This window comes from Neobacillus sp. Fa239 (assembly GCF_055395235.1).
This window is the reverse complement of sequence record NZ_AP041611.1, coordinates 3,470,001-3,527,671: the sequence shown is the minus strand read 5'-3', so window position 1 is coordinate 3,527,671 and position 57,671 is coordinate 3,470,001. Positions and strand designations below refer to the sequence as shown.

The window sequence follows — 57,671 nt, the reverse complement described above, 5'->3', positions numbered from 1 at the left end:
CAAGCTTACAGCTCTTTTAAAGGAACATATTCTAATTGCCGGTAAAATTATTGATGCAGCGAAAAAAGGGGAAAATGCAAAGGTTACTCAATTCAACAAAGATTGGCACCGGAATGCAGATCAAATAGTGGACTTCTTAACAAAAAAAAGCGAACCCAAATTGGTCTAAGCAAGTCCTAACATCAATGTTCTATACTCATTTAAAATTAACGACAACTGAAGTAGAGGATCACTTAAAAGGGAACTGGGCAGATGAAATTAAGACAGTTGACATAAATCAAAATCAACTTATCCATATGGGGAACGTTCTTGCAGATGGAATCATAAAGCAATTTCCGCATAAATTTAAGTAAAAAATGGAGTGCCAGGCACAATAGTGCCTGGCACCTTATTTGGCAAAAATTGCTTCAAGGAAAATAGGGGGGTATAGCAGTGACTTCTTTAATTTTTGTGTAGAATTTTCCATAAATGTAGTATACTGAAATTCTAAATACTATAAATTTTTATGTGTAAATCAGCCGCGGAGGGTGTCATTCTTGATTGAAACCTTACTTATTAATTTCCTTTTTCTTCTTTTTCCAGTATTAATTTTTTTATTATTCTTTGAAAACAAACATCATAATTATAACAAATACATATTGATCTTTTTTGGGTCTGTTTCAATGATTCTTTGTATGGCTTTTCCAATCAAATTACATATCGGCTTTATTTATGATTTGCGCTATATACCTTTTCTAATTGTTGCTCTTTTTGGAGGCTACAAATATGCATTTCCAATGTATATTGTTTTGAATGTGTACCGGTTCATGATAGGCGGAGACGGAATTTTTCAGTCGCTCATTTTCGCTACCGTTATTTTTGCATTAGTTCCTTTATTACATAAAATAGTGACCAAGCAGAGCTCACATAAACGAGTGATCATTGCAGCCATTACAGCTTTCCTGACAAACGTACTTTACCTTATTAGTCTTACTTTCTTCTTGCCGGAGTTGAATCGGGAATTCTGGCTCCTAACCATAAATGCTTTAACCACTTATGTTGTTGGAATAAGCGCTATCATGCTATTAATTGAGAAAATTATTTCTAATATAAAAATACGTCAATCATTTTTGCATTCCGAGAGATTAAATGTCATTAGCGAGTTATCTGCTAGTGTCTCCCATGAAATAAGAAATCCGCTTACCGTGACAAGCGGTTTTCTGCAGCTGCTGAATAAATCAGAGACCATAACAAAGCAAGAAAAAGAGTATATTGAGTATTCACTTTTAGAATTAAATCGAGCAGAAAAAATTGTCAGTGATTTTCTAGCTTTTGCCAAACCGCAATGTGATAACATGATATTCTCCAATCTAAAAGATGAAACAGAGTATGTAAAAAACATCATTACTCCATATGCTAATATGTACCTCGTCGATATCCAGTTTACCTTTCATAACACGTTAAATTTTACATATGATAAAAACCAAATCCAGCAATGCTTAATTAATTTGTATAAGAATGCGATCGAGGCCATGAGAGAGAGCGGCGGTACCCTGTACATAGATGTTTCTGAACAGAAAAAAGGCATCGTTATCAATATTAGAGATACGGGAGTCGGAATGACGAAAGAAGAAATTTTACGTTTAGGAAGCCCTTATTACTCAACAAAAAAAGAAGGAACCGGCCTTGGCATGCTAATGGTATATAGCACCATTGATAAAATCAAAGGAAAAATAGAAGTAGAAAGCGAAAAAGGAAAGGGAACCAATTTTCAAATTACGATTCCAAGCAGTGGGGGCCTGTCCCCCGACGGAGTAAAGCGTTAAAGCAGTGGGGGTCAGACCCCATGGGAGAACCCCAAAGGAGGGATAGGTATGGAGAAACTGTTGGAAGGGAAAACGGCTTTTATTACTGGTTCAGCGAGTGGGATTGGTTTGGAGATTGCTAGGTCTTTTGCTTTTGAAGGGGCTAGCGTGGTGATTTCAGATTTAAATAGTGAAAAATGTGAGCAGGTTGTTTCTGAGTTTCGGGATCGAGGTTTTCAGGCGACAGCCGCACCATGTGATGTGACTGATGAGGATGGTTATAAGAAAAGTCTGGAATTGACACGAAAAACTTTTGGAACGGTGGATATTTTAGTTAATAATGCAGGTCTTCAATATGTAGCGCCTCTAGAAGAATTTCCAACAGAAAAATTCGAGCTTTTAGTGAAAGTGATGCTGACGGCTCCATTTATTGGCATTAAAAATGTTTTTCCATTTATGAAGAAGCAGGGATTTGGCCGGATCATCAACATCGCTTCGATAAATGGAGTCATTGGCTTTGCGGGAAAAGCGGCCTATAATAGTGCGAAACATGGGGTTATTGGATTAACAAAAGTAGCTGCATTAGAAGGGGCAGAACATGGAATTACCGTCAATGCCCTCTGCCCGGGCTATGTTGACACACCACTTGTAAGAAACCAGCTAGGCGATTTAGCAAAAACGAGAAATGTTAGTTTAGATCGGGTAATGGAAGAGGTATTATACCCGTTGATACCGCAAAAACGACTATTATCAGTGACAGAAATTGCTGATTATGCAGTCTTTTTATCTAGTGATAAAGCAAAGGGAGTTACAGGTCAGGCGGTTATTTTGGATGGAGGCTATACAGTCCAATAAGATACATACGAAATCAAAAGGGTGTTCCAATTAGATTGGGACACCCTTTTGATTCTAAAATATTTTTACAAGAAGCAAGTCCTACATCATTAAGTGGCTTCTATTCCTTAATTAAGCCAATCTCAACCAATCTTTGGTAAAGGAAGTCACCAGCAGTAATCGCCGGATATCTTTCTGGATTATCTTCCGTGATACAAGACGGAATCGTTTCTAGTAAGCAATTGCTGTAAGGATGTACAAAGAATGGCATTGAATAGCGAGCCGTATTTTCACCAGCAGGATTCACTACACGATGTGTTGTTGCCGGAATGACTTCATTCGTAATACGAGACAGCATATCCCCTGCATCTACAATGATCTGCCCAGGCTTCGCCTTAACAGGCATCCATTCTCCATCACGAGTTAATAGTTCTAATCCAGAAGCAGTAGATTCTACTAATAATGTAATTAAATTAATGTCTTCATGTTCAGCTGCCCGGATTGCATTCGGATCCATAGATTCATCTAGTGGCGGATAATGAATGGTACGAAGAATGCTATTGCCTTCATGAATCATATCAGAGAAAAAATTGGGGCGAAGATCAAAGTGCATCGCAAGTGCTTCCAGCATATTTCGTGCAACTCGCTCTAATTCGCGATAAAAATTTAAGGCATTTTGCTTCAGCTCAGGAACTTCCTCCGGCCAAATATTCGCAGAATATTGACTAGTAAGGGAATGCCCCAAAGGCAATTCTTGTCCCACATGCCAAAACTCTTTTAAGTCGCCAACAGTACGGTTTTTAGCATGCTCTTTTCCGAAGCCCGTATATCCGCGTTGGCCGCCATTAATTCCTTCGTATTTCTTTTTTGTGTCTACTTCCAAGCTGTATAATTTTTGCCAAAGCTCGTAGTTTTTGTCGATTAGCTTTGGATCAACCCCATGACCTTCTAAAATAATAAAGCCTGTCTCTTTCAATCCGGCAGCAAACTCTTCTGCAAAAGCAGCCCTTTGTTCTGAATTCCCATATGTAAATTGTTTCAAGTCTAATGTACGGATAAATAAATTTGTCATTATCTGTCTCCTATCTATGGTGTAAGCGTTATCAAACTATTTCAAAATAACATATCCCCTGTGAAAACACAAGAATATTCTTACCATTCGATTGAACTTACGATAGTAGAATAATATCAGATTGATCAAGGCTTTTGCTTCATGAAAACCAGGGCTTTTTCGGACACGTCACGAATAAAAAAAGAGCTTGTAGACCTCGTCCTTTTGGACGGAGTTTACAAGCCTTTTTTCACTCAAAATTCACTTTTTCTTTATTGGTTCTTTCTCTTCTGCCATTTCCATTCCATATGCAAGCCGGTCTGAGGCTCGATGCCTCATCCGGTTATCCTCAAGTCTAGAACCACGAAGTATTCGATGAACAAAAGTCTCCCCAACTGTTATAATGACAGCTGAAATAATGCTTCCACATGCAATTTGCATATAATTGTTGAGTAGGACACTGCCAAAAATCCATAAAACCATATATGATAAGAGGAAATCAGCAATAAGGGAATTTGCATTTCCAATTCGCGGCAGCAAAATCTTGTCAACGGCTAGATAAGAAACGACCGTCGTGAGCAAACTGAACAAAACAACATCTACCCATGTCGCATTAAAAAACAGGTCAAGACCCACAGCATAAGCAACCAAACACACTACAAATTTAACGATTAATGCCATTATTATTACCTCCTCACCTACCATTTTAGTCAAAAATAAAAAAATCCATTCATCCTTCTTTTTACACTAAGTAAAGAGGGGACTGACCCCCACTGCTTTAAAGCAGTGGGGGTCAGTCCCCATTTTGGAATCCATTTCGATTCTTTACCCATTTCATTAAGACATGGATCACTTCGTCCAGTTTTTTTCCCTCTGATGTTAATTCATATTCCACTTTTTTTGGCGAATTAGCAATTAATCTTTTGACAATAAGCCCTTCATTTTCTAGTTCACGCAATCGTTCTGTTAATAGCCGATCTGAGATTCCTGGTATGGAGGAAACGATTTCATTGTATCGTTTCGGGCCCTGTAACAGAGAATGTATAACAGCTCCCATCCAGCGTTTGCCGATAAATTCAATGGCACTATGAAAATTAATACAAATATGCTGCATTTCTTTTTCAGCAGGTGGAGAGTCATTTTGTTTCGTTAGATCACCCATGATAAAATACCTCATTTTTACTTTTCTGACTTTATTATACCATGATTGTTATGATTGACGAAAAGTACTTACTAATAGTAAGATACTCTGGTACTTACCAAAAGTAAGTTTAAAAATGGGAGGAAAATAACATGCAAAATGTATTAACAAAAAGTTTATCTGAAGTGATTAAAGAACGTCATTCAGTTAGAAAATATGATCCAACATTTGAAATTCCTTCAGCTGAAATAAAAGAAATGCTGTCAGAAGCAATAAAAGCACCATCCTCAAGTAATCTTCAAGCTTGGCGGTTTATAGTTATTCAAGACCAAGAAACAAAAAAACAGCTAAGAGCGATTGCTAATAATCAAGAGCAAGTAGAAACATCTTCTGCTGTCATTGCCGTATTAGGCGATAAAGAAATGTATGAGAGTGTAGAAAAGGTATACAGAAGTGCATATGATGCGGGATATATGGATGAAGAGAATATGAATCGATTAATAGAAGGGACAAGGAATACGTATCCAAAAGCTTCGGAAGAAGTGCGGAAAAATATCGCTTCATTTGATGCGGGGCTTGTTTCCATGCAGCTGATGCTGATTGCTAAAGAGCGGGGCTATGACACCGTACCGATGGGCGGTTTTAACAAGGAACAATTCGTCCAAAAATTTGATATTCCTGAGCGCTATTTCCCAATAGTCCTCATTGCATTAGGAAAGGCTGCCGTTCCAGCATTCAATACCACTCGTTTGCCGCTTGATGATGTATTAATTGATTTCATTTGATGGGAAGTTCAAGGAACGTACAACTCAAAGAATGTATATTATATTTATTGAAAAAATGGACAAGACTTTGAAGAAGAGGTTAATTTAAAAAAGAGGTGTACTTTCTTGAATGATCCGTTTAATTACTCAGAAATCTTTTATAACGAAGTGATCTTTTATCTGGAAACCAAATGGAACCGCCGTTTAGATGAACATGAACGGCATGTTCTGATTGAGGGATATCGTTACGGCCGAATGATCGAATCCGAAAATGAAATCAAAATCCTGTTCTCAAATTAAAAGTTAAAAAATTACAAAGGGCTGCCCCGGAAGGCGCCCTTTTTTGATGTCTCCCTTCATTTGCTTTAATACTGTAAAGTGGCGGGGGACTGACCCCTTGATTTTGCCCCTTGATTTTGAATTTGGATTAGACTATTATCTAATTAGATGAATATTAAAGTAGGTGTAGTCAGGAATGCAATTAAACAAAATGGTTGAGTTTCATAAGGCTCTTGGTGATTTAACACGGATTCGGATTGTTGCTTTGCTTAAGCAGGGTCCATTGCATGGGCAAGCGATTGCGGGTAAGCTGGGGCTTAAGCCGCCAACCATTACCCACCATATGGCGAAACTAAGGGAGGTTGGACTGATTAAGGAACGGCGTGATAAAAACACCATTTATTTTTCTCTGAATACGAAAATATTGGAAATGAGTGCTCAAGCGATCATAACAGTGGGAACGGGAGGAACGGCCAATATGGAAATGTCGGTTACGGCAGATGAGCGGGCATCCATCATTAAAAATTTCTTCACAAAGGATGGAAAACTGAAAACTTACCCTGCTCAGCGAAAGAAAAAACTTGTGGTCCTTGCACACATGGTAGAAGAATTAGAATTTGGGAGAGTCTATCAAGAAAAAGAAATCAATGATTATTTAAAGCAGTTTCACGAGGATTTTGCTACATTAAGACGCGAGCTTATTATGTGCCAATATATGTATAGAGAAAATAATCAATATGAGTTAAACCCGGTTGAGTTATGGTGGCTAAGTTAAAAATTTTTTACGTATATAATTAGATGAATATTAAATTAGATAAATGTAAAATCAGTCGACGGTTTCCAAAGTCATTCCCCTTATAATCGTTCATCATTGGGCACAATAATCATGACGATTCCATAGGGGTGATTTGATGACAATTGATCGAATTTGTACCATTGGGCCTGCCAGTGAAGATAAAAATGTATTGCTTGAACTAATGAATCACGGAATGACCATTGCACGCTTAAATTTTTCCCATGGAACTCATGAGAGCCATGGGAAGGTCATTCGATTAATAAAGTCTCTAGAAAAAGAGACGGGTCTTCCAATTAAAATATTGGGTGACCTTCAGGGGCCAAAAATCCGATTAGGGAAAATGGAAAGTGAAAAGGTTACGCTTCGACAGGGACAAACCTTTACCCTTTACATAAACGAAATTACAGGAAATGAAACTCAGGCAAGCGTCGATTATCAAGGATTAGTGAAGGACGTTAAGCCTAATAATCGACTTTTATTAAATGATGGAGCAGTGGAATTAACGGTTACGGATGTGAATCAAGAAAAGGTAATAACCAAAGTCAAAAGAGGTGGAGAAATATCTTCACATAAAGGTGTGAATCTTCCGGGAATCGTCACAAGTTTACCTGCTATTACTGAAAAGGACAAAAAGGATATTGAATTTCTATTAGAAGAAGAAATTGACTTTATTGCCTGTTCATTTGTGCGCAAAGGAACACATCTACAAGAAATTCGCCAATTTATAGGACAAGAAAAAGAACAGGTCCCGAAGCTGGTGGCAAAAATCGAAACGTTGGAAGCGATTCAAAATTTTCAAGAAATTTGCGAAGAAACGGATGCGATTATGATTGCCAGAGGTGACCTGGGTGTGGAACTTCCCTACCAATGGATCCCACTGCTGCAAAAAGCATTGATCACCGAATGTATTCGGATGCAGACCTATGTTATTACGGCGACCCAAATGCTTCAATCAATGGTAGAGAATCCGCTCCCAACAAGGGCGGAAGTGATGGATGTTTTTCAGGCGGTTTTGGATGGAACGAACGCTGTCATGCTTTCAGCAGAAAGTGCGGCGGGACATTATCCGGTCCAGAGTATTGAAACCTTAAAGCTCGTTTCCCAATTTGCAGAAGTAGTAAAACGAGAAGCACCTTTTGATTTGAATGATATGTTAAATTTATTGAATAAAACGATGGATGGGAATTAAAACTCTAGGAAGAATGGGTCACCATCACAATGATTGATTCAAAATGTCATGTAATCCTTTCTTGCCAAGCATTTAAATTTGTTTCTTCTCCGATTTTGGTTACTATTGGTTTATCTCTTTAAAACGAAAGGACTCATATAAATGTCAACTATTCATATACCCGTTTCGGTTTTAAATTTAGTACCAGTACGAGAAGGTCAGACACAGAAACAGGCCATCGAGGCAATGGTTGACCTTGCACAGGCAACCGAAAAAATGGGCTATTTACGGTATTGGATTGCCGAGCATCATAATGCCCCGACGCTTGTTAGTTCAGCAACGGCCCTATTAATCAAACATACGTTAGAACATACCAATACCATTAAAGTAGGATCAGGTGGGATTATGCTTCCCAACCATTCCCCTTTAGTCGTAGCAGAGCAATTCGGAACCATGGAAACGATTTATCCAGGTCGTGTGGAACTGGGGCTTGGCCGTGCACCTGGTACAGATATGGTGACGGCGAACGCCTTAAGACGTTCGAAAAATGATTCTGTATACACATTTCCAGATGATGTTCGGGCCATGCTAAGCTATTTTGGACCAGATTCACAGCAAGGATACGTAAAAGCGTATCCGGGTGTTGGAACTAATATACCAATATATATTCTTGGATCTTCAACCGATTCCGCCTACCTGGCGGCAAGATTAGGCCTGCCTTATGTATTTGCTTCCCACTTTGCTCCGACCCATATGGAGGAAGCGATTTTGATTTATCGGAATCGCTTCCAGCCATCTGACTATTTGGACCAACCATACATGATGGTATGTTTAAATGTAATTGCTGCAGAAACGGATCAAGAGGCTGGGTGGCTGGCAACCACGATGCAACAATTTTTCTTGAATGTGGTCAGGGGGACAAGAAATCCACTGCAGCCACCAATTGATAATATGGATGCGCTTTGGACTCCTATAGAAAAAGAAATGGCTGAAGAAAGGAAAAGCGTGGCGCTATTAGGAAGTAAAGATACTATTCGGCAACAACTTACAAGCTTCCAAACTAAATATGAAGTCGATGAAATTATGGCTGTATCGTATATCTATGACCCAGATAAACAAAAACGATCATATGAAATTTTAAAAGAGGTAGTGGAAGGGAAATAAGGGGAAAAATCAATAAAAGCAGTGGGTTTTTCATAAAAAGAAAACTCACTGCTTAACGTTTTATAAAGGGAGAAATAGTTTTCCACATTTGCTTCCCAAAATCCTTTAAAGTTTAGGAAAATTTTAGGACAAATTTATTATGAAATTCTTAAATTCCTGCATTTCCATAAACAAATTCTTTTTTTTTGTTCTGATTTTACATATAATGAGTAAAGATACACTAAAAGTTAACAGTCGTACTCATCTTCGAAGTCTTTTACAAAAAAGACTTTTTCCCATGTTTTTGAATGAAAATAACGAAGATTCCTATTTTGATAATATAAAAGCAAATTATAACTAGAAATATATGAAACATTTTTGGATTCATCTTGGGATCAAAATAAGTATTTTAGAAAGGTTGATTCTATGACTAAAAAAATTCTGGTGATTTCCTCTGATCATACAGGTCATGGACATAAAAGTATTGCGGAGTCCCTGCACGAAAAAATCGGTTTGAATGCCAACATTGATATCCATGTAGTCGATGGCTTTGCATTAGGCGGAAAAGCCTTATTAAACATTGGAAAATCATATGGTCCGATTACTCGATTTTCTGCCCAGCTTTGGAACGCAATTTGGCATTTTTCGGCTAAGAATTCATTTTTGGTGGATAAAAGCATTGAAATGGTAATCAGAAAAAATTTTCTGACCTTACTAAATGACATAAAACCTGATTTGATTTTATCAATTCATCCAAATTTTAATGGTTCTGTCATAAATATCCTGCATAAAGAAAACATTCAAATACCATTTGGGACGCTCATTGCCGATCTTGTGAATATTTATCCTTTATGGGCAGATCATCGGGCAGACTTTATCCTAAGTCCTACTGAAGAAGCTAAAGAAAAATGTTTAGAGTTTGGTGTTCCTGAAGAAAAAATCAATGTGGTTGGATTTCCAGTCCGGGAAAGATTTCATAACCATTCAGTTAAACAATATAACGGAAAGTCGACTCTCAACTTTTTAATGATGAGCGGTGGTGAAGGAGTAGGCAATATGAGTGCGATTGCCGAAGAACTTCTTGAACATTTCGATTGTACTGTTAGCATTATTGCTGGAAGAAATGAAAAATTGAAACAGGATTTGGAAGTTTCTTTAAAAGATCGTTTTGGAGACCGTGCTCAAATATTTGGCTTTGTTAAAAATATTCAGGATTTGATGATGGCAGCGGATATTGCGATCACAAGAGGAAGTCCGAATGTAATGTTTGAAGCCGTTGCGACGAATCTGCCGATAATTATTACAGGTGCACTACCAGGGCAGGAGAAAGATAATCCATGGTTTGCTGAAAAGCATAATTTAGGTGTGGTTTGCAGCGATACAGAACAACTAACTTCTATTATCGAAGAATTGGTTGCAAAAGATGGTGACCGATTAACATCTATCATGGAATCACAAAGAAACTTTATCAACCAACATGCTGCAAATGATATTTTGAATTTTCTTCTCGCTGTTGAAAAAGAGGGGTATGAACCGGTAAAGAAAAAACGATTTGCTTCCTCTTTTGCTTTTGCTTCAAATAAATAAACATTTGTAATAAGCAGACTTGAGTGGCCATCACTTGAGTCTTTTTTCTTTGTCTCCTTTCATTTTAAGTAAATTTATTACGGATTGAATAGAGTAGATTGCAAAAAGCTATTTTATACGAAATTTAAAAATGAATATTAATCTTATCTAAACAAAAAATAAAATTTGGAAAGTACAAAAGGAGTTGAAATGTTTTGGAGCTGCAAAATGTCCTGAATAAGCAGATTGCAAACTGGAATGTATTGTTTGTTAAACTTCATAACTATCATTGGTTTGTTAAAGGTGAGCAATTTTTTACCTTGCATGAAAAGTTTGAAGAACTTTATAATGAGGCAGCAACACATATTGATGAATTAGCTGAACGACTTTTATCAATTGGTGGACAGCCTATTGCAACAATGAAAGAGTATATTGAAGGAGCTTCGATTCAAGAAGCTCATGGGGATGAAGATTCTGTTCGTATGGTACAATCTATAACCAGTGATTTTACGACAATTATTGAAGAATTAAAAAAAGGCATGGCAGTAGCAGAGGAAGCTGGTGATGAAACGACAGGAGACATGCTGCTTGCCATCCACTCCAGCTTAGAAAAACATGTATGGATGTTAAAAGCATTTTTAGGTAAATCTATATAATTTTGAAAAAGGCTTCAATACTAATGGAGTATTGAAGCTTTTTTATATGAGAGACAACGAGGTTTCCCATTAATTATTGTTTTTTAATCTTCCCGCTTTTTTTGCTGCATCTTTTAATATGATCTCGATTTGTGCGTTGACACTTCTGAGTTCATCTCCCGCCCATTTTTCGATCACTTCGTATAATTTTGGATCAATTCGAAGAGGAAATGCTTTTCTTTTATTCATGTCATGCACAACCTTAATAGATGCTTCCTGTATTGATAATTGGCTGTGTTCCTTTCTCGGAAACAATTGCAACCATCAGATTATTTACCATCTGTGCCTTTTTCTCTTCATCAAGCTCCACAATTTCTTGTTCTTGAAGCTGATCAATCGCAGCTTTTACAAGACCCACTGCACCATCAACAATTACTTTTCGAGCAGATAAAACAGCTTGCGCTTGTTGTCTTTGAAGCATGGCAGCAGCGATTTCTGATGAGTAGGCAAGATGCATGATCCGCGCTTCGATGACATCTACCCCAGCCACATCCAGTCTTTTTTGTAAATCATATACCAAAACATCTGCAACTTCATCGCTATTTTGACGAAGTGTTAGTGTATTCTCTGCGCTTTCGAATGTATCGTAAGCATATCTGCTGGCAATATGCCGAATCCCGGTTTCACTTTGAATTTGGATGAATTTTTCATAGTTTTCTACATCATATAATGCTTTTGCAGCATCGCTTACTTTATAAACAACTACTGCGGCAATTTCAATTGGATTTCCTTCTAAATCATTTACCTTTAATCTTTCGCTGTTAAAGTTAGTTACGCGCAATGAAACGCTTCTTTTGAAGGTAAAGGGAATGGTTGCCCATAATCCTTGAACCCTTATGACACCAATATAGGTACCAAAGAATGTTAATACCTTAGCTTCGTTGGGCTGAACGACAGTTAAACTTGTGGCAACAACTAAACCGAGCAAGAAGACGAATATTCCACCTATTCTTCCTGGAGTTGTGGAACTGTTAATGATTAAGATGATTCCAAAAATAATACCCGCAAGCGCAATGACAAGTGCAGCAAAGCCATTCATTTTAAAAATTGATTTTTCTTTCATACTTTACCCCTCCTTAATGTGATATAAAAGTGATATCACTTTTATATCATTTTATCGCATTTTTTCTAAAAAAGGAGTTTTTTTAATAATCAGATGAAAATAATTTTAGCTCTTCTGAATCAGGGGACAGTTTAATCATCCGCTCAAATTTTAACCCGATTTTTTCAAGCAGCTTGGATGAATGATCGTTATCCTTAGAGGTTATAGCCACTATTTTTTTGAGACCGAGCTGCTCTTTTCCATATGTCATGGTTGCAGAGGCAGCTTCAAAGGCATAACCTTTAGATTGGAATCTGGTTAAAAAAGCATAACCAATGTCGATATCTTCCAATGTGTCCCTTTTAATCAAACCGCAAATTCCGATTGGGATATTTCCCTCCTTCAGTTCTGTTAAAAAAAGACCAAAGCCAAGACGGGCGTACATGTCCATTGGACCGTTTAAAATGTAGTTTCTGGCATCTTCCAGCGTTCTAACCCCATGATCTCCTATAAAACGTAACCAAGAGGGGTCATTCAAAAGCTCAAGAATAAACGGAGCATCCTCGGTTGATAACCAACGAATTATTAATCTATCAGTTTCGATTACTTTCATAATAAAAATTCCTCCTTTCCGAAGACTTATGAATCTTTAATGATTAGCCCCATCAGGCTTGCAAACTGTACAGCCTGATAGGATGATACTTTGCATCCATTTAAATCATTCATTAATACAGTAAGAGTATCAAAATTAGATGTACTGATATCAATTCCTTTTAGCGATGTTTGATCAAAGTTTGCTCCATCAAGATTACAGAATTGAAATTCAACTTTTTTCAGAATACAGTCGTAAAAATCTGTATTCTTTAATGAATCATCTTGAAAGATGACTTTTTCAAGTTTTGAGTTTGCAAATGTCGCCAAGTTTAAAACAGAATTATCAAATTTAACATTCCCTAAGCGCGATTCTGTAAAGTTCGCTCCTAATAATTTGCAATTTTTAAATTCGACTCTGTGAATGGAGGACTTGGTTAAATTGACATTAGATAAATCGCAGTTTTCAAAACACACATCTGTAATATCAATATTCTTAAAATCAGAATAATTAAACTTACTATTCTTAATCACCATATTATATAAGCGAACTCTACCTACTATTTCATTTTCAAAAACAGAGTCAATGATTTGACACATTTCTAACAATGGTTCTTCTTCATTAAAAATCTCATGAAAATTTCTTGTAGGTAATTCACCTTGAATTTTGGGTAAATCAATTTTCATAAACGTACCTCTTTTGCTAATTTATTTTATCAATTAATAATAAGGTATATAAGGGAAAGATGACAAATGAAATTATACATGCATAGTCTCTTAAGTTGAATTAAAGTAAGGAGTGAAATTAATGGGAATCAGGAAAGCAATGGTTAAGGATTGGAGAGCAATAGCCCAATTGTTAAATCAGTTGGATTATCCGGATACGGAAGGGTTCATTAAAGGAAAAATAGAAAAACTTCTCACACATCCTGATAGCGAATTATTGGTTTATGAAATTGGAGGAAAAGTAATCGCTTTTATTTCATTGCATTTTATACCTCAGTTAGCGGTAAAAGGGGATTTTGTAAGAATCAGTTATTTTGCAGTTGATTCGTCCGTTAGAAGCAAAGGAATTGGACGATTGATCGAAGAATATTGTACTGAATTGGCCCGAAAAAGAAATTGTGATCGAATTGAAGTTCATTGCCATACAAGAAGAGTAGATGCCCATAGGTTCTATTTTCGGCAAGGTTATATGGAATCCCCCAAATACTATTTGAAAATAACAGACGAGACCATTTAAACATCGATCATTGCTTTTTTTAAAATATTGAGGTGTTTATATACGGATTGTTATCAAATTTAAATTAAAACAATTTGTTTACCCACCCCATAAAAGGTGCACGCTAAACATAAATGAATGTATAAAGGAGTGTGCTGTGTGAATCATTATAAAATCGATGACATGATCATAGATGATGACTTTGATAGTGAAGAGTATGCGACAGTAGATTTTACCTATAATGATAAAAAATATAGTATTACGTTTAAAAAAGCAGACCTTGAAATGATAAATAGCTGGGTATTTGAGAATGGGACTTCAATTCCGGCAAATTTATCGGAAGACTTCATTGAAGCCATAAGAGAAGACATAAAAAAGAGAATTTAGCAGCATGGCTCCCGTAATCCGGGGGCTTTTTATTTGAATTTTATCAAAGCCAGCCAGCAATTTGAAAAACCGTCAAGGCAATCTCAATGACGATGAGGATCACCACAATCCATTCCACAAAAAGTCCGCGGATGGAATGACTGATGGAAGAAAAACCATCCATGATATTATATAAAATTTCCGTTTTACTTTTTAAAATCTTATGACGATCATTTAATTCGAAAAATTCCATCATTCTATCATAAAATTCGCTGGCATTACTGCTTGCCCATGTAATATCAGGTTTATCCAAAATCATGATGTAGGCAAGGGTATTATAGTCGTGTCGCAAAATTTTCGCAGTCGTCCTTGCTAATTCCTTATTGCCGATTCGGAGCTTGCCTTTTTCCAGCCGGTCAATCATTGTTTCAAGCCTGTCGTGGATTTTTCCAAGCTGTTCTTCCGTTTTTTCGAGAGCAACTGATTTGGCGAGGACGGTGGAAATTAATTCAGGATAAAAAGTCTCATATTCAGGAACCACTACATATTCGTCCGTCAACTCAATATTTCCGGTTTCTTTGATATGAAGGCTATAATCGTCTGTATATCTGTCTGTATCTTTAATATCAATGTCCGGCTCGAAGGATTGGATGAAACTGAAAAAATCATTGATGAATTTAGGCTGGGAATGATTAATGAAAACAATACTGCCAAAGGAGAACACCAGAACCATTTGCGACTTGTCCAACTCTTGACGGAGGATGGTTTCTAAAATTTCACATTTCAGGATTAATGGTTCTTCCCATGTGAATTTTTTTGGAATTCCGCAATGAATAGCTATCTTATTTAAATCAATTTCGTTCGTGATGGCAAATGCTTTAAAGGAGATCGCCTTCAAGTTCATCACTCTTTTCAGTGAATTGGTCATGCCTTATTATTATTCTATTTTAACCCAAAACATTTTCGAACCATTCTTTCGCAAAGAAAAGGGATATTGAAGAAGCTATAATGAAAAGTAGCGACATTTTAGGACCGGAAGTATACATAAAATGCCTAAATATTATCTTGTGAATATGTGGATATTATTATTATAAATAGTCACTGGAGTGAATGAGATGTCCATTGAAAAAATAGTTCAACAACAAATCGAATTTTATAATACACAGGATATTGCCGGATTTGCTAGTACCTATTCAGATGATATTAGCGTGTACAATTTTCCGGATAATACAATCGCTTTAAGTGGAAAGCAGGCACTTATAGAAAGATACACAGAGACATTTAAAAAGAAAATGTACGCAGAAATCAAAAACCGTTCGATTGTTGGAAACAAGGTAATTGATTGGGAATATGCAACAAATGGAATAACTGGTGAGAGTACAAGTTTAATGGCTATTTATCAAGTTGAGAATGCATTAATTTCAAAAGTTTGGTTTATTCGAGAATGACCCCTTTTATTATTAATAAGCCTAGCAAAAAATTGACTTTATCAATAATGGTTGATTATCATTAAGTTATAAATAGGATTTCCAATAATTTTATGAAATGGGGAAAAACGGATGATTAGTAAAGTCGGACAAGTTATGCTTTATGTGAATAACCAAGATGAGTCATTGAAATTTTGGACTGAAAAAGCTGGGTTTAGTAAAGTTGCTGAAGAAGATAACGGGCAGGGATTTAGGTTTATTGAAATTGCTCCAACGACAGACGCTGGTACGAGTATTGTTCTTCACAATAAGGAGTTTATTGCTAAAATGCAGCCGGAATTAAATCTTAATACACCATCGTTATTGTTCTTCTCGGAAAATCTCGACCAACTATACAAAGACTTTACAGATAAAAACATCAAAGTCGGCGAACTTGTAACAATGCCAACCGGCAGAGTATTTAACTTTGCTGATAATGAAGGCAATTACTTTGCAGTTTTGGAGAAAAAGTAAATGGGGCATGTCCTCCGGAAGCAGTTAAAGCTAAACTTGATTTCCAATAGAGCGAAATTATTTTAGAATAATTTCGTAATGAAATTGTAATGGTGCTGTGACCTGCTTGTTATACCCTTCTAGTATATTAAAACTATCAAATCACACTAGGAGGTAACAATCATGCTAAAGAAATTCATCGTAGCAATTGTCATTTTAGCTTCTTGCGGCTCTTTGTTTGCCAACAAAGGTGATAAAGTGGAAGCAGCAGGTTATAACTATCATATAACAGCAATACAGGTAGCGGAAAATCATATGGGGGTCCCTTATCGATGGGGCGGGATGTCACCGTACGGTTTTGATTGTTCTGGTCTTGTTAAATATTCATACGCGAAAGCTGGAAGACCTTTATCCCGAACAGCAGCTCAAATGTACTACCAAAACGGGTATCATGTGTATTCTTTAAAGACAGGCGATTTAATGTTCTTTGCTCCAAATAAGGCAAGCCGTCCAACACATGTTGCGATTTATATTGGATACGGAAAAATGATTATGGCTTCTTCATCAAAAGGCGTTATGATTACAAGTACAAGAAACCCATACTGGCATCCAAGATATATTGGAGCTAAACGAGTTTAAGACCATCGTTAACGATGGTCTTTTTTATAATACTTTTTTTCTATAACTAACTGGAATTGTTTTTTATTTTGAAGCATTTTGTATAATAGCGGATTCCCATTTTTCGAGATGATCCACTCTTTTAGGATGAATCCGATTCTTCACTGCTTTTAAAATATCATTTGCAAAGTGAGGATGGATGTTCCTTGGCCGTAATAATGGCCAAGGATAATGGTCTAATAATTTCATCCCTTCTTCAAAGCCCTTTACGATCAAAGATTTTCCAAAATTATGCTTCTTTTCACCATAATAAAAGTCTTCTAATGCCAATTCGTCTTTTTCCAATGTAAAGTACCATTGCTGCTCTTTTTTAAAGCCATAGAAGGTAATGCTGCCTCCATCTCCGCCCAATGATAAAATAGTTTCGTATTTCATCTCTATCCCTCAATTCATAATGGTTTAGAAGAACAAAACGATATTTATTAGTGAAAGGAATCGTTTTATCTTAAAATCTAGTTATTTTCCTTTTGGAATTGAATCATGAATTTACTAAATGCATTGCATGCCTCAATTGGTACAGCATTGTATGCTGATACACGGCATCCTCCAATGGAGCGATGGCCGTTTATTCCGACAAATCCTTCTTGTTTTGCTTGCTCTAGGAAACGCTTTTCCAATTCTTCTGATTTCAAGTTAAAGGTAATGTTCATTAAAGAACGACTGTCCGCTTCAGCATGACCGATATAAAAACCATTACTCGTGTCGATTGCGTCATAAATCAGCTTCGCTTTTTTAGTATTCAGCTCAGAAATAGCTGCTACCCCACCCAAATCACTCGCCCAGTTAAGGACTTCTCCCAGCATGTAAATGCCAAAGGTTGGTGGTGTGTTATATAAGGAGTTGTTTTTTGCATGTGTGCTGTATTTTAACATCGTTGGGATTTTCGTGTTCGCTCGTTCCAGCAAATCCTTGCGAATAATGACTACTGTGACACCTGAAGGACCCAGGTTTTTCTGAGCTCCGGCATAAATGAGAGCAAACTTAGTGACATCAATCGGCTTTGAAAGAATATCACTCGACATGTCTGCGATTAGTGGAACATCACCGGTGTCTGGGAATTCATTCCACTGTGTACCGTAAATCGTATTATTTGATGTGATATGCAAGTAGGCGTCACCTGTTTGATAGTGCAAATCATCGAGCTTTGGAATACTCCGATAGTTATTTTCTTTTGTAGAAGCTGCATGGTAAACTTCACCAAATAGTTTTGCTTCTGAGAATGCTTTTTCAGACCAAGACCCTGTCATCACATATCCAGCTTGTTTCCCTGATTGTAAAAAATTCATTGGAATCATTGAGAATTGAAGACTTGCACCGCCTTGAAGGAAAAGAACCTCATAATTCTCCGGGATTGACAATAATTCTCTTAAGCTGTATATCGCCTGATTATGTACTTCTTCATAGGATTTACTTCGATGGCTAAGCTCCATCACGGACATTCCGGTACCACGAAAATCAATCAACTCCTGTTGAGCTTTCTCAAGGACTGTTAGGGGTAATGCAGACGGACCCGCATTGAAATTATAAGTGCGGTGGACATGTAGTTTCATTTTTACCTCACTCCAATTTTTTATTTACTTGATAATAACACGTTTTTAAAATATTTGGATAATTAATTCTATTCTTTTTAGAGAAAAATTTTGTGAAAAGGCTTACAATTCAGGGGTCAGACCCCCAGTGCGTTAAAGCTTTAAAGGGGTGGGGGACTGACCCCACAAAAATTATTCTAGTAATTTTTTTCCAACAAAAAAACACAAGACAAATGTAATCGCTTACATTAAAATAGAAAGTAAGAAATAGGAGAGGGGATACAAACTATGAAACATTTATTAGAACAATGTGAACATAACCACTCAGAAGAACCTTGTGAGGAATGTGTCCCAAAAAAAGAAACGGAAGAAACTTACGATTTACATGAATATGATTATTATAAAAGATTGTGGTTTTAAGTGAATAAATTCCTCTAATAAATGGTATAGTAAAGGACATCAAAAATGGCGTGTGGATTTACACACGTTATTTTTATTTTCTAAAGGAACCACTTTGTGTTGGAAGGTAAATTGAAATTTTTCGTGAAGGTAGATTCTCGTCGCTTTAAAGCTGTAAAGCGCCGGGGGTCAGACCCCAAAACAATTTCATAAGCTAATGTATTAAAATGTAAGGGTGTTTTGATATGAGAAACATAAATGGAATTCAAGTACGGCCGATGATTGGGCAGGCATGGACCGGCAAGCATGTTATTTTGCTTCATTGTACTCAAAATAATCAATTTCTAAATCTATATAAAAGCTTTCACGCGCCGATCGAGCCTCCTCGTTACAATTGTGCAGAGACATTATCCCAGCTGCTAAGTATCGGCTATCGCATTATGGCCATTACCCCCATCCCGCCAAATCAAATTCAATATGTTTTGGTGCTATAATTTCAAAAACTAATTTTATTCCTAAGAAAATATCACTTCATCGTGATACGATTCCATATAGTAGTAAGATTTATGAAAACATAGTAATCTAACTACTTATAGGAGGTAAATTAACTAATGAATAAATTCAGAAAGCTATCACGTAGTACACCAGAAGCTCAAGGAATGTCTTCACAGGATATTTCTCGATTTTTGGATCATATCAATGAGCAAAAACTGGAACTGCATAGTATGATGATCGTCCGCCACGGTCATGTGATTGCTGAGGGATGGTGGCATCCTTACCAAAGTGAACGTGAACATATGCTATTCTCCTTGACGAAGAGTTTCACTTCAATAGCAGTCGGGTTTGCCATAACGGAAGGACATTTATCTCTAGAAGATACACTTGTATCTTTTTTCCCAGAAATTGAAATACGGCAAAGTAATCCATTTAGGGACATTCAGGTAAGAGACCTTTTAACATTAAGTGTAGGCCATGAAAATGCCACAATGGGCTGGGATTTGTATCAAATTGAAGGAAGCTGGGTTGATTATTTTTTAAATATACCAATTGAGCATGAGCCAGGCACCCGCTTCTTTTATAATACAAGTGCGACACAGATGCTATCTGCCATGGTACAAAAGGCTACAGGTTTACCATTACTTGATTATCTAGAGCCAAGACTATTAGAACCGTTGGGTATTTCCGTTCCTTTTTGGCAAACCTCCCCTGAAGGCCATTACACCGGAGGGCATGGGTTGAGTATGAAAACAGAGGATATTGCGAAGTTCGGGCAATTTCTTTTACAGGAGGGATTCTGGGAAGGGAGACAGCTGCTGCCCAAAGAATGGATCCGCGAAGCAACCTCCTTTCAAATCGCTAATGGAGATACCAAGGATGACGATTGGCAGCAGGGATACGGTTTTCAATTTTGGCTTTCCAGGCATGGCGCCTATCGGGCTGACGGAGCGTATAGTCAGTTTTGTATAATCCTTCCAGAGCAAAATGCAGTTGTCGTTATAACCAGTGGCACTCACGATGGTCCTAATGTTCTGAATCTAATTTGGGAGCATTTATTACCTGGAATGGTGGATGGTCCACTTCCCAATGACGTTAAAGCCAGAACGAATTTAAATCAACAATTGAGTCATTTAATGATTGAAACACCAAAGTTGTTGAAAGCATCCCCTTTAGCAGAAATGGTATCCAATAAAGTATTTAAAATGGATGAGAACGAGAGGAACGTTAAAGAGGTTTCCTTTAGGTTTGAGCATGATTCTTGTACATTTGTTCTTAAGGATAACGATGGGGAACATCAAATTCCATGTGGGTATCAGGATTGGATCGAGGGAACAACGATGTTGTTTGACAATGTTCTTCATTCCCAGTATCAACCGGATACAATAACCGTATTAGCAAAGGGAGGATGGAGAAAGGAAAATGTTTTTGAAATGAACTGGTGTTTCGTAAATACACCATTTATTGACACAATCGTTTGTCATTTTAATGGACAACTTATTCAATTGAAACGAACTGTCAATACAGACCAAGGTGAGCCAAGGCCTATTTTGTATGGGGAAATGGAGAAATTAAACCATCTAAAAAGTCAAAAGTATTGAAAATTGCAACAGTTTGAATTGACTAATAATCAAATGAAGAATATAATCAAAATAAGGTACTAGAGTACCTATTTCTTTTAAATAATTATTAAACTTAATTAATTAATTAATTGTATTATTAAAGTAAAAGTGTAGTGATACGAAATCAGTTTAAACAATTGGAATTCAAATCATTGGGAATAAAAATCTGCAGTGATATGAATTTACATATTCATTCTGGAATATGATGTGAACGCTTCCACGAATGCTGAATTTAGTAGACTTGACCAATTACCTGCGAAAGAAAAGCTGAAATCGTCAAACAAAATTAATCATCCTGAGGCTAAATTACCAGCCCAAGAATTACTAGGTTTCAATCACAGCGATTTCTATTAAGATCAGTCAACAGCAAAATTCTTGAATAAATATATAGTTTGGGGAGATTAATGAATGGGAGACAAGTTAATTGGAGTTGATGTTGGAGGTACAAATATTAGAGTAGGCTTGATAAATAGTGACTTTCAGCTGCTAAGAAAAGAAACAGCCAAAACATCTGATTTTCAAACGGCAAAGGAATTCTTTTCGCATTTAAGAACGATGATTGAAAGAATTGATGTTCATAGGGAAGCTGAAAAAATTGGTATAGCACTACCTGTACCATGGAAAGATGGAATGGAGATTTTCTCCGACTCTACTAATCTTCCAATTTTGGAGGGTGTTAGTGTTAATGAGATTAAGACCTACTTTCCGGAATATGAGGTTTATTTTGAAAATGATGTGAATGTCATTGCATTGTTAGAATCTGGCTTTGGCGCTTCTAAAAATTATCAACATTCCATGTATATTACCGTAAGTACTGGAATTGGGAGCGGGATGATTTTGAACAACACCATTTTTCGAGGCACGAATGGTTATGCCGGGGAAATAGGAAGTATGATCATTTCCGATATGAATAAAAATCATTTCTCACTTTATAATGGAACGTTAGAATCGTTATGCAGCGGAAAATCCTTAGAGGAAGAAAGTATAAAACTTTATGGTAACAACGCGACAGCCCAATTTTTGTTTGAACAATTTCAAAATGGCGATCACCAAGCATATCGTGTTGTCATGGCCTGGATTGATTATTTTTCAAGTGCCATTGCCTCGCTCATGCAAACAATAGACCCTGAAGTGTTTGTGCTTGGAGGGTCCGTTATCTATCACAATCAATGGTTAATAGAAGAAATAGTTAAAAGTACAAAAAAGAAAGTCTTTGATCAGTTAAAAGATAAAGTGAAAATAGTGATATCTAAATTTGGCCCTGATGCCGGGATAATTGGTGCCGCCTATATTGCGTTAAAAAGATCTTCATTGTTTGAGTTACAAGTTTCTGGTGAGAAATAGTCATAGGCTGCTCTTGAAAACTCCTAGGTGAGTTTTTGAGACGGCTTTTGCTTTTTTGACTAAGGTTTTTCTTAAAACTCAGGGAAACAAAAAATTTAAAGGAGATTGAAGAAAATGCCAGTAATTAAAGGTTATGCAGAAATCAATGAATATCCAGATTGGAGTGAAATTAATCACTATGGAGTGAATAATTTGGAAGTTGGCGATGAGGTCGAATTACACTACCATGACGGAAATGAGTATTGGATTATCGTTTCGGGTAAAGGAGTTTGCACAACTGAAGGTGACACGTACGAAGTGGGGCCTGGAGACTTGGTGCTTACGAAAAAAGGTGACGAACATTCTCTAGTTGTAACTGAAAAAATGACAGCTGTTTATATTTTCGGAAAAGTGGCTCTTGGCGGAACGACTGACCACTTACACAAATAATAAAGTGAGGATTTTATATATGAGCAAATTAAAAATTGTTCAAGTTGGACTAGGCTCACACGGTACTGGAGTTGGCGTGAATGCAATTGTTTCTTCTCCAGATTTTGAATATGCCGGCTTGGTTGATCCATATCAACCAGGATTGGAAGAAGCGGCTCGCAGGCTAAATGTTGACAGCAGCAAATTATATAACAACCCCAAAAAGGCATTTGAAGATGCTGGTGCCGATGCAGTTTATATATCTGCGATTTCACCAGTTCACTACGAAGTATGTAAGGATGCATTAGAAAGTGGATTACATGTTTTAATAGAAAAGCCGTTCGTGCTGGATGTTAACGAGGGGAAAGAATTGGTTGAATTAGCTGAAAAGAAAAATCTTAAGCTAATGGTAGATCAGAACTATCGATATAACTTGCATGTGTGCGATTTAATTAAATTGGTTCAAGAAAAAGAACTTGGCGAAGTAGAATTTGCAAACGTGCAATTCTACTACTTCCATGACGGAAAGCCCTATCAAAGAGAAATGGAAAACTACATGCTAATGGAAATGGCGATACATCACTCCGATTTAATACGCTATGTGTTAGGTTCTAATGTAAAAACCGTTAATGGTAAAACCTGGAATGGTGAAAATAGCGGTTACAAGGGCGATCCTTTTGTCAATGCTGCTTTTGAAATGGAGATAGGCATACCCGTTTTCTATACAGGAACGCTTCTTTCAAAGGGACTTTCAACGCCTTGGGAAGGTAAATGGAGAATTCAGTGTAGAAATGGCTCGATTCACTTGGATGATCTTGGCCAAGGCTATGGAGTTTACGTTGTAGATGAGCATGAAAACGTTACTAGAGTTCTACTAGAATGGTCTGACTACGCGGACGTGAAGAGGGTCTTCGCAGAGTTTGCCAGCTCTATCAGAGAGGATAGAGAGCCTGCAATTTCAGGAAGAGATAATCTACAAACGCTAGCAACACAATTTGCTATAAACAAATCCTCAAAAGAGAATCGCCAAGTTGCTATTTCTGAAATTCTGTAAAAATAGGGAGTTTAATCGTTTGAAGCAAAATATTGATCAACTGGAGGTTTTCATATGAAAATTAAATTAGTTACAACAACTTACAAAAATGATGTGAAAGATACTTTTGAATCAAATCTAGCTTTTGGGCCAGACAACAACACTGAAATGGCTACGGTTAATATTTATCCTCAAATGGAGTATCAAACTTTTGATGGGTTTGGCGGAGCGATCACGGAAGCTGCAGCATTCACTTATGCACAAATGAGTGAAGAAAGCAAAAAGAAAATGGTAGAAGCCTATTTTGGGGAAAGCGGAGCCCGCTACAAAATTGTTCGTACGCATATTGATAGCTGTGACTTCTCACTAGATATGTATGAAGCAATGAGTGATCCAACGGATACGGAATTCAAGTCTTTTACACTAGAACGTGACGAGAAATACATTCTTCCGCTATTGGATGCTGCAGAAGAAAAAGCTGGGAAGAGGTTGAGCGTATTAATGTCCCCATGGTCTCCACCTGCATTTATGAAGACGAATGGGCAACGCACATATGGAGGCTCTTTAAAACCTGAATATAGAAAGTTTTGGGCAGATTATATTTGCCACTATATTAAAGAATACCGTGCAAAAGGTTATCAAATTGATTATTTGACCATTCAAAACGAGCCAAATGCCGTCCAAACATGGGATTCTTGCACGTACACAGGGCAACAAGAAAAAGAATTCCTGCGCGACTTCTTATACCCATCCATTCAAGAAAATGATATTAAAGATCTTGATGTCGTGATTTGGGATCATAATAAAGAACGTGTATTTGAACGTGCTTGCGAAATTATTGATACGGAGACTGACAAAATGGTACAGGGAATTGGTTTCCATTGGTATACAGGGGACCACTTTGATGCACTCCGCCTCGTTTCTGAAAAATTCCCTGATAAAAAATTAATTTTCACAGAAGGCTGTGTAGAATATAGCCGTTTCGCACAGACGGGGCAATTAGAGAAAGCACAAATGTATGGTAGAGACATCATTGGCAATATCAATGCTGGTATGAATTCATTTATCGATTGGAATATTTATTTGAATGCCGGGGGCGGTCCTAACCATGTTAATAACTTCTGCGATGCGCCAATAATGTGTGATACGGATAAAGATGTTATCGAAGAAAAACTTTCATTTGATTACATTAAACATTTCAGTCACTATATTGTGCCTGGGGCGAAGCGTATTGCATGTACGAAGTATTCGCCAAAGTTAGAAATGACCACATTAAAGAATCCAGACGGTACAATCGTAACAGTTATAATGAACATTTCCAAAGAAGACCTTGAAGTGAACATTCGCTTAAATGGAGAAGTAGTGAATATCACAACTCCAGTAGGTTCCATTACAACTGGGTTAATCAACGAATAGGACTAAATATGGTTATTAAAGGAATTTTATTTGATAAGGATGGAACTCTGATCAAATTTAAAGAAATTTGGGTTCAAATAACTTACTCCATTATTGATGATCTGTTGGAACTTCGAAATGAATTGAATAATGAAGAATTAAGGTTAAAATTAGCTGAGTCAATTGGCTTGTATGGAGAGGAAATTGATGAAAAAGGTTTATTAGCAAGCGGGACAACATTAGATATTGCAACTCAATTCAACCGGGTTCTTTCCGAAGAAGCACCGGGAGTATTTCCTCTGGTAACAAAGATGTTGCACGCGAAAACCAAAGAGAAAAAGGATTCTATCTTACCGACATGTGACCTTCAAAAAGCGCTTTCCATTTTTAAGGAAAAAGAAATTGTGATGGGTGTGGCTACATCAGATGACTATGAGTCCACAAAAGTTTGTCTTCAGCAAATAGGCATTGAAGAATACATCGATTTCATCGGCACTGGTGACCGCTATAAAAAGAAACCAGATCCAGAAGTGTTAAATGTGTTCTGTGAGCAGTTTGGCATTAAGCCTGAGGAAGTCCTTGTTGTTGGCGACACCATTTGCGATATGAAACTTGCCATTAACGGTAATAGTGCTGGTGGTGTGGGTGTTCTTTCAGGAGTAGGCAGTAAGGAAACTCTGGGAGAGCTTGCAAAATACATTATACCAAGTATTGAAGAGATGATTAATGAAAACGGAAAGTTTATCTGGGAATAAGGGACTTTCCAAGTAATCCCTAAAAGGAGTATCACATGAGAGCTTCGACAATTTTAGAAAATGAAATAATTTGTATAGCGGTAAGTAATGAAAACGGAAATATCGAGAGCATTTTTTTCAAGGATATTGGTGAGGATTTAATCAAAGAACCGCGTCTGGCTGCTAATTTTCAAATCAACCTGCAATCAGAAGCGCAGGAAGCAAATTATATCTTCGGGAAATGTCAAAAGCTGACTTCGATTGAAAAAGGCGAGAATTCGTTGAACCTTTTCTGGAAGGGACCTCTTAAGAACGAGCTTGGCGAGCATGACTTGGACGTGTCGATGACCATCACGCTTAACCATGACCAGATTTCTGTCAAAGTAAGTGCTGAGAACCGTACGGAATGCGATTTTTCAGAAGTATGGGCGCCTATTATTGGCGGTATCAACGGACTTGGTGAGCGTAAAGATACCAAGGCGATGATTCCGTTGAATGGCGAAAGTGCTGGCGAGGATTTGTTTACGCATTTCCACGCGCCAATGGAGCTAGGCCTGCCTATTCCTGAGGTGTCTTATTCGTATCCGGGAGAAATGGGTGTACAGTGGCTTGACTTTTATAATGAAAAAATAAATCGGGGCGTTTACTTCGCATGTTATGACACAGAGCCTAGATTTAAGTCCATTCGTTTTGAATTGGAGCCGGGAGCAGCTCATTTTAGAGAAGACAACTGGCCAAAGCCGGATGACTTCGATAAGGACCTGCCAATCGGAATGAACATGAACTGGGTATTTTTCCCGTATACGAAGAAGGGAGATACATTTGTTTCACCGCCATTGGTCATTCAGTACCATGAGGGTAACTGGGAAAATGCCCCGGAATTTTATGAAAAGTGGTTTCGAGAAAACTTCAAAATCGTGAACCCTAATCGATGGCAAAGAGATGAGACTTCGTTTTTATGTACCATGTTCATGCTGCCGGAAAGTAATATTTTGTTTAAATACAAAGATATTCCCAGATGGGTTGATTCTGCGAAAAAGTATGGTGTTAATGCCGTTTTGGCTTGTGGATGGGATTTTGGCGGACATGACAAAGGCTATCCCTATTATGATATTGAACCGCGTCTTGGAACAGAGGAAGAACTTCGTGCCGGAATCGAATATGCCCATTCCATTGGCGTGAAATTTTTCTTCTTTGTGAACTTCCATCAGATGGACACATCTACGGATATCTACAAAGAAGAGTTCCAGGATTATCGAATTTCAGATCAGTTTGGAAATCAGTATCAAATGGGTTTTGGGATGGGTACGTTTGCTGCTCGAAAAAATTGGTCCAGCCCTAAGATGTTGAGCATTAATCCATCCTATAAGCCAATGCGTGATTACATTGTCGAGAAGATGAAGTGGTTAGTGGAAATCGGTGCTGATGGAGTGCATGTCGATAAAATCGGATTCTCCAATTTAACGGCCATTGATTTGAACCCAAAAATCCGCGCAATGGGTTACTCACCTGACTCATCGATTTGGAAAGGGATTTTAGAATTCTGTAAAGAGTTAGACGAAGCGTGCAAGGCCATTAACCCTGATTTCTGTTTCTCCATTGAAGGAAGCTGGGATCGATTTCTAGAGTACACAGATGTAAACTGGATGTGGACAAACCCATGGGCTGCAGATCATACATGTACAATCAAATATACTCTTCCAGAGTGGACACCATGTTACTGCATCGATCAACCATGTGACTATACAACGGTGAATGAAGGAATCAGAAATGGCTATCAATTGTTCATCAGTCCGATGATGATTACTGCTGGAATGGACCATCCGAAGTTCACAAAGCTAAGTAGGTATATTCAAGAAGTAGAAAAGATTAGAGCGCAAGTGAAGGACGTCATTTATTATGGACGATTTATGAAAAAATCTGAGTCTGCCGCATGGGTTTCCTCTGATAAGCATGTAAAATACAAATGTTTTATCAATGAGAAAACTGGTAGAAAAGGCTGTGTCTTTACAAACACTGACTCACAGGCACAAGAAGCGAGTATTGATTTCTTGAGTGGTTCAGGTGAGTTTACTGTTTACAAGCCTTTTGAAAATCCAACAACTGCAAGGGCGAATCAGAAGATTAACTTGCCAGCTGAAAGAATGGTTGTAGTTATCCAGAATTAAAAATATCCTAAGAGGAGGCAGCATTTATGAAATTAATTTTTTCTGACGAATTTGATTATGAAGGGGCACCAAATCCAGAGAAATGGGTACATGATATTGGGGGACACGGTTTTGGTAACAATGAATCCCAATATTACACAGATCGATTAAAAAATTCATTTGTTAAGGATGGAAAGTTACACATTGTTGGATTCAAAGAAGACTTTGAAGAAAATCATTATACATCTGCAAAACTTACAACTTACAGAATATTTTCAATGAAATACGGGAAAGTCGATGTAAGCGCAAAACTTCCAAAGGGAAAAGGCAGTTGGCCGGCAATTTGGATGCTGCCAAATAGTATAATGGAAGGAAAAGATTGGCCATTATGTGGTGAAATTGATATCATGGAGCACGTTGGTAAAGATGAAAACATGATTCATGTGAGCCTGCATACTGAGACTTATAATCATGCCATTAACACACAACGCACACATTTTGAACCGCTTGAAGATGTAACAGGTACGTTCCGTAAGTATTCCTGTGAATGGACTCCTGAATACATAAAATTCTTTTACGATGATCGAGAAGTAGCAAGATTTAATAAAAACGATTACGAAGATACAAGCGAAACAGGCTGGCCATTCGATCAAGAATTCTTCTTAATTCTAAATGTAGCAATTGGTGGATTCTGGGGCGGCGAAATCGATGAGAGTATGCTTCCTTTCGAAATGCAAATTGAATATGTGAAAGTGTATGAATTATAGAAATGTATATTTAGTTAAAAAGCCCGAGAAAACAAAATTTCTCGGGCTTTTTCTATAAACATTTATATTTTACAATGAATTAATTCCATCTAAGATCAGGTAAAACTTCTCTTTGCAATTCAAAGATTTCATTAATCATCGCTACAGCATTGTTGTAAGACGAAACTGTTGGGTCAAGTAAAACCGCTTGTAGCAGTTTGTTTCTTGACTTTTCATTATAAGCTTCATGTAACAATTCAGTGATGGCGCCTTGAGTTGCAATCATTGCAGCAAGTGCTGTCGGAATTTTTGCTGTTTTTTGAGGGTGAATACCATCACCGTCAACAATAGCTGGTATTTCAACAGCCATACCGTTCGGAAGATTTGGTGCATATCCATCATTCAAAACATTTACTGCACCAATTTTTGTCGTTTTATTGAATACGATTGCTTCAATAATTGGTACACCATATTCGCTGCTTTGAATTACATCACTTGATTCTTCTGTGTCATTCACTGTAAAAGCACCTTCAAAAATATCTTTTGCATCTTTCCTGGCCATTTCAGTTTCCCAATCACGGTTAACGATTGAGTCTACCGTGTAAACAAGCTCAAGTGGATTGTTTTTATTGTCCCAAGGATTTTCTGTTGCAGGATCGTAAAAGAACTGCATGGCTGCACTTGCTAAGAAAGCATCGCTCCACGCAAAGTATTCACCAATATGATTAGCCCCTGGGTACATCCATACGCCATAAAGTCTCAACATTAGTCTTGATATGGTATCATGATCCCAAGAAGCTAATTTAGGCAATTGTTTTTCTTTTTCTTTGAGGATTGGGTACAAGTCTTTACCTGTCTTTTTATCAACAATTTTTGTTAGGCAGGCGAAGTGGTTAAGTCCACATGCTTCTGTCTCAATATCTTCTATGTTCATGCCTAACATGTGAGCAACCTGCCACACGCCCCACCATTCGCCATGGCAAAGTCCAACCGCTTTGATTTTTGTTTCTTTTAAAATAATTTCTACTAGTTTTGCTTCAGGATTTGTATAGTTCAAGAGAAGTGCATCCGGACAAACTTCTTCCATTGCATGTGCGATTTCCAGCATGGGTCCTAAATTACGCAATGTGTGGAACAGCCCCCCTGGACCACCGTTTTCTCCGTAAATTTGTCTAAATCCATATTTGCGAGGAACATGAAAGTCTTGTGACCAGTAATGGTATCTGTCTTTTTCGATTGCTGTAACGACAAAATCAGCATCTTGCAATGCTTCTTTCAAATTAGTGGTTGCAGAAATGATCGCTTGAGGATTTTTTTGGTCTCTTATTTTTTGACAGAAGCCGAAGCTCACATCAAGTGCTTCTTTTTTGATGTCCATCAAAGCAATTTCAAGAGGCAAAGTATTAATTTCTTCGCTGTTAAAAATGTCTTTCACTGTTGAAGGGCAAAAGGAAACGCTTCCAGCACCTATTATGGCAATTTTTAATTTTTCATATTTTTTCATAATTAATCTCCTAACCACTTAATTTAAACATCCTTTGTTTCTTATTTTTATTATAAAATAAAGAGGAGCTCTACTCAATAATATTATTTAAGTTTGTAAATTAATCTTATAAAATAACTATTATTTAACTTTGTAAATTAATATGTTATAATGCTATTGGAGGGATTTGAATGAGATCGTATTTGCCCAATGATATAAAAGATGAAAACAGAAAAGTAATTTTTGAAATCCTTTTAAAAAACCCTGAAATTGCAAAAGTTGAGATTACTGAAAAAACGACAATGAGTTTTGTAACAGTGAGTAAGATTGTCGATTTTTTTCATGAAATTGGTCTAGTTATTTTATCCGGACAGAGTCGTGATGGCTCAGGCGGATTGGGAAGGAAGAGAACTGTCTATCGTTTAAATGAAAACAGATTTGTTACGGTAGGTATCCAATTAATTGAAGAAAAAGTTGCAGTCGTTCTAGTGAATCTCATCGGAGAAATTGTCGATCATTTTTCTGTGGAGACAAATTTGCCGTTTCACAGTGAAGATTTTGTTCATTACTTCGAAGATATTATCAAAAAGATGAAGAAAAAAGCTGAGGAACTTGGAGGAACGATCATAGGTGTAGGTTTAGCCATTGATGGAGCTATAAACATTCGAAAAAGAACAGTTCGTATGCGTGTCGATGAGGGTGTCGAGAAAGACTTCAATTATGATGAGATTATCGATAAGTTAGAGAGTCGAGTTGGATTGCCGGTTAGTCTTGAAAATGATGTAAACGCTGCAACTGTTGCAGAGTTAAAAACATTTAATTCAATAGAAGCTGATGTTAAAAATTTAGTAAATATTTCAGTAGGTGAGGGTATTGGCGCCGGAATTATCATCAATAACGAACTATACCGTGGTATGAATGCAGGTGCGGGAGAACTCGAATATATGTGCTTTGATGAAAACTATCAAAAAACACCGTCATCAATAGGATGGTTAGAAGGGAAAGTGAAATACTCCCGCTTAAAAAACACATACAACTTGAGCACAAACGAGGGAATTGAAGTGAGTATTGACTATTTGTCAAAAAAACTGGCACTTTCAATCATTAATATCATTAGTATTTTAGATATCGACCATTTCATTTTAAGTGGAAAGTCAGTTTCTGTTTTTTCAGATCGACTACTTGAGAGCGTGAAAAACTTTGTTGAACAATATGTTGATTGGTCCCCAACGATTTCAATAAGCCTGGTTCAAAATTCAAGTGCAATTGGAGCGGCCATTTTGTCGTTGCAAAACGAAATGAATGAAGTACTTTCGAGATAAAAAGGAGAATTAGCATGCTTAGAGTTTTTGAAACTGAAGAAGAAGTAGCGAAAGAGATTGCTGCTGAAATGAAAGAATATTTAACTAGTGAGAATCCAGTATTCTGTTTGGCTTCTGGGAGTACACCGGAAAAGAGTTATAAGCAATTTTCTGAAATGATCAAAGGTAATTCTGATATACACAAGTTAAAGATTGTTAGCCTGGATGAATGGGTAGGAATTGAAAAAACATCCGAAGGAAGCTGCTACCAAATGCTAAATAAGGATCTATTTAGCCTGGTTGGTCTAGAAGAACAACAAGTTTGTTTCTTTGATGGAACAGCAGAAGATTTAGATAAGGAATGCTCCCGTATTGATGAAGCAATCAAACAAAATCCGATTACTTTTAGCTTGATGGGCGTTGGAATGAATGGACATATCGGACTCAACGAACCGGGTTCAAACGTAATCGATTATAGTACAGTGGTTGATCTTTCTGAGAAGACGAAGGAAGTCGCTCAAAAATATTTCAATCAACCAACTAATTTGGAAAAAGGGATCACGATTGGGTTAAAGCAAGTAATCGATAGTAAGCGGGTTGTAGTGGCCATTACTGGTGCTCATAAAGCTGAAATTGTGAAGGAAATTTTTGCGAACGGTGAGCATACGTTGCCTGCTAAGCAAATGTTAGGTTTCGATCATATCGATTTCTATTTAGATGCAGCTGCAGCTAAACACCTCAATCTGAATCAATAATGAAGAGGTGAAACGTATGACAGAGAAAGTAATTGGTTTTGATATCGGAGGAACAAACGTCCGGGTTGGTATGATAGATGAAAATCTGCAACTTCTTTCCAAAAAAGTTACTGACACATCCAGTTTCCAGACCAAAGAAGAGTTGTTCACATCTATTAAAGAGACCATTCGACAACTTGATCCATCTGAAGAAGTGAAAAAGATGGGTGGGGTTCTTCCGGTTCCATTAGCACCAGGGCTCGAAATGCTTTCCGATGCAACCAATGTTCCGTATTTAGAGTCGGTGCAAATTTCAGAAATCCACGAGTTTTTTAAAGAGTATGAAGTTTTCATTGAGAACGATGTAAACGCCGTTGCCGTATTAGAAGCAAAGATTGGCAGCGCCAAAGAACATCCGTATTCGCTATACATTACGGTAAGTACAGGTATTGGTAGTGGAATCATCATTAACCGTGAATTATTCCATGGAACACATGGCTATGGAGGAGAAGTAGGGAGCATCCAACTTTCTGATTCCAAAGGAGGTTTCTCTAATGGTACATTAGAAAATCTTTGTAGTGGAACGGCGCTAGAACAAAAGAGTAAATCTCTTTTTGGAGATAACGCAACAGCAAGTACGCTTTTTGAGAAGTATCAAGAAGGAGATGCGGGTGCAATTCAGGCAATTGGCGAATGGATAGAAAATTTTTCTAGTGGAATGGCATCCTTGATTCACTGCTTTGATCCTGGAATTATCGTTTTTGGCGGAGCTGTAATTCAACATAACCAATGGCTTGTTGAAAAAATTTTAGAGAAAACAAAAGGGAAAGTTTTTTCTAACTTAGTAGAAAATGTGAAAATGGTAGTTTCAGAGTTTGGTAATGATGCTGGCTTAATTGCCGCAGGATATATGGCGTTAAAAAAATAAACGGTAAAAAGGGGTATATAAAAATGAGAAAGCTAAAAGTTACTCTAGTGGGTGCTGGAAGCGTTGCTTTCGCACTAGGCACACTGCAAGATTTAGTTTTATCAAAAAGATTAAGAGAGACAGATTTAGAAATCGCATTGATGGACATTAGTGATAAAAACTTAAAGGCGACACATGATTATGCAACACAAATGTTTGCAGATTTCGAAAGTCCAGCAAAGATTTGGATGACAACCGATTTAGAGTCGTCTTTAAAAGATGCTGATTTTGTAATCGTTGCCATTGAAGTAAACCGTTACTTTTATTGGGCACAAGATTTCCATATTCCACGCCGTTACGGCAGCAAGCAAATCTATGGAGAAAATGGTGGACCAGGTTCAATGTTCCATACATTGCGTAACCTTGGACCAATGTTGCATATTGCCAGAACCATGGAGAAAGTTTGTCCAAACGCATTGTTTATCAACTACACAAATCCTGAAGCAAAATTAGTTGAGGCTGTTTCTAACCTAACTTCCATTAAGATTGTTGGTCTTTGCCACGGTCTAGATATCGGTATCGAGCAATTAGCTGAAATGCTTGAAATGAAAAAAGAGGATATCGCTGTAGAAGGCGGTGGTTTAAACCATTTTGGTTTCTTCACAAAGATTTGGGATAAGCATACTGGAAAAGACTTATATCCACTTTTCCGTGAGAAAGAAGCTAAGGCAAATCGCCTTGCTAAGTTCGATCACTTTGCACTTTCAAGAACACTCTACCAAACATATGGTTACTTTCCATATCCGGGAGCGAACCACTGTGGTGAATACATCTCTTGGGCGGAGGATTTTTATGCGGGTCTTTCATTGCAATTCCGTTATAACCCAATGAATCCGAATGAGAAAATTGGTGACAAGGATTCCAGAATCCCTGAATTCGTATACTGCGCACACGCTGGTAGTGTAGACCGAGAACTGCACGAAGGGGACAATGAATTAGAAACTTGGATTGCAGAACAATTTGTGTATAAAAAGGAAAATGTAAATGGAACATGTGAGTATGGGATTCCAATCATTGAAGCAATCTTCTTTGATGATGAAATCGTTATCAATGCGGCGAACTTACCGAACAAAGGTGCGATCAAAGGTCTTCCTGATGATATGGTAGTAGAGACACAAGCTATTGTTAACGGTAAAGGTATTGAGTTAGTGCAGATGACAGTTGAATTACCAACAGCACTTATTGGAACCATTCATATTCAGGGGACCATTCATAAGTTGTTATTTGAAGCCTATCATGAGGGGTCTAAGACGAAGTTGCTTCAAGCCATTCTTCTTGATCCGCAAGCGCCAACTTACTATCAAGCTTGTGCGATGATTGACGAAATGTGTGAATTACAAAAAGATATCCTCCCAAAATTAGAATGGAAACAACCAATTTAAGTGGATAAGGAGGAAAGAATATGGAAAAGCAAAAACTTCTTGAGATATTAAAGGATATGACCCTGGAAGAAAAACTGGGCCAAATTAGTCAGATTACTGGTGAGCACTATATTGGTAGAGTTGATGATGAAATGGTTGAAACTGGACCAGGATTTTCGAATGCGATCTTGGAAAACAACAACCTATACACAATTGGAAGCGTTATCGGTGTTTCTAGCGCTAAAATTACAAATGCCATTCAAAAAGCATATTTAGAAAAGTCCCGTTTGAAAGTGCCTCTATTATTCATGCATGATGCCATTCATGGATACAGAACGATTTTCCCAATCCCACTAGGCATGTCTTGTTCTTGGGATAGTAAGATGATCAAAGAAGCTGCCGCACACACAGCATCAGAGCTGCGTGCAACGGGAATTCACGTAAACTTCTCGCCAATGGTTGACCTGGTTCGCGACCCAAGATGGGGGCGTGTAATGGAGGCGTTTGGTGAAGACCATATTCTTTCTGGAAACCTCGGTCGCGCGATGGTAGAAGGCTATCAAAAAGGAGAAAACGGGACCATCACAAATGATGGAGTTGCTGCTTGTTTGAAGCACTTCGCTGCATATGGTGCACCAATCGGCGGGAAGGATTATAACACTGTAGATATGTCTATGCGTGAATTCTTCGACTACTACGGAAAGCCATATGAAGAAACATTAAAAGGCAACCCGAGATTTGTTATGAGTTCATTTAACACGTTTAACGGTATTCCTGTAACAGCAAGTGAAGAAATGATGCAAGATATCTTACGAGATAAGTACGGTTTTGACGATCTGGTCATTTCGGACTGGGGGGCTGTGGCGGAGCTGCAAAACCACCGCGTTGCTAGGAATGGTAAAGAAGCTGCCGTTCTTGGATTAAAAGCTGGAATCGATATCGAAATGGTTTCAACCCTTTATTTTGAAAACGGTAAAGAAATCCTTGAAGAAAATCCAGAACTTCTTAATGTGATTGATAACTCAGTATTGAAAGTTCTTGAATTGAAAAATGATTTAGGACTTTTCGAGGATCCTTATGTTGATGAGGATGCTGAAAATGATGTTCTATTGAATCAAAAATTTATTGAATTTTCTCGCGAGTCAGCGAAGAAATCCTGTGTTCTTTTGAAAAACGAAGGTAGTGCATTACCAATCAAAGCTGAGTATAAGAAAGTTGTTGTAGTAGGGCCTTTCTCTAAAACAAATGAATTACTTGGAAACTGGATGTGTAAAGGGCGTTTCGAAGAAGTTGTTTCATTAGAGGCAGGTTTGAAGAATGTTCGTCCGGACGCTGATATTGCCGCGTATGAATCGCTTGCTGATTGTCCAAAAGACGTTTTACGAAACTGTGATTATGTACTAGTAGCAATTGGTGAAGACTGGCAGTTAAGTGGAGAGGGGCACAGTAGTGTTAACCTTGAACTTGAAGATAGCCAGAAAGAATTGATTCGTGAAGTGAAGAAGTTGAACAAGCCTTTTTCATGCGTTCTATTTACAGGAAGACCACTTGCTTTGGAATCAATCATCAATGATATTCCATCATTGCTGCTATGCTGGTTCCCTGGAACGCAAGCAGGTAATGCGGTGGCTGATTTAGTGTTTGGAGAAGCTTCTCCTTCGGGTAAATTGACCATGTCATTCCCACGGCATTCAGCACAAGCGCCAATCTACTACAATGAGTACAATTCAGGTAGACCGGCGAATGATTCCAGTTATAGCAGCCGTTATCAAGACATCGAAGCGGGAGCATTGTTCCCTTTTGGCCACGGATTGACTTATACGAATGCTAAGTATTCACATTTTAAGATTTCAAGCAACAAGATTACAGAAACGGAAAACATCAAGATTTCTTTCAAAGTAGAAAACCCAAGTCTCTACGTGCATACAGAAATTGCAGTCCTCTACATCGAGGATCTAGTATCTAAATTATGTCGTCCAATTCGCGAGATGAAGAAATATTCGGTTGATGACGTTCCTGCTGGTGCTTCAAAAACCATTGAGTTTGAACTATCTTTAGAGGATTTAAAGTATCTGGATAATTCGCTGAAGCCACAAATTGAGCGTGGGGACTTCAATATTTATATCAATGATATGAAGGAAAAAGTATTTAGTTTTGTTTACTAAATCCATATCAGCACTAAGCGAGTTTTGCTTAGTAAAATTCACTTAGTGCCATTCGTTATAATATTTAACTATATTAATTAAATATTATAAATAATTCCGTTGACAGTGTATGCGTTTACATCTAAAATATAAATAAAGAGATTGCAGAAATTATTTATTTAATATTCTTAATATTTTGTATATAGAGAGAATAGGAGAGATGCACAGAATGTTAAAGCGAGCTGAGGGAACTATAAATGCCGTCATGCCGAAAACAAGCCAGAAAAAATCAAGCAAAAGAAAGAAATTTATGGGTCAATGGCAATTGCAAACTATGATATGGCCAGCAATCATTTTATTGATTATTTTCAATGTTATCCCATTGTTTGGATTGATCGTTGCTTTCCAAGATTACTCGCCGATTGATGGATTTATTGATTCGCCGTTTGTAGGTCTGGATAATTTCAAAGCCTTTTTAACGGATCCAGCTTTCTATCATTCTTTATATAATACGATTGGCATTAGTGTCATGAAGTTAATCTTCGGATTCCCATTTGAAATTATCCTGGCCATTCTTATCAACGAGTTAAGAATGGGAAGATTCAAAAAGACGACTCAAACCATTTCCTATCTTCCACATTTCATGTCCTGGGTTATTCTTGGTGGAATGTTGATTACATGGCTAAGTAGTTCAGGATTTGTAAATAGCTTTTTAATGAGTCTGCATCTGATCAAGCACCCTATTCAGTTTCTTGCCCTTCCCGGAGTTTATTGGTGGATTGCAGCCTTCTCTGATATTTGGAAAGAAGTAGGCTGGGGCACAATTTTATATCTTGCTGCGATGTCAGGTATTGACCCTGCATTATACGAAGCTGCTAAGGTAGATGGCGCCTCTAAGTTTAGACAAATCTGGCACGTTACACTTCCGGGTATTAGAGGGATCGTTACTCTTATGTTTGTTCTTCGAATCAGTTCGCTTATTGGATCCAATTTGGACCAAGCATTGGTTTTGCAAAATCCAGCTAACTTGACAAACAGCCAAGTAATTGATTCATTTGTGTATTTTATGGCGATGAAACAAGGAGATTTCTCATACGCGACAGCGGTAGGTATTTTCGGATCAATTGTTTCTATTATAATGTTACTTATTGCTAACTTCTTAACTAGGAAGTTTAACGACACATCTATTTTTTAAGGCAGGTGAGATAGAGTTGAGTGGAAAAGGTGAGAAAGTCTTTAATGTTTGCAACATCATTTTTATTACGTTTTTTAGTTTATTGATATTACTCCCAATTATGAATATCGTTTCATTGTCATTCAACGATGGGACGGACTCACTGAGAGGAGGAATCTATTTTTGGCCGAGAAAATTCTCGTTGGCTAACTATCAAGTAGTTTTAAGCAACTCGGCCATTTATAAAGCATTTGGTATTTCCGTTCTAAAAACAGTTATTGGGGTTGTAACCCATCTAATTGTTACTGGTGTTGCAGCGTATGCAATGAGCAAAGCTGAACTCGTTGGCAGAAAATGGTTTATCAAGTTGGGTGTTTTAACGATGTTTATTGGCGGCGGGATGATTCCTAGCTTCCTAATTATTAAATCGTTGGGCTTATATAATAGTTTTTGGGTTTACATTATTCCAGCACTATTCAGTTTCTATGACTTAATTATCTTCATGAATTTCTTTAGAAACTTACCGGCATCTTTAGAAGAATCAGCGAAAATTGATGGTGCAGGATATTTCAGCATTTTCTTTAGAATAGTACTACCTTTATCTTTTCCGGTTTTTGCTACCATTGCCTTATTTACCGGAGTTGGACAATGGAACGACTTCTTCACGACAAAGTTGTATATTGATGATCCGAATTTATTTCCGATTCAATTTTACTTATATCAAATGTTAATGAGTGTCGGATCGCAATCAGCTATCAAAGCAGGAATAGTAGTTCCGACAGAAGCTATGCAACAAGCAACAATGGTAATAACAACACTTCCTATCGTGTTAGTCTATCCTTTCCTACAGAAGTATTTTATTAGTGGTATGTTAGTAGGCGGAGTAAAAGAGTAAAAAAAAGAGAGGGGATTTTAATTATGAAAAAGAAGAATGTATTGAAAAAGACTGCAATAGCAGTTACAGGAATGGCTCTGGTAACGAGCATGGCAGGTTGTGCAAGTACTACTTCTGGTAAGGATGATGCTGCAAAGTACCACTTGCCAAAAGCAAAAATCACTGTGGATGCTAATACACCAAGTTGGCAGAAAGATAAAAGTACTGCATCACTTAATTGGTTTTTTGGATGGGACTGGTTTGCACCTGGTCACTTCACTACTCCAGTTGAAAAATACATTAGACAAGACACAGGTGTTGATATCACGTACAAAAGCGGTGGAGATGATAAGTTGAATTCACTTATTGCCTCAGGCACGCTACCTGATATCATTACAGTTGACGGTGGAAGTCCATTGGTCAAGGAGTTAGATAAGGTTGCTATTCCTTTAGATATATTAGCTAAGAAATATGACCCATACTTTTTGCAACATGCTGCTGATCCATCGATTGTAAAATTCTATTCATCAGCAGATGGTCACCTTTATAAATATCCTAACTTTGCGTACACAAAGGCTGACTATCAAGCAAAACAAGGCCTTTATGGTAACGAAGCGTTTGTTGTTCGTAAAGATATATATGAAAAAATCGGTTCACCTGACATGAGCACGCCTCAAGGTTTCCTAGCCGCTCTAGAAGCTGTGAATAAATTAAATGCAAAAGATGGCAGCGGAAAAGCGGTCATTCCATTCGGAATTGGTGCAATTGGCAGTGATTCAGTTGGAACAGACGCATGGCTAGCAGACTTCCTCGGAATTCCTACTGTAAAAGATGGCAAACTTTATGATCGTTACACTGATCCAGAGTTTGTTAAATGGATGAAAGTGTTATCACAAGCAAACCGTGATGGACTTTTAGACCCGGATGCAACGACTCAAACTGATGCTTCAAAGAAAATATCTAACGGAACATATTTTGCGTATGCAAGTGCAAACCTAAATGGTGACGCTTACTTATTCCCAGCTTGGTCAAATACCCATGCTTCTGCAGCTTATGAAGCTATAAATGGACCAAGTTCTAAGGATGGATCTCCGTCTGTTGCTTTGAGTGGTGGAGCAATTGGAGGGTGGACACGTACCTATATTTCGAAAACTGTAAAAAATCCTGAGAAAGCTATGGAGCTAATTACTTACCTTACTAGTGAAAAAGGACAAGCTACTAACTACTTCGGTAAAGAGGGTACTGACTACACGATGGCTAATGGTAAGGCAGTATATAGCCAAGCTGTTAAAGATATAAAAAACAATCACCCAGATCAGATGGATGCTAAATACGGTTTTGGTAAAAACTTTGCGCTGGAAAACGGATCTTACCTTTCTAAATTAGCTGGTATTGATCAGTATTCAACTGCGGACCAACAAATTTATGCTTGGACTGTACCATTCTTATCAGATACGCAGAGTGCTACAGCGATGATGGATGCCAACTTAACACCTGATGAATCACGTAATAAAGAAAAGATTGCTACTAACTGGGCTCAAACTTTTGTAAAAATCCTTAAGGCTAAATCGGATGCTGAAGTAGATCAGGCGTTTGCTTCCTTCAAACAATTCAGAGATAGTAATGGCAATGCTGACATCGAAAAATCACGTAACGCAATTATTGCTCAAAACGTTAAAAAACTTAAGTAATTAAAGATTCTAAATAACTCAGAAGAGGATGGCCTAAAAGGATCAGACCCCCTCACTCAGCACACAATATATAGACCGTTTTTAAGGTGAATTCATCCGTATATTGACGTGTGGGTTCTTACCCTTGTATTTGCGGACAGCCTCTTCTGTTTCATTTTGAGGTAATTAGAAATGATAAGCTTAGAAAGTAAACTTTACCATTATTTAACGGCGATTTCACAGTTGATAGTATTGAATATTTTGTTCGTACTTGTTTCTATTCCTCTAGTTTCTTTGCCTATTTCGATTTTAGGAATGAATCGATGTGTAGTAAATATGATTGAAGATAGGAAATTATTTACTGGATTGAAATTTAATAAAAAAATATGGATTAGGCTAATCATTCTCCTTTTCATTGCCCTATTTTCGATGGCAACAATTTGGTCATTTGCTATGTCTGGCCGTGTGTTCCCGAATTATATAATTATTTCATTGATTGTCTCATTTAATTTGATTTCATATGTAATGATAATTTTTTATGACGATGGCTTATACGTTCTTTTAAGAACTTCTTTCATATATTCAGTGGTTTATTTTCAAAAAACAATCCTTCCGATTTTTCTTATTTTATTTGCAGTGACAAAGTTCGTTCCTTTCAATCAATTTGTTATTGTTACTCTGTTGCCTGCAGTTTTTTTCTATCTGTTTATCAGAATTAATTACAGGACACTTGTGGACATTAAAGGATTGCACAAAATGTCCTGGTAGGTCTTTCAAAGTAAAAATTTAGAATAAATTAGTCACTTTTTCAAGGGTGGGTCATGATGAAAATCTGACTCACCCTTTTCTAAATCAATCGATTTTAGCTTAACTGGAATAGATAAACTCAATTTTTTTCAAATCAATAAATGGGAGTGGCATGTGAATGAAGTATCAGATAACCAATCAAAATGAGTGGCTGTATCCAGACAGCATTGTTACGGAGTCTGGTGACAAAGAGATTAGGCTAGGCACGGCAAAAGGTGCTTATGTTTCAACTCAAGTCTTATTAAATCAATTGGAAGTGGGCACAAAATATCACTGGAATTGCATAGCTCCAACAGGTGTTTCTGTCGAAGTTTATCAACAAGTCGACATCCTTTGTGAAAAAAATACAGGACCCATTTGTTTTTGTGTAGATGAGGAGGCAGGGGAGTCTGCTGATGGGTATACAACTCGAAAGGCTCCTTTCAGAGTGTATGATGCACTTAGGCCGCTTGCAAATAATGAGTTCGAGGTAACCGCTCAAACGGAAGCTTTATATTTGGCCTTCTTTGTAGACGAAAGTGCACTTACTGGAGAATTTTCATTTTCTTTTGACCTTCAAGCAGGTGAATCTATCGTCTCAATTCCAGTTTCATTAAAGATTTTCAATGTAACCATTCCAAAAGAAAAAAATCTATATATTTCCAATTGGTACAGAGCAGACAATATTGCAACTCAACACAACCTGGAAATGTGGTCTGAAGAACATTGGGAAATGATTGAAAAGTATGCTGACCTAATGGCTAGGACAAGACAAACTCACTTTTGGATTCCAAATGAAATTAGGGAGATTTCGAGACTCGAAGATGGAACATATGAATTTAGGTTTGACCGCACAAAGCGCTTAATTGAACTATTTCTTTCAAAAGGTTTCACTCATATTGAAGGAAATCTGATTTATGCGCGGGCTGATTTCTGGGATTCTACTTTCATCGTTAATATCTTGGGGGAAACCGTTCCTGCAAAATCCCCGGAGGCATACGATTTTGTTTGTCAATACTTAAAAGCATGGAAAGCATTCCTGGAAGAGAACAATTGGCTTCATTTGCTTCATCAGCACGTTGGCGACGAGCCGATTGAAGCCTGCAAAGATGAGTACCGCATTCTTTCTGGTATTGTACGTAAGCATTTACCTGGAGTGCCTTTGATGGAAGCTGTCGAAACTTACGATTTGGACGGGGCCGTTGATATTTGGATTCCAAAGAATAACTATTTTAATGAAAATAGAAAAAAGTTTGAGAGAATCAGAGACAATGGAGAAGAGCTATGGTTCTATACTTGTTGTTACCCAGGAGGATCATATTTAAACCGTCTTTGGGATATGCCGCTTATCCGTACAAGATTATTGCATTGGGGGAATCACCGTTATGATATGAAAGGTTACTTGCACTGGGGGTTCAACTGGTGCGATGCATCAGACCCATTTAATCATAATGACATTTTCTTCCCACCCGGAGACACGCATATTTCTTATCCCGCAGGAAAAGAAGTATGGGGCAGCATGAGGATAGAAGCAATGCGAGCTGGAGTTCAAGACTACGAATTGTTTCATATGCTTGCTAAAAAGAATAAAGAACTAGCTGATGAGTTATGCAAAAGCTGCTTAGAAGCATTTGATATGCCAAATGAAGATATAAATCATTTTGAAGAGGTTCGTGAGAGAATCTTATTGGCAATTGAAAATTAAGTTTTGCACAGAAAGGTGTGTATGCAAATTGAAATTTGAAACAAGATTAATTAGCCCGCTGGAAAAAGTATTTCCAGATGAGGAGCTTAATGCCGAAAGGTACAATCGTTCTTCGGCATTAATTGGAGAATATGTTTCTTTCCAATTAGCTGTAAAAGCAGACGATTTAAAGATTAACGTAACGATCGATATTGAATCAGAAATTAAAAATCGCATTGAAATTGGAAGCGTAGGGCTTGTTCCATCTCTCATGCCAAATTACAAAGACCATGATGGATATCTGTTACGTACAAAGCCAGGTCTTTATCCTGATCCAATTTTTCCAGGTAATAAGTTTTCTCCTGTACATGAGCAATGGAATAGTTTTTGGATTTATGTGAATACCAAGGACTTACATTCTGGTAAGTATGAAATCAAGTTTAATGTAGTCCATGAGGACAAAATTGAAGCATCTGAAGTTTTTGTACTAAATTTATTAGACGTCAAGATGGCTAATCATGGTTTAAAGAGAACGGAATGGTTCTATTTTGACTGTATTGCAGATCATCACCATGTTGAAATGCTTTCAGATGAGCACTTCAAAATCATTGGGAATTATATCGATAATTATGTAGAACATGAAATCAACATGATTTTGACACCGCTCTTTTCCCCTGCGTTAGAAATGTTTGTAGGCGGAGATCGACCAACTGTTCAATTAGTAGGAATTGAAAAGAGGAGTGGAGAATATTCGTTTGATTTCACTTTATTGGACCGATTTATGACGATGTGTTTGGATAAAGGGATTAAGTATTTTGAAATGACACACTTGTTCTCACAATGGGGCGCAGAATATGCACCAAAGATTTATGCGAATGTAGACGGGGTAGAAACAAAGATTTTTGGATGGCACACGCGTGCGGATTCCGAAGAGTATAAAACTTTCTTGGGTGTGTTCTTAGAAGCTTTACAGGTTTTCCTTCAAGAAAAAGATTGGGAAGAATTATGTCACTTTCACATTTCGGATGAGCCCAATACTCATAATATTGAGCACTATAGTGTGGCACGTAATATTATTAAGGACATTGGATTTAATGCACCTGTATTTGACGCGCTATCTGAATATGAATTTTATAAAAGAGGTTTAGTGGATGTACCTGTAGCTTCTACGGAACACATTGCCAATTTTATTGAACATAAAGTTGAAGATTTATGGGCGTACTACTGTTGTTGTGAATATAAAGAAGGGCTATCCAATCGCTTCATGAATATGCCAGGGTTGCGGACACGTGTGATTGGTCTTCAGTTGTACAAGGCAGGAGTTAAAGGGTTCTTACACTGGGGCTATAACCACTGGTATGGACATAAGTGTCTGAACATGGATATTAATCCCTATACAAATACTGACGCTGATCGTGGTTTCCCTTCAGGAGATGCATTCCTCGTTTACCCGGGTAAAAAAGGACCAGTAAGCTCCATTCGTTTGAAACAGTTGCAGCTAGCTTTTCAAGACGCAGCAGCTTGCGTTACGTTAGAGAAAAAAATTGGCAGAGATGCAGTGGTTGCTATGATTGATGCGAAAATGCCAATCGATTTTAAAAATTACCCGCATGAGGACCAGTGGTTCTTATCACTTAGAGAAAAAATAAATAAAGAGATTGAACGAGTTTATCAAGTCTAGCTCTAAAAACCGACCAATGGAGGATTTTCAAATGGGAAAACGGTTTGCAAGAAAGGTATGGGTATAAAAATGTTAAATCTAGTAGAAAAAGATGAACTATTACTATATCACGCAATTCAACCTGCAGGGCCGATTCCAACCATTCTTGATCCAGAGGGAGTGTATCCTTACGAGAGTTTCGTGGAAACGGCGGAAAGACCTGGATTAGTTAAAGTAAGAATGGTTACGCTTGAAAACGAAAAATTATTTGTAAAAATTTGCCCGGATTTAGGCGGGAAGATTTTTTCAATCATTGATAAAGAGTCAGACAAGGAAATATTATTTGACTCGGGAGCTGTAAAACCGATTCGGATTCTACCGCGCATGGCTTTTATTAGTGGAGGAATCGAGGTGAGTTTTCCCATTTCACATACGCCTACACAAATAGAACCTGTTCAATATCAAGCGGAGGAAATCGGCAATCGACTATATTTCTGGTGCGGTGAAAAAGAAATTCGTTGCGGAATGCAGTGGACATTAGAGTTCTCACTTGGCGAGAATGACCATTACTTAACACAAAGAGCTTCGTACTATAACCCATCTCAAAAAAGTCATGCGTGGATGTCTTGGTCAAACGCTGCTTTACCAGTTCGTGAAGATTCAGAGCTGCACTTCCCTAGTGGAAATATTCTATATCACGGCGGTGAAATGAAGGAATTTTACTGGGACAACAATAAGAAAAATTACATTCGTGACTTTGACTCGATGGCTGGTTTCTTCTGGAAAGATGTAACTGAGAATGCATTCGGTGTATTCACGCCAAGCTTAGGCACCGGACTATATCATATTGCTGACGAGAAAAGTGTTCCAGGAATTAAACTTTGGACATACGGAATTGGAGATGAAGAAATTTGGTCGTACAACACGGCGATTCATAATGAATCGTATGTGGAAATACAAGCGGGGCCGATTAAAGACCAGTCGATCAAAGATGACTTGCACCCAGGACAACACAAAACATATTGTGAGTATTGGATCCCTACTACGAAAGTGCTTGAACTTAGTGAGCTTGTTTTACCATATCCTGAGTTAATACCGTCTGCAGAAATGCCACGATTTGACTGGACAGCAACGCGTGAAAAAGTGAAACCTTGGGTTGAGCTTATAGACGTATTTAACCGGAGAGATCCTACAAAAATTCCAAACCCGCCTGAATTGCATGTTAATGCATGGCCACCTTCGGGTATGGCGGAGCTCGGTGAAGCGATACCTTGGGCAGCGAATAATGTGAGTGTAGATTTAGCGGATACTTGGGAATACTATCTCGGATTATGGCTAGCAGGGTGCGATCAGTTTGATGAAGCATTAGAAGTACTGGCAGAAGTGGAAAATGATTTTGCAAGATTAATAGAAGCAAGAATTTATCTGGCAGAGAAAAATCAACCAGAAGAATGTGTATCAGCGCTAGCGGGAATACAAAGTCTGACGTTAATGACACACCCGCAAGTAGTCATTGAAAAAGATAAGGCACTTGAGCGAATAGGAAAAGAAACTTTAGATGAAAGAGCGTTTTGGCTGGATCAATTAAGCGCGTTGAAAGATGAAGGTATTGTTGAAAGAAGATGCCAACTATTATTTGATCAAGGTAAATTACAAGAGGCAAAAGAATTGTTGGAAGCTGCTAACTTCTCCCTTGTGCATCAACGTTATTTTCGTACAGAGCTATGGATGAGAATAAATAAAACATTAGGAATCGACTCTGATAAGAATTACTTAGCGTCATTAGGTGAAGACCGGCTTGCCAAATTCGGGCGGTATCGGGTTTATGATTCAGAGTAACGAGGAGGAAGACCTTTTAGTATTTCTATTTATTTAATAATATTAATTAAGTATATGAAATTTAATTGATTTTAAAAAGTTAAACGATAATAATAGCTTTAAAGATAGCGTTTACTAAAGCCGACTACAGGTTTATATAGTCTATAATCCATAGATTTAATTGGGGGGATTGTCCATGCTCTCTTTAGGGGTTGATATTGGGGGAACGAAGATCGCAGTAGGAATCATTAATGAACAGGGCTATTGCTTAGATAGAATTGAATTGCCCAGTATTAGTGATGATTCTGAAAAAATGCTTGAACAAGTAAAAAATTCCATATCTATGGTCCTTAGGAAGGGAAATTATAAATTAGCGGATTTAGCTGGAATTGGAATTGGAGTCCCGGGAAAAGTTGATCATCAAAATGGGTTAGCTATTTATCAAAATAATCTTCCATGGGTTGATTTTCCCTTAGTGGACAGACTAAACGATTTTTATCCGACTAAATTTGTTTTAGATAATGATGTTTATATGGCAGCCTTTGGTGAATGGTATACAGCAGGTAAAAATCGCCATGAAACTTTTGTCTTCCTTACGATTAGCACGGGTATTTCCTGCTGCACCATTCATAATGGCCATTATGTTCGCGGTGCAGGATTTGCCGGTGAAATTGGTTTAAGTATTGTCGATGACCATCCATTGCCTAGTAAATATTTAAACGATGGCTGTTTAGAGGCTGTTGCATCCGGTCCGGCAATTGCCCAATATACGAATTTAAAAAGAAATTTGTCCAGCGAGTCTGATAAATGGACAACCAAAGATGTCATTGATGCCTATTTTTCAGGGGAACCACTCGTAACCGAAATCATGCAAAATATATTTAAATATATTGCGAGAGGGATTCACTCCATTACTTGTTTAGTAGACCCCGACAAACTTATCCTGGGCGGAGGGGTCATTAACCATAATCCAAAGCTCATCAATCCGATTTTAGAAGAAATAGATAAACTTCTTGTACCAGAACAAAAAGATTTCCTTCATCGTGTTAAGGCATCTAAGCTAATGGGTGACGCAGGGATAATCGGCGCTGGTTTAAGAGCACTTGAAGATTTTGCATAGGGGGTATCGATCATGAAACTTACTATTAAAAATGGTAATGTTGTTCTTCCTTCAGGTGTACATAAAACAAATATTGAAATTGAAAATGGAAGAATCATCGGGCTTACTGATTCCAATACGGATTCCCAGACTGAAACTTTTGACGCCTCATCCTTTTATGTCATGCCGGGATTTATTGATTTGCAAACGAACGGGGTGGCAGGGTTCGATGTTATGGATGGGACAGAGGAAGCGATTTCTAAAATGGTCGAGGTTCTCCCTTCACAAGGGGTTACCGGTTTTTTACCTACCACGGTAACCGGGGAAAGAACTGAAATCGGACGTTCATTACGGGCAATTGCAAAAGTAAAAAACAAGAATTTACCTGGTAGTGAAATTCTCGGTGTCCATGTTGAAGGACCCTATATTTCATATGCAAAGAGTGGGGCGCATGAACAAAATTGGATTCGGCCTTTTAATAAAAATGAGTTTGATAGATGGAATGAATTAAGTGGAAATCTGATAAAGCTGCTTACGCTTGCACCTGATGTAAACGATAACCTGGATTTTATTCATGATCTTAAAGAACAGAATATTACTGTCTCAATTGGACATTCGAATGCTTCATATAATGATGCCAAAAAAGCTTTTGACCAGGGTGTCTATTATTCCACCCACTTATTTAATGGAATGAGTGGAGTACATCACCGAGAACCGGGAGTCGCAGGTGCAGTCTTGTCGGATGACCGTGTGTTTGCCTCGTTTATTCCTGATTTACAGCATGTTCATCCTGCTCTCCTTAATATGATTTACAAAATAAAAGGCAGAGAAAAATCAGTAATTGTTAGTGACCAAGTATTTTTAACAGGCTTACCACCAGGTGAATATATGTGGGGGAACCAAACCGTTATTAGTAATGGAACTTTTCCTACCGTGAAAACGACTGGCAGCCTTGCAGGGAGCTTATTGCAAATGAATATTGCCATAAAAAATATGGTGAAAGAGGCAAATATTCCTCTCCATGATGCTGTTTATATGGCAGCAACATCACCTGCATTGGTGCTTGGTATAGAAAATGAGGCAGGCAGCATTGAGAAAAACAAGAGAGCGAATTTGACCATTCTTAATAAGGATTATGAGGTTATTGGAACGATTAAAGATGGAATGTGGATTTATAAAAAATGATTTAGGAGTTGAGAAAATATGTTTTTACCTTTTTCTAAAGATCAAATTAAGACATTTTGTGCAGAACATACAGTAAAAGAAATTCTTCAGCAGCCCAAACTATGGGTAGAAACGTTCAAAATTATCAATGAAAATAAAGATCAAATTCGGCTGTTTTTTGAGAGCCTCAGTCAAAAACATGACCGTGTCCGTTTTATCTTTACCGGTGCCGGTACTTCAGCATTTGTAGGAGAAACAATTACTCCTTTTTTACGAAAGAATAACCGGAACCTTTCCTGGGATTTAGAGTCTATTGCTACAACAGATCTTGTTTCTTCTCCTAAATATTTTTTAAACAAAGAGATTCCTACTGTGCTAATTTCTTTTGCTCGTTCAGGAAACAGTCCTGAGAGTGTTGCAGCTGTTGAGGTAGCAGAAAAAATAGTTCAAGATTTTTATCAAATCATCATTACTTGTAATGAAAATGGACAATTGGCCAAAAAGGCACAGGGCGATGAAAATTCGTTGCTATTATTGATGCCACCTGCCTCCCATGACCAAGGTTTTGCCATGACAAGCAGCTTTAGCTGTATGAGGTTGGCTGCACTGTTAGCCTTTCAATATGAAAGTTTAGCTGAATTAGAGCTTTTGGTTGATCGTCTGGCAAGTGGTACTGAAAAGCTCCTAACTTCACTATCAGCACAATTGGAAACAGTATCAGAATATGATTTTGAACGAATTATTTATTTAGGTTCCGGTTTACTAGGTGGTATTGCAAGAGAGTCAGCTTTAAAGGTATTGGAATTAACTGCTGGTAAAACGGTGGCAATGTATGAGACTCCGCTAGGTTTCCGCCATGGACCAAAATCAATTATGAATGACAAATCATTAATCGTTTTCTACATGTCACATGATGAGTATACAAGGAAATATGAACTAGATTTATTAAAGGAAATTAACCAGGCAAACCTTGAATCAAAAATTGTGGTTCTTGATTTTAAAGATGATGAAACCGTCAAAGAAAACAGCGATTGGCAAATTTCCATCCCATCTAGCGAAATACAGTGGGAAGAAGTCTATCTTGGCTTTGTCTATATTACTTTTGCCCAGACTCTGGCAGTTAAAAAATCCATTCAACTGGGCATTACGGTGGACAATCCAAGTGCCGATGGCTTAGTAAACCGGGTTGTGCAAGGAGTTACCATTTATCCACTTAAGGAAAAGCACATATTATAGGTTCAATAAGAGGAGTGAACGAGAAAATGATTATCCAAAAATCACAGCTTGTTAATACTAAAGCAATGTTAATTTACGCTCAAAAATTTGGCTACGCCGTCCCAGCTTTTAATATCCATAATTTAGAAACGATTCAGGTAGTGACAGAAGCAGCGGCCGAGCTGCAATCACCTGTTATTTTAGCTGCAACTCCTGGAACCTTTTCATACGCGGGAAGGGATTATATTCAAGCCATTGCTGAAGCAGGGGCTGCTCGTTATTCCATTCCAATCGCTCTGCATCTTGACCATCATGAAAAAAAGAGTGATATTGAAGTTTCCTTAAATCTGGGTGTGAAATCGGTTATGATTGATGGCTCCCATCATCCATTTGAAGATAATATTAAAATTACCAAAGAGATTGTAGAGTTGTCTCATCAGTTTGGTGCCACAGTTGAAGGTGAGCTCGGCCGGCTGGGAGGTCAGGAGGATGATTTGGTAGTTAACAAGGAAGATTCTTTTTATACTGACCCGGATGCAGCTGTCATTTTTGCTAAAGAGACGGGGATTGACTCGCTGGCTGTCGCGATTGGAACGGCTCATGGGTTATATTCTTCAACTCCAAAACTCGACTTTGAACGGCTCTCAATCATTCAAAAGAAAGTGGATATCCCCCTTGTCCTGCATGGAGCTTCCGGGATATCTATTGAAGACGTACGTAAATGCATCCGTTTAGGATGTACAAAAGTAAATATTGCCACTGAATTGAAGATTCCATTTTCTAACAGTTTACGTGATTATTTGGTCAATCATGTGGATGAAAGTGATCCACGAAAATACATGAGTCCTGCAAAAGAATCCATGAAACAAGTTGTTAAGGAAAAAATTAAGATGTGTATGAGTGATGGGAAAGCATGATTTTAACCATAACATTAAATCCTTCGGTCGATATAAGTTACCAGCTTTCGGGCTTTCAGTTAAATCAATCAAATAGAAGCTTAATAACAAATAAGACAGCAGGCGGCAAGGGTCTTAATGTCACCAGAGTTCTGAATTGCCTTGGAGTACCTGTAAAGGCAACAGGGTTTTTAGGTGGGGCAAATGGATTATTTATCCAAAAAGAGCTTGATATGCTGAATATTGATCATGATTTTGTTCCAATTACGGGTGACACCAGGAATTGTATTGCGATACTCCACGACTCCAATCAAACGGAAATCCTTGAAGAGGGGCCAAGTTTATTAGCTTTAGAGTATGATCGGTTTTTATGGAAAATGGAAAAACTTTTTCCTGCTGTAAATATCATTGTCGCATCCGGGAGTATCCCAAAAGGATTGGATAAATCGTTTTATAGGGACCTAATTAAAATGGCCAATCGCTACCAAAAGCCTTTTCTATTGGATACCAGTGGAGAACCACTTCAACAGGCAATTGAAGAAAAACCAACATTTATTAAACCAAACCGATCAGAATTTGAAAACCTGATCGGTCATGCATTAGAAACGGAAGAGGATGTCCTAACAGCTTTGAAAGTGGCTGCCCCTCATATACCTTATGTTATGGTCACTATTGGGGAAAAAGGTGCATTCATAAAACACGGTGAGGAAATATTTAAGGTTACAATCCCGAGGGTAAAGGCGATAAATCCAGTGGGTTCAGGAGATGCGACTGTAGCAGGCTTCGCTGCGGGATTGTATCAGGGTTTAAATCACCGCGAATTATTTTCATATAGTGTTTTAATGGGATTGTTAAATGCAATGGAAACGAAAACTGGTTTCGTAAATCCTTCAATGATTACAAAGTATATGAAAGATATTCATGTAAAGATTTTGTAGTAAGCTCTGCTAACAATAGGAAATTGGAAAAATGAGGTGTGAGCAATGATTCACGAAATAATCGATATTCAAACAGAGCATTCTGAGGCGAAACTGTATACTTATATTCTGAACAACTCTCCAGAAATAGACAGCAGTCGAAAACGCCCCATGATCATCATATGTCCTGGTGGCGGCTATGAATTCACTTCTGATAGAGAAGCTGAACCAATAGCCATTAGAATGAACGCCATGGGTTTTCATGCATGCGTGTTAAGGTATAGTGTTCGTCCCGCTGCTTTTCCAACAGCACTTCTAGAATTGTCGAAGGCAGTTGCTCTAATCAGAAGAAATGCGGAACAATGGAAAATCGATGTCAATAAGGTGATTGTTGCTGGTTTTTCTGCAGGTGGTCATTTGGCGGCCAGCTTAGGTGTTTTCTGGAATAGAAGTTTCATCCCAGAGATTTCAGGGCTTTCAAATGATGAAATAAAGCCCAATGGGATCCTGTTGAGTTACCCGGTTATTACTTCGGGTGCTTACGCTCACAAAGGGTCCTTTATCGCTTTGTTGGGGGAAAACTATGACAAGCTGTTAGAAGAGGTATCGTTAGAAAACCAGGTCACTAAAGGCACGCCGCCAACCTTCCTATGGCACACCTTTACTGACGATGCTGTTCCCGTTGAAAATAGTTTTCTGTTTGCAAGTGCACTTCTGCATAACCAGGTACCTTTGGAAATGCACATTTATCCGAAAGGGGCACACGGTCTATCTCTTGGAACAGAGGAGACAAAGGGGAACGATAATGAATCAACCTTGCAGCCAGAAGTGGCTAATTGGATTGAGATGGCAGGATCGTGGATAAAAGGGCTAAAGAGCATTCAATAAATCTTGAAATTATTTGGTAAGTGGTTACTATCAGGCGTTTCCTCGATTAATCGGCAGCAAAAGGAAGGGTGGATATATTTTGAAAGATCTTATCATTTACCAATCAAATGGAGAACCAGAATTATTTGTCCAGAAAGAGGTTCAACAGGTTGAACCAATTAATGTAACAGCTGAGAATATTGTTGTAACAATTGATGAAACAGAAACCTTTCAAGAAATTGACGGTTTTGGGGCTTCTTTTTGCATTGCCATTTAGCAGCCAAAGCTGCGATGACGATACTGAAAAAATAATTGCTGGGTATCGGTCATTAATATTTAATCAATTAGGAGAAGAGCAATGAGAATAGATAACTCTCAAAATACACCGAAATTAATTTTTCCAGTATTAAGCGATGTCCATATGATATCAGATGATAATTTTAACCTAGAAAAATTTATCAATACGCTAGAACAATTAAATCGAGTAGCTCCTAAACAAGATGCTTTTGTTGTTGTAGGGGATTTAACCGAATCTGGGGAAATAGCAGAGTATGATAAATTTATGGATGCTTTCAAAACTGGAAAACAACCTTTTGCTGTTCCATTGATTGCAATCGGAAATCATGATTATTGGAATGGATTATCAGTGGTGGATGCACAAAAACGCTTTTTGGAAAAAACAGGTATGTCATCTATTTATTATCACAAGGTCATAAAAGACTATCACTTTATCATTCTAGGAACAGAAGACGGGGTAACAGAAGGAACTTTCACTTCCAATCAAATAGAATGGTTAGGTGAACAATTAAGGAAAGCAAATGCAGATGACCCAAACGAACCGATTTTCGTCTTCCATCATCAACCAATGATAAATACAATTTATGGCAGCGAATGGGGCTTTTCTGAGAATAGAGACCTATTCTATCATACGTTGAAAGAATATCCTCAAGTCATCGCTTTTTCCGGACATACACATTATCCATTAGATGATCCCAGGATTATTCATCAAAAGGATTTTACATCAGTTGGAACTTCAACAGGAGCTTATTTATTTCTCGAAAGCGGTAGAATTCAAGGGGAAATACCTGAGGGATCTAATTCTCAAAATCAAGCTCTTATTGTAGAAGTTTATGAAAACAAAGTATTGCTTCATCGCCGAGATATTTATAAGAACAGTTGGATCGGGGAACCATTTGAAATCAAATATCCTGTAAAAAAACAGGAATTCCATTTTACAGAACCGAATGACAAAAAGGCACCATTTTTTCAGCCGGGTTCCATGCTTTCTATTGTTCATGAAAAAACTACGGCTACTTGCTTAACGATCATGTTTACTCAAGCAAAAGACAGCCTTCTCGTCCATGATTATAAAGTAGTAGTAAAGGTAGCAGAAACAGGGGAAGTAGCAAAGCAATTCCTTGCTTTTTCAGAATTCTACAGATGTCCTGTACCAAATCCATTAACATTGCCACTCGATAAATTGCAGCCTAATACACTGTATGAGATTGAAATCCATGCACTTAATTCATATGGAAATGTAAGTTCCAACTCTCTTAAAGTGTTAGGAAGAACGTTAAATAGTGTATTGTGATTATATTCGAGGGAAATTAGATATGGATAAGCTTCCATCTTTGAATGAAAGTTATGATATAAGTAGAATCCATTTTGACAAAAGATTGATCAAAATGGATTCTTTTTCTTTAGGTTACGTTGGTATAAAAAGATTGATTTTTTTCTACTATTTTTTCTATAAGTGTGCGCTTGTCTGTAATGCCTAAATTATGAATTCAATCTATTACTTTTATAGATGAATACATTGAAAATGTAAGCGATTTCATTTATAATAATAATGGGTTGGATGGCAAGTGTGGCCATCGGTAGTATCAAGCGAAGGATGGGGCTGATACTAGAGTAAGAGCTAAAAGGCTCTTTTTATTTTGTCTTTTTTAGCTAAGGGATCAAAGAAAAACGGCATAGTCGTTACCTTCGCAGGAAGGTGAAAAAACAGTTGACAATTATAGTATGAATCTATAAAATTAATAAATGTCGCTGCTTCAAGTCGTTGAATCTAAGATAAATTATTTCAAAAAACAATTGACACTTTGAAGATGAGATGATATATTAATAAGGTCGCTTTTGAGCGATAGTAAAATTGTTCTTTGAAAACTAAACAAACAAGACGTGTAAACAAACAATAAAATTCGTTTCTTTTTGAAACGGAGCCAACGTAACATTTTTGAGCTAATCAACTTTCTTGGAGAGTTTGATCCTGGCTCAGGACGAACGCTGGCGGCGTGCCTAATACATGCAAGTCGAGCGAATCAATGGGAGCTTGCTCCCGTTGGTTAGCGGCGGACGGGTGAGTAACACGTGGGCAACCTGCCTGTAAGACTGGGATAACACCGGGAAACCGGTGCTAATACCGGATAATCCTTTTCCTCTCATGAGGAAAAGCTGAAAGACGGTTTCGGCTGTCACTTACAGATGGGCCCGCGGCGCATTAGCTAGTTGGTGAGGTAACGGCTCACCAAGGCGACGATGCGTAGCCGACCTGAGAGGGTGATCGGCCACACTGGGACTGAGACACGGCCCAGACTCCTACGGGAGGCAGCAGTAGGGAATCTTCCGCAATGGACGAAAGTCTGACGGAGCAACGCCGCGTGAGCGATGAAGGCCTTCGGGTCGTAAAGCTCTGTTGTTAGGGAAGAACAAGTACCGGAGTCACTGCCGGTACCTTGACGGTACCTAACCAGAAAGCCACGGCTAACTACGTGCCAGCAGCCGCGGTAATACGTAGGTGGCAAGCGTTGTCCGGAATTATTGGGCGTAAAGCGCGCGCAGGCGGTCCTTTAAGTCTGATGTGAAAGCCCACGGCTCAACCGTGGAGTGTCATTGGAAACTGGGGGACTTGAGTGCAGAAGAGGAAAGCGGAATTCCACGTGTAGCGGTGAAATGCGTAGAGATGTGGAGGAACACCAGTGGCGAAGGCGGCTTTCTGGTCTGTAACTGACGCTGAGGCGCGAAAGCGTGGGGAGCAAACAGGATTAGATACCCTGGTAGTCCACGCCGTAAACGATGAGTGCTAAGTGTTAGAGGGTTTCCGCCCTTTAGTGCTGCAGCTAACGCATTAAGCACTCCGCCTGGGGAGTACGGCCGCAAGGCTGAAACTCAAAGGAATTGACGGGGGCCCGCACAAGCGGTGGAGCATGTGGTTTAATTCGAAGCAACGCGAAGAACCTTACCAGGTCTTGACATCCTCTGACACCCCTAGAGATAGGGCTTTCCCCTTCGGGGGACAGAGTGACAGGTGGTGCATGGTTGTCGTCAGCTCGTGTCGTGAGATGTTGGGTTAAGTCCCGCAACGAGCGCAACCCTTGATCTTAGTTGCCAGCATTCAGTTGGGCACTCTAAGGTGACTGCCGGTGACAAACCGGAGGAAGGTGGGGATGACGTCAAATCATCATGCCCCTTATGACCTGGGCTACACACGTGCTACAATGGATGGTACAAAGGGCTGCAAAACCGCGAGGTTGAGCCAATCCCATAAAACCATTCTCAGTTCGGATTGTAGGCTGCAACTCGCCTACATGAAGCCGGAATCGCTAGTAATCGCGGATCAGCATGCCGCGGTGAATACGTTCCCGGGCCTTGTACACACCGCCCGTCACACCACGAGAGTTTGTAACACCCGAAGTCGGTGGGGTAACCTGGGGCAAAACTTAACATCTTATTGTATTTATAGGAAGTTAAGTTTTGTCCTAGGAGCCAGCCGCCTAAGGTGGGACAGATGATTGGGGTGAAGTCGTAACAAGGTAGCCGTATCGGAAGGTGCGGCTGGATCACCTCCTTTCTAAGGATAAAAGCTGGACGTAAGAGCCAGACAAGTTTCACGTTCTTTGTTTGTTTAGTTTTGAGAGAGCAATTCTCTCAGAGCTTTTTTTATTCGTTCTTTGAAAACTAGATAATCGTAATGAAGAAGTCAAGTAAAACATCGAGTTAATCGCCATTTTAGTTTTTCTCTCTATTAAATTAGAGTAAAACCTTTTAGGTTAAGTTAGAAAGGGCGCACGGTGAATGCCTTGGCACTAGGAGCCGATGAAGGACGGGACTAACACCGATATGCTTCGGGGAGCTGTAAGTAAGCTTTGATCCGGAGATTTCCGAATGGGGGAACCCACTGCTCGTAATGGAGCAGCATCTTTACCTGAATACATAGGGTATTGAAGGCAGACCCGGGGAACTGAAACATCTAAGTACCCGGAGGAAGAGAAAGCAAACGCGATTCCCTGAGTAGCGGCGAGCGAAACGGGAACAGCCCAAACCGAAAGGCTTGCCTTTCGGGGTTGTAGGACACTCTACATGGAGTTACAAAGGAACGGGGTAGATGAAGCGATCTGGAAAGGTCCGTCATAGAAGGTAAAAGCCCTGTAGTTGAAACTTCGTTCCCTCCTGAGTGGATCCTGAGTACGGCCGGACACGTGAAATCCGGTCGGAAGCAGGGAGGACCATCTCCCAAGGCTAAATACTCCCTAGTGACCGATAGTGAACCAGTACCGTGAGGGAAAGGTGAAAAGCACCCCGGAAGGGGAGTGAAATAGTTCCTGAAACCGTGTGCCTACAAGTAGTCAAAGCCCGTTAATGGGTAATGGCGTGCCTTTTGTAGAATGAACCGGCGAGTTACGATCCCATGCAAGGTTAAGTTGAAGAGACGGAGCCGCAGCGAAAGCGAGTCTGAATAGGGCGTATTGAGTATGTGGTCGTAGACCCGAAACCAGGTGATCTACCCATGTCCAGGGTGAAGTCCAGGTAACACTGGATGGAGGCCCGAACCGACGCACGTTGAAAAGTGCGCGGATGAGGTGTGGGTAGCGGAGAAATTCCAATCGAACTTGGAGATAGCTGGTTCTCTCCGAAATAGCTTTAGGGCTAGCCTCACGTTGTTAGAGTCTTGGAGGTAGAGCACTGT

55 protein-coding genes and 2 rRNA genes (1 of these 57 only partly in view) are annotated in these 57,671 nt (G+C 38.3%); 46 read left to right on the top strand and 11 right to left on the bottom strand.

Features of this window, described 5'->3' with window-relative positions; translation table 11 throughout:
- Nucleotides 1-185: 185 nt before the first annotated feature.
- The 3 genes from ACZ5XR_RS17155 (at nucleotide 186) to ACZ5XR_RS17145 (ending at nucleotide 2,639) form a co-directional block, all read left to right on the top strand.
- The gene (locus tag ACZ5XR_RS17155) at nucleotides 186-353 is read left to right on the top strand and encodes a hypothetical protein (protein WP_464497536.1); all 168 of its coding nucleotides are present in this window, start codon (nucleotides 186-188) and stop codon (nucleotides 351-353) included.
- A gap of 183 nt (nucleotides 354-536) precedes the next feature.
- Nucleotides 537-1,805: an ATP-binding protein gene (locus ACZ5XR_RS17150; RefSeq protein ID WP_464497535.1), complete on the top strand. Its 1,269-nt coding sequence runs from the start codon at nucleotides 537-539 to the stop codon at nucleotides 1,803-1,805.
- A gap of 48 nt (nucleotides 1,806-1,853) precedes the next feature.
- Nucleotides 1,854-2,639 (top strand): 3-hydroxybutyrate dehydrogenase, encoded by a 786-nt coding sequence (locus ACZ5XR_RS17145; RefSeq protein ID WP_464497534.1) that lies wholly within the window; start codon nucleotides 1,854-1,856, stop codon nucleotides 2,637-2,639.
- A 100-nt stretch (nucleotides 2,640-2,739) separates the two neighbouring features.
- On the opposite strand, the gene ACZ5XR_RS17140 is transcribed toward ACZ5XR_RS17145, so the two are convergent.
- The 3 genes from ACZ5XR_RS17140 to ACZ5XR_RS17130 all read right to left on the bottom strand — a co-directional run bounded on the left by ACZ5XR_RS17140 (nucleotide 2,740) and on the right by ACZ5XR_RS17130 (nucleotide 4,831).
- Entirely contained in the window at nucleotides 2,740-3,690 is a 951-nt protein-coding gene (locus tag ACZ5XR_RS17140) for an isopenicillin N synthase family dioxygenase (protein ID WP_464497533.1), read from the bottom strand.
- Nucleotides 3,691-3,930: 240 nt separating this feature from the next.
- Nucleotides 3,931-4,350, bottom strand: a complete 420-nt coding sequence (locus ACZ5XR_RS17135) for a YndM family protein (protein ID WP_464497531.1) — start codon at nucleotides 4,348-4,350, stop codon at nucleotides 3,931-3,933.
- A gap of 112 nt (nucleotides 4,351-4,462) precedes the next feature.
- Nucleotides 4,463-4,831 (bottom strand): winged helix-turn-helix transcriptional regulator, encoded by a 369-nt coding sequence (locus tag ACZ5XR_RS17130; RefSeq protein WP_464497530.1) that lies wholly within the window; start codon nucleotides 4,829-4,831, stop codon nucleotides 4,463-4,465.
- Nucleotides 4,832-4,962: 131 nt separating this feature from the next.
- On the opposite strand from ACZ5XR_RS17130, the gene ACZ5XR_RS17125 reads away from it, so the two are divergent.
- The 7 genes from ACZ5XR_RS17125 to ACZ5XR_RS17095 all read left to right on the top strand — a co-directional run bounded on the left by ACZ5XR_RS17125 (nucleotide 4,963) and on the right by ACZ5XR_RS17095 (nucleotide 11,182).
- A complete protein-coding gene (locus ACZ5XR_RS17125; RefSeq protein ID WP_464497529.1) occupies nucleotides 4,963-5,595 on the top strand; it encodes a nitroreductase family protein in 633 nt (210 codons plus the stop codon).
- A 105-nt stretch (nucleotides 5,596-5,700) separates the two neighbouring features.
- Nucleotides 5,701-5,874: a hypothetical protein gene (locus ACZ5XR_RS17120; protein ID WP_464497528.1), complete on the top strand. Its 174-nt coding sequence runs from the start codon at nucleotides 5,701-5,703 to the stop codon at nucleotides 5,872-5,874.
- A gap of 175 nt (nucleotides 5,875-6,049) precedes the next feature.
- On the top strand, nucleotides 6,050-6,628 hold the full coding sequence (locus ACZ5XR_RS17115) for a DUF2087 domain-containing protein (RefSeq protein ID WP_464497527.1): 579 nt from the start codon (nucleotides 6,050-6,052) through the stop codon (nucleotides 6,626-6,628).
- A gap of 136 nt (nucleotides 6,629-6,764) precedes the next feature.
- Complete coding sequence (locus tag ACZ5XR_RS17110) at nucleotides 6,765-7,838, top strand: pyruvate kinase (protein WP_464497526.1); 1,074 nt, start codon at nucleotides 6,765-6,767, stop codon at nucleotides 7,836-7,838.
- A gap of 141 nt (nucleotides 7,839-7,979) precedes the next feature.
- The gene (locus tag ACZ5XR_RS17105) at nucleotides 7,980-8,981 is read left to right on the top strand and encodes an LLM class flavin-dependent oxidoreductase (protein ID WP_464497525.1); all 1,002 of its coding nucleotides are present in this window, start codon (nucleotides 7,980-7,982) and stop codon (nucleotides 8,979-8,981) included.
- Nucleotides 8,982-9,386: 405 nt separating this feature from the next.
- A complete protein-coding gene (locus ACZ5XR_RS17100; RefSeq protein WP_464497524.1) occupies nucleotides 9,387-10,547 on the top strand; it encodes an MGDG synthase family glycosyltransferase in 1,161 nt (386 codons plus the stop codon).
- A gap of 194 nt (nucleotides 10,548-10,741) precedes the next feature.
- Entirely contained in the window at nucleotides 10,742-11,182 is a 441-nt protein-coding gene (locus ACZ5XR_RS17095; protein WP_464497523.1) for a Dps family protein, read from the top strand.
- 69 nt (nucleotides 11,183-11,251) lie between these two features.
- Here the strand turns inward: ACZ5XR_RS17095 and ACZ5XR_RS17090 are convergent, their stop codons facing one another.
- The 4 genes from ACZ5XR_RS17090 to ACZ5XR_RS17075 form a co-directional block, all read right to left on the bottom strand.
- Nucleotides 11,252-11,410, bottom strand: a complete 159-nt coding sequence (locus tag ACZ5XR_RS17090) for a type II toxin-antitoxin system antitoxin (protein ID WP_464497522.1) — start codon at nucleotides 11,408-11,410, stop codon at nucleotides 11,252-11,254.
- 13 nt (nucleotides 11,411-11,423) lie between these two features.
- The gene (locus tag ACZ5XR_RS17085) at nucleotides 11,424-12,284 is read right to left on the bottom strand and encodes an SPFH domain-containing protein (RefSeq protein WP_464497521.1); all 861 of its coding nucleotides are present in this window, start codon (nucleotides 12,282-12,284) and stop codon (nucleotides 11,424-11,426) included.
- Between the two features lie 82 nt (nucleotides 12,285-12,366).
- Complete coding sequence (locus ACZ5XR_RS17080) at nucleotides 12,367-12,876, bottom strand: GNAT family N-acetyltransferase (protein ID WP_464497520.1); 510 nt, start codon at nucleotides 12,874-12,876, stop codon at nucleotides 12,367-12,369.
- Nucleotides 12,877-12,902: 26 nt separating this feature from the next.
- Nucleotides 12,903-13,541: a pentapeptide repeat-containing protein gene (locus ACZ5XR_RS17075; RefSeq protein ID WP_464497519.1), complete on the bottom strand. Its 639-nt coding sequence runs from the start codon at nucleotides 13,539-13,541 to the stop codon at nucleotides 12,903-12,905.
- A 121-nt stretch (nucleotides 13,542-13,662) separates the two neighbouring features.
- Here ACZ5XR_RS17075 and ACZ5XR_RS17070 point away from each other — a divergent pair, with 121 nt between their 5' ends.
- Together ACZ5XR_RS17070 and ACZ5XR_RS17065 are read left to right on the top strand one after the other, a co-directional pair.
- Nucleotides 13,663-14,097: a GNAT family N-acetyltransferase gene (locus tag ACZ5XR_RS17070; protein ID WP_464497518.1), complete on the top strand. Its 435-nt coding sequence runs from the start codon at nucleotides 13,663-13,665 to the stop codon at nucleotides 14,095-14,097.
- 138 nt (nucleotides 14,098-14,235) lie between these two features.
- Nucleotides 14,236-14,463 (top strand): hypothetical protein, encoded by a 228-nt coding sequence (locus ACZ5XR_RS17065; RefSeq protein ID WP_464497517.1) that lies wholly within the window; start codon nucleotides 14,236-14,238, stop codon nucleotides 14,461-14,463.
- Between the two features lie 43 nt (nucleotides 14,464-14,506).
- On the opposite strand, the gene ACZ5XR_RS17060 is transcribed toward ACZ5XR_RS17065, so the two are convergent.
- Nucleotides 14,507-15,346, bottom strand: a complete 840-nt coding sequence (locus tag ACZ5XR_RS17060) for an RMD1 family protein (RefSeq protein WP_464502348.1) — start codon at nucleotides 15,344-15,346, stop codon at nucleotides 14,507-14,509.
- Nucleotides 15,347-15,557: 211 nt separating this feature from the next.
- Here ACZ5XR_RS17060 and ACZ5XR_RS17055 point away from each other — a divergent pair, with 211 nt between their 5' ends.
- From ACZ5XR_RS17055 to ACZ5XR_RS17045, 3 genes are all read left to right on the top strand, one after another.
- Nucleotides 15,558-15,890 carry a nuclear transport factor 2 family protein gene (locus tag ACZ5XR_RS17055; RefSeq protein ID WP_464497516.1) on the top strand — a complete coding sequence of 111 codons (333 nt, stop codon included), beginning with the start codon at nucleotides 15,558-15,560 and terminating at the stop codon, nucleotides 15,888-15,890.
- 111 nt (nucleotides 15,891-16,001) lie between these two features.
- On the top strand, nucleotides 16,002-16,382 hold the full coding sequence (locus ACZ5XR_RS17050; RefSeq protein WP_464497515.1) for a VOC family protein: 381 nt from the start codon (nucleotides 16,002-16,004) through the stop codon (nucleotides 16,380-16,382).
- A gap of 162 nt (nucleotides 16,383-16,544) precedes the next feature.
- On the top strand, nucleotides 16,545-17,000 hold the full coding sequence (locus tag ACZ5XR_RS17045; protein ID WP_464497513.1) for a C40 family peptidase: 456 nt from the start codon (nucleotides 16,545-16,547) through the stop codon (nucleotides 16,998-17,000).
- Between the two features lie 63 nt (nucleotides 17,001-17,063).
- Here the strand turns inward: ACZ5XR_RS17045 and ACZ5XR_RS17040 are convergent, their stop codons facing one another.
- Both ACZ5XR_RS17040 and serC read right to left on the bottom strand, forming a co-directional pair.
- Complete coding sequence (locus tag ACZ5XR_RS17040; protein WP_464497512.1) at nucleotides 17,064-17,414, bottom strand: hypothetical protein; 351 nt, start codon at nucleotides 17,412-17,414, stop codon at nucleotides 17,064-17,066.
- A 77-nt stretch (nucleotides 17,415-17,491) separates the two neighbouring features.
- Nucleotides 17,492-18,589 carry a 3-phosphoserine/phosphohydroxythreonine transaminase gene (gene serC / locus ACZ5XR_RS17035; RefSeq protein ID WP_464497511.1) on the bottom strand — a complete coding sequence of 366 codons (1,098 nt, stop codon included), beginning with the start codon at nucleotides 18,587-18,589 and terminating at the stop codon, nucleotides 17,492-17,494.
- 267 nt (nucleotides 18,590-18,856) lie between these two features.
- Here serC and ACZ5XR_RS17030 point away from each other — a divergent pair, with 267 nt between their 5' ends.
- The 10 genes from ACZ5XR_RS17030 to ACZ5XR_RS16985 all read left to right on the top strand — a co-directional run bounded on the left by ACZ5XR_RS17030 (nucleotide 18,857) and on the right by ACZ5XR_RS16985 (nucleotide 28,912).
- Nucleotides 18,857-18,988: a hypothetical protein gene (locus ACZ5XR_RS17030; protein ID WP_464497510.1), complete on the top strand. Its 132-nt coding sequence runs from the start codon at nucleotides 18,857-18,859 to the stop codon at nucleotides 18,986-18,988.
- 224 nt (nucleotides 18,989-19,212) lie between these two features.
- Nucleotides 19,213-19,461, top strand: a complete 249-nt coding sequence (locus ACZ5XR_RS17025; RefSeq protein ID WP_464497508.1) for a hypothetical protein — start codon at nucleotides 19,213-19,215, stop codon at nucleotides 19,459-19,461.
- Nucleotides 19,462-19,578: 117 nt separating this feature from the next.
- A complete protein-coding gene (locus ACZ5XR_RS17020) occupies nucleotides 19,579-21,063 on the top strand; it encodes a serine hydrolase domain-containing protein (RefSeq protein ID WP_464497507.1) in 1,485 nt (494 codons plus the stop codon).
- A 429-nt stretch (nucleotides 21,064-21,492) separates the two neighbouring features.
- On the top strand, nucleotides 21,493-22,428 hold the full coding sequence (locus ACZ5XR_RS17015) for an ROK family protein (protein WP_464497506.1): 936 nt from the start codon (nucleotides 21,493-21,495) through the stop codon (nucleotides 22,426-22,428).
- 114 nt (nucleotides 22,429-22,542) lie between these two features.
- Nucleotides 22,543-22,857, top strand: coding sequence for a cupin domain-containing protein (locus ACZ5XR_RS17010; RefSeq protein WP_464497505.1), 315 nt, complete (start codon nucleotides 22,543-22,545; stop codon nucleotides 22,855-22,857).
- Between the two features lie 19 nt (nucleotides 22,858-22,876).
- Nucleotides 22,877-23,890 (top strand): Gfo/Idh/MocA family protein, encoded by a 1,014-nt coding sequence (locus ACZ5XR_RS17005; protein ID WP_464497504.1) that lies wholly within the window; start codon nucleotides 22,877-22,879, stop codon nucleotides 23,888-23,890.
- Nucleotides 23,891-23,944: 54 nt separating this feature from the next.
- A complete protein-coding gene (locus ACZ5XR_RS17000; RefSeq protein WP_464497503.1) occupies nucleotides 23,945-25,285 on the top strand; it encodes a glycoside hydrolase family 30 protein in 1,341 nt (446 codons plus the stop codon).
- 8 nt (nucleotides 25,286-25,293) lie between these two features.
- Complete coding sequence (locus tag ACZ5XR_RS16995) at nucleotides 25,294-26,019, top strand: HAD family hydrolase (protein ID WP_464497502.1); 726 nt, start codon at nucleotides 25,294-25,296, stop codon at nucleotides 26,017-26,019.
- 35 nt (nucleotides 26,020-26,054) lie between these two features.
- Nucleotides 26,055-28,166, top strand: coding sequence for a DUF6259 domain-containing protein (locus tag ACZ5XR_RS16990; protein WP_464497501.1), 2,112 nt, complete (start codon nucleotides 26,055-26,057; stop codon nucleotides 28,164-28,166).
- 26 nt (nucleotides 28,167-28,192) lie between these two features.
- Nucleotides 28,193-28,912 carry a glycoside hydrolase family 16 protein gene (locus tag ACZ5XR_RS16985; protein ID WP_464497500.1) on the top strand — a complete coding sequence of 240 codons (720 nt, stop codon included), beginning with the start codon at nucleotides 28,193-28,195 and terminating at the stop codon, nucleotides 28,910-28,912.
- Nucleotides 28,913-28,991: 79 nt separating this feature from the next.
- Here ACZ5XR_RS16985 and ACZ5XR_RS16980 read toward each other — a convergent pair whose 3' ends face one another.
- Nucleotides 28,992-30,395 (bottom strand): family 4 glycosyl hydrolase, encoded by a 1,404-nt coding sequence (locus ACZ5XR_RS16980; protein ID WP_464497498.1) that lies wholly within the window; start codon nucleotides 30,393-30,395, stop codon nucleotides 28,992-28,994.
- Between the two features lie 182 nt (nucleotides 30,396-30,577).
- On the opposite strand from ACZ5XR_RS16980, the gene ACZ5XR_RS16975 reads away from it, so the two are divergent.
- The 21 genes from ACZ5XR_RS16975 to ACZ5XR_RS16875 form a co-directional block, all read left to right on the top strand.
- Complete coding sequence (locus tag ACZ5XR_RS16975; protein ID WP_464497497.1) at nucleotides 30,578-31,696, top strand: ROK family protein; 1,119 nt, start codon at nucleotides 30,578-30,580, stop codon at nucleotides 31,694-31,696.
- A 14-nt stretch (nucleotides 31,697-31,710) separates the two neighbouring features.
- Nucleotides 31,711-32,430: a 6-phosphogluconolactonase gene (locus ACZ5XR_RS16970; protein WP_464497496.1), complete on the top strand. Its 720-nt coding sequence runs from the start codon at nucleotides 31,711-31,713 to the stop codon at nucleotides 32,428-32,430.
- 16 nt (nucleotides 32,431-32,446) lie between these two features.
- Nucleotides 32,447-33,337 (top strand): ROK family protein, encoded by an 891-nt coding sequence (locus tag ACZ5XR_RS16965; protein WP_464497495.1) that lies wholly within the window; start codon nucleotides 32,447-32,449, stop codon nucleotides 33,335-33,337.
- A 23-nt stretch (nucleotides 33,338-33,360) separates the two neighbouring features.
- Nucleotides 33,361-34,758, top strand: a complete 1,398-nt coding sequence (locus tag ACZ5XR_RS16960) for a family 4 glycosyl hydrolase (protein ID WP_464497493.1) — start codon at nucleotides 33,361-33,363, stop codon at nucleotides 34,756-34,758.
- A 20-nt stretch (nucleotides 34,759-34,778) separates the two neighbouring features.
- Nucleotides 34,779-36,902, top strand: coding sequence for a glycoside hydrolase family 3 N-terminal domain-containing protein (locus tag ACZ5XR_RS16955; protein WP_464497492.1), 2,124 nt, complete (start codon nucleotides 34,779-34,781; stop codon nucleotides 36,900-36,902).
- Between the two features lie 208 nt (nucleotides 36,903-37,110).
- A complete protein-coding gene (locus ACZ5XR_RS16950) occupies nucleotides 37,111-38,076 on the top strand; it encodes an ABC transporter permease (RefSeq protein ID WP_464497491.1) in 966 nt (321 codons plus the stop codon).
- Between the two features lie 16 nt (nucleotides 38,077-38,092).
- Entirely contained in the window at nucleotides 38,093-38,950 is an 858-nt protein-coding gene (locus tag ACZ5XR_RS16945; protein ID WP_464497490.1) for a carbohydrate ABC transporter permease, read from the top strand.
- A 23-nt stretch (nucleotides 38,951-38,973) separates the two neighbouring features.
- Nucleotides 38,974-40,620 (top strand): type 2 periplasmic-binding domain-containing protein, encoded by a 1,647-nt coding sequence (locus tag ACZ5XR_RS16940; RefSeq protein WP_464497488.1) that lies wholly within the window; start codon nucleotides 38,974-38,976, stop codon nucleotides 40,618-40,620.
- A gap of 904 nt (nucleotides 40,621-41,524) precedes the next feature.
- The gene (locus ACZ5XR_RS16935) at nucleotides 41,525-43,090 is read left to right on the top strand and encodes a DUF4091 domain-containing protein (protein WP_464497487.1); all 1,566 of its coding nucleotides are present in this window, start codon (nucleotides 41,525-41,527) and stop codon (nucleotides 43,088-43,090) included.
- 28 nt (nucleotides 43,091-43,118) lie between these two features.
- Nucleotides 43,119-44,750: a DUF4091 domain-containing protein gene (locus tag ACZ5XR_RS16930; RefSeq protein ID WP_464497486.1), complete on the top strand. Its 1,632-nt coding sequence runs from the start codon at nucleotides 43,119-43,121 to the stop codon at nucleotides 44,748-44,750.
- Between the two features lie 69 nt (nucleotides 44,751-44,819).
- Nucleotides 44,820-46,568: a DUF5107 domain-containing protein gene (locus ACZ5XR_RS16925; RefSeq protein WP_464497484.1), complete on the top strand. Its 1,749-nt coding sequence runs from the start codon at nucleotides 44,820-44,822 to the stop codon at nucleotides 46,566-46,568.
- A gap of 175 nt (nucleotides 46,569-46,743) precedes the next feature.
- The gene (locus ACZ5XR_RS16920) at nucleotides 46,744-47,667 is read left to right on the top strand and encodes an ROK family protein (protein WP_464497483.1); all 924 of its coding nucleotides are present in this window, start codon (nucleotides 46,744-46,746) and stop codon (nucleotides 47,665-47,667) included.
- 12 nt (nucleotides 47,668-47,679) lie between these two features.
- Nucleotides 47,680-48,831, top strand: coding sequence for an N-acetylglucosamine-6-phosphate deacetylase (gene nagA / locus ACZ5XR_RS16915; RefSeq protein ID WP_464497482.1), 1,152 nt, complete (start codon nucleotides 47,680-47,682; stop codon nucleotides 48,829-48,831).
- Between the two features lie 18 nt (nucleotides 48,832-48,849).
- Nucleotides 48,850-50,046 (top strand): SIS domain-containing protein, encoded by a 1,197-nt coding sequence (locus ACZ5XR_RS16910; protein WP_464497481.1) that lies wholly within the window; start codon nucleotides 48,850-48,852, stop codon nucleotides 50,044-50,046.
- A gap of 26 nt (nucleotides 50,047-50,072) precedes the next feature.
- Nucleotides 50,073-50,942: a tagatose-bisphosphate aldolase subunit GatY gene (locus ACZ5XR_RS16905; protein ID WP_464497479.1), complete on the top strand. Its 870-nt coding sequence runs from the start codon at nucleotides 50,073-50,075 to the stop codon at nucleotides 50,940-50,942.
- Entirely contained in the window at nucleotides 50,939-51,859 is a 921-nt protein-coding gene (locus tag ACZ5XR_RS16900; protein ID WP_464497478.1) for a 1-phosphofructokinase family hexose kinase, read from the top strand. The genes ACZ5XR_RS16905 and ACZ5XR_RS16900 overlap by 4 nt, the downstream gene beginning before the upstream one ends.
- A 45-nt stretch (nucleotides 51,860-51,904) precedes the next feature.
- On the top strand, nucleotides 51,905-52,726 hold the full coding sequence (locus ACZ5XR_RS16895) for an alpha/beta hydrolase (RefSeq protein WP_464497477.1): 822 nt from the start codon (nucleotides 51,905-51,907) through the stop codon (nucleotides 52,724-52,726).
- 79 nt (nucleotides 52,727-52,805) lie between these two features.
- The gene (locus tag ACZ5XR_RS16890; protein ID WP_464497475.1) at nucleotides 52,806-52,982 is read left to right on the top strand and encodes a hypothetical protein; all 177 of its coding nucleotides are present in this window, start codon (nucleotides 52,806-52,808) and stop codon (nucleotides 52,980-52,982) included.
- Between the two features lie 81 nt (nucleotides 52,983-53,063).
- Entirely contained in the window at nucleotides 53,064-54,296 is a 1,233-nt protein-coding gene (locus ACZ5XR_RS16885; protein ID WP_464497474.1) for a metallophosphoesterase family protein, read from the top strand.
- Between the two features lie 660 nt (nucleotides 54,297-54,956).
- A 16S ribosomal RNA gene (locus ACZ5XR_RS16880) occupies nucleotides 54,957-56,555 on the top strand.
- A gap of 197 nt (nucleotides 56,556-56,752) precedes the next feature.
- Nucleotides 56,753-57,671, top strand: a 23S ribosomal RNA gene (locus ACZ5XR_RS16875) (it continues 2,019 nt past the right edge of the window).
- Together the 16S and 23S rRNA genes form the textbook arrangement of a ribosomal RNA operon.

Excerpts from the sequence above, each read along its gene's own strand:
- ACZ5XR_RS17080 (WP_464497520.1), bottom strand. The coding sequence starts at position 12,876 with ATGAAAGTAATCGAAACTGATAGATTAATAATTCGTTGGTTATCAACC.
- ACZ5XR_RS17030 (WP_464497510.1), top strand. The coding sequence starts at position 18,857 with ATGAAACATTTATTAGAACAATGTGAACATAACCACTCAGAAGAACCT.
- ACZ5XR_RS17085 (WP_464497521.1), bottom strand. The coding sequence starts at position 12,284 with ATGAAAGAAAAATCAATTTTTAAAATGAATGGCTTTGCTGCACTTGTC.
- ACZ5XR_RS17020 (WP_464497507.1), top strand. The coding sequence starts at position 19,579 with ATGAATAAATTCAGAAAGCTATCACGTAGTACACCAGAAGCTCAAGGA.
- ACZ5XR_RS16895 (WP_464497477.1), top strand. The coding sequence starts at position 51,905 with ATGATTCACGAAATAATCGATATTCAAACAGAGCATTCTGAGGCGAAA.
- ACZ5XR_RS17100 (WP_464497524.1), top strand. The coding sequence starts at position 9,387 with ATGACTAAAAAAATTCTGGTGATTTCCTCTGATCATACAGGTCATGGA.
- ACZ5XR_RS17015 (WP_464497506.1), top strand. The coding sequence starts at position 21,493 with ATGGGAGACAAGTTAATTGGAGTTGATGTTGGAGGTACAAATATTAGA.
- ACZ5XR_RS17140 (WP_464497533.1), bottom strand. The coding sequence starts at position 3,690 with ATGACAAATTTATTTATCCGTACATTAGACTTGAAACAATTTACATAT.
- ACZ5XR_RS16955 (WP_464497492.1), top strand. The coding sequence starts at position 34,779 with ATGGAAAAGCAAAAACTTCTTGAGATATTAAAGGATATGACCCTGGAA.
- ACZ5XR_RS17025 (WP_464497508.1), top strand. The coding sequence starts at position 19,213 with ATGAGAAACATAAATGGAATTCAAGTACGGCCGATGATTGGGCAGGCA.
- ACZ5XR_RS17040 (WP_464497512.1), bottom strand. The coding sequence starts at position 17,414 with ATGAAATACGAAACTATTTTATCATTGGGCGGAGATGGAGGCAGCATT.
- serC (WP_464497511.1), bottom strand. The coding sequence starts at position 18,589 with ATGAAACTACATGTCCACCGCACTTATAATTTCAATGCGGGTCCGTCT.
- ACZ5XR_RS17145 (WP_464497534.1), top strand. The coding sequence starts at position 1,854 with ATGGAGAAACTGTTGGAAGGGAAAACGGCTTTTATTACTGGTTCAGCG.
- ACZ5XR_RS17090 (WP_464497522.1), bottom strand. The coding sequence starts at position 11,410 with ATGAATAAAAGAAAAGCATTTCCTCTTCGAATTGATCCAAAATTATAC.
- nagA (WP_464497482.1), top strand. The coding sequence starts at position 47,680 with ATGAAACTTACTATTAAAAATGGTAATGTTGTTCTTCCTTCAGGTGTA.
- ACZ5XR_RS16980 (WP_464497498.1), bottom strand. The coding sequence starts at position 30,395 with ATGAAAAAATATGAAAAATTAAAAATTGCCATAATAGGTGCTGGAAGC.
- ACZ5XR_RS16965 (WP_464497495.1), top strand. The coding sequence starts at position 32,447 with ATGACAGAGAAAGTAATTGGTTTTGATATCGGAGGAACAAACGTCCGG.
- ACZ5XR_RS17060 (WP_464502348.1), bottom strand. The coding sequence starts at position 15,346 with ATGAACTTGAAGGCGATCTCCTTTAAAGCATTTGCCATCACGAACGAA.
- ACZ5XR_RS16920 (WP_464497483.1), top strand. The coding sequence starts at position 46,744 with ATGCTCTCTTTAGGGGTTGATATTGGGGGAACGAAGATCGCAGTAGGA.
- ACZ5XR_RS17105 (WP_464497525.1), top strand. The coding sequence starts at position 7,980 with ATGTCAACTATTCATATACCCGTTTCGGTTTTAAATTTAGTACCAGTA.
- ACZ5XR_RS17010 (WP_464497505.1), top strand. The coding sequence starts at position 22,543 with ATGCCAGTAATTAAAGGTTATGCAGAAATCAATGAATATCCAGATTGG.
- ACZ5XR_RS16960 (WP_464497493.1), top strand. The coding sequence starts at position 33,361 with ATGAGAAAGCTAAAAGTTACTCTAGTGGGTGCTGGAAGCGTTGCTTTC.
- ACZ5XR_RS17110 (WP_464497526.1), top strand. The coding sequence starts at position 6,765 with ATGACAATTGATCGAATTTGTACCATTGGGCCTGCCAGTGAAGATAAA.
- ACZ5XR_RS17050 (WP_464497515.1), top strand. The coding sequence starts at position 16,002 with ATGATTAGTAAAGTCGGACAAGTTATGCTTTATGTGAATAACCAAGAT.
- ACZ5XR_RS17125 (WP_464497529.1), top strand. The coding sequence starts at position 4,963 with ATGCAAAATGTATTAACAAAAAGTTTATCTGAAGTGATTAAAGAACGT.
- ACZ5XR_RS17075 (WP_464497519.1), bottom strand. The coding sequence starts at position 13,541 with ATGAAAATTGATTTACCCAAAATTCAAGGTGAATTACCTACAAGAAAT.
- ACZ5XR_RS17155 (WP_464497536.1), top strand. The coding sequence starts at position 186 with ATGTTCTATACTCATTTAAAATTAACGACAACTGAAGTAGAGGATCAC.
- ACZ5XR_RS16950 (WP_464497491.1), top strand. The coding sequence starts at position 37,111 with ATGTTAAAGCGAGCTGAGGGAACTATAAATGCCGTCATGCCGAAAACA.
- ACZ5XR_RS17005 (WP_464497504.1), top strand. The coding sequence starts at position 22,877 with ATGAGCAAATTAAAAATTGTTCAAGTTGGACTAGGCTCACACGGTACT.
- ACZ5XR_RS16970 (WP_464497496.1), top strand. The coding sequence starts at position 31,711 with ATGCTTAGAGTTTTTGAAACTGAAGAAGAAGTAGCGAAAGAGATTGCT.
- ACZ5XR_RS16905 (WP_464497479.1), top strand. The coding sequence starts at position 50,073 with ATGATTATCCAAAAATCACAGCTTGTTAATACTAAAGCAATGTTAATT.
- ACZ5XR_RS17000 (WP_464497503.1), top strand. The coding sequence starts at position 23,945 with ATGAAAATTAAATTAGTTACAACAACTTACAAAAATGATGTGAAAGAT.
- ACZ5XR_RS17070 (WP_464497518.1), top strand. The coding sequence starts at position 13,663 with ATGGGAATCAGGAAAGCAATGGTTAAGGATTGGAGAGCAATAGCCCAA.
- ACZ5XR_RS16985 (WP_464497500.1), top strand. The coding sequence starts at position 28,193 with ATGAAATTAATTTTTTCTGACGAATTTGATTATGAAGGGGCACCAAAT.
- ACZ5XR_RS16910 (WP_464497481.1), top strand. The coding sequence starts at position 48,850 with ATGTTTTTACCTTTTTCTAAAGATCAAATTAAGACATTTTGTGCAGAA.
- ACZ5XR_RS17135 (WP_464497531.1), bottom strand. The coding sequence starts at position 4,350 with ATGGCATTAATCGTTAAATTTGTAGTGTGTTTGGTTGCTTATGCTGTG.
- ACZ5XR_RS16995 (WP_464497502.1), top strand. The coding sequence starts at position 25,294 with ATGGTTATTAAAGGAATTTTATTTGATAAGGATGGAACTCTGATCAAA.
- ACZ5XR_RS17130 (WP_464497530.1), bottom strand. The coding sequence starts at position 4,831 with ATGGGTGATCTAACGAAACAAAATGACTCTCCACCTGCTGAAAAAGAA.
- ACZ5XR_RS16990 (WP_464497501.1), top strand. The coding sequence starts at position 26,055 with ATGAGAGCTTCGACAATTTTAGAAAATGAAATAATTTGTATAGCGGTA.
- ACZ5XR_RS17055 (WP_464497516.1), top strand. The coding sequence starts at position 15,558 with ATGTCCATTGAAAAAATAGTTCAACAACAAATCGAATTTTATAATACA.
- ACZ5XR_RS16940 (WP_464497488.1), top strand. The coding sequence starts at position 38,974 with ATGAAAAAGAAGAATGTATTGAAAAAGACTGCAATAGCAGTTACAGGA.
- ACZ5XR_RS17115 (WP_464497527.1), top strand. The coding sequence starts at position 6,050 with ATGCAATTAAACAAAATGGTTGAGTTTCATAAGGCTCTTGGTGATTTA.
- ACZ5XR_RS16925 (WP_464497484.1), top strand. The coding sequence starts at position 44,820 with ATGTTAAATCTAGTAGAAAAAGATGAACTATTACTATATCACGCAATT.
- ACZ5XR_RS17045 (WP_464497513.1), top strand. The coding sequence starts at position 16,545 with ATGCTAAAGAAATTCATCGTAGCAATTGTCATTTTAGCTTCTTGCGGC.
- ACZ5XR_RS16900 (WP_464497478.1), top strand. The coding sequence starts at position 50,939 with ATGATTTTAACCATAACATTAAATCCTTCGGTCGATATAAGTTACCAG.
- ACZ5XR_RS16885 (WP_464497474.1), top strand. The coding sequence starts at position 53,064 with ATGAGAATAGATAACTCTCAAAATACACCGAAATTAATTTTTCCAGTA.
- ACZ5XR_RS16935 (WP_464497487.1), top strand. The coding sequence starts at position 41,525 with ATGAAGTATCAGATAACCAATCAAAATGAGTGGCTGTATCCAGACAGC.